The organism is Streptomyces sp. NPDC057565 (assembly GCF_042801455.1).
Lineage (GTDB): Bacteria > Actinomycetota > Actinomycetes > Streptomycetales > Streptomycetaceae > Streptomyces > Streptomyces yanii.
Genome location: NZ_JBHVFU010000006.1, coordinates 320,483 through 375,811, shown reverse-complemented (window position 1 = coordinate 375,811; position 55,329 = coordinate 320,483). Strand labels below are relative to the sequence as shown.

Genomic DNA, 55,329 nt, shown 5'->3' with positions numbered 1-55,329 from the left:
TGCTTCGGAGTGATCGTGGAGCCGAGCGCCGCCTCCTGGGCCTCCTCGGACACGACGCCGCAGAAGGCCTCGTAGTCGATGAGTTCGGTGACGGTCGGGTTCTCGCCGCAGACCGCGCAGTCGGGGTCCTTGCGGACCTTGACCTGGCGGTACTGCATCTCCAGGGCGTCGTAGATCATCAGTCGGCCGACCAGCGGGTCGCCGACACCGGCGAGCAGCTTGATGGCCTCGGTGACCTGGATGGAGCCGACGGACGCGCAGAGCACGCCCAGGACGCCGCCCTCGGCGCAGGACGGGACCATGCCGGGGGGCGGCGGCTCCGGGTAGAGGCAGCGGTAGCAGGGACCGTGCTCGGACCAGAAGACGGACGCCTGGCCGTCGAAGCGGTAGATCGAACCCCACACGTACGGCTTGTTCAGCAGTACCGCAGCGTCGTTGACGAGATAGCGGGTGGCGAAGTTGTCCGTGCCGTCCACGATCAGGTCGTACTGGGAGAAGATCTCCATCACGTTCTCGGCCTCGAGCCGCTCTTCGTGAAGGATCACGTTCACATACGGGTTGATGCCGAGGACCGAGTCCTTGGCGGACTCCGCCTTGGAACGGCCGATGTCGGACTGGCTGTGGATGATCTGGCGCTGCAGGTTCGACTCGTCGACCTCGTCGAACTCCACGATGCCGAGCGTGCCGACACCGGCGGCGGCCAGGTACATCAGGGCCGGCGAGCCGAGACCGCCGGCGCCCACACAGAGCACCTTCGCGTTCTTCAGCCGCTTCTGCCCGTCCATCCCGACATCCGGGATGATCAGGTGGCGGGAGTACCTGCGGACCTCGTCGACGGTGAGCTCAGCAGCTGGCTCGACCAGGGGTGGCAGCGACACAGGAACCTCAACAATGCAGGTGGTCGGTTTCTACGTACTTCATCTACGTACGGTTGTGCTTGCCGTAACACTGCCACGCCCCCTCTCATTCCGAGATACCAGGTCCGATCCGCGAGACGATTTCGTCCCAGTACTCGGGCAGCGCCGCGAATGGATCGGTTTGTTCCCTGCTGCCCCTCCGCACGGTGCGGTCGGTGAAGAAGATCGTGCCCGCGCCCTGCCAGCGGGCGATGCGCATGGCCTCGTCGAGGTGGGTGCGCGGAACACCGTGCACGAAGTGCGCGAAGCGTCCTGGCGGATAGGCGGCGGTCCACTCCGCCACCTGCGACCAGCGGTAGTCGGTCCAGGCCCCGGAGAAGGTGACCAGCTGGTCGGCGGTCTCGGCGTAGCCGGGATACGGATGGGTCCCGTGCCCGAGCACCAGCAGCCCGTCCTCGAGGAGCATGGCGAGCGTGCTGGTGAGACGGCGGATCGCCGGGAGATCGGCGCGGTCGGCGGGACACCGGTCCAGGTAGAAGCCGTCGACGAGGTACCAGTCGAGGAAGGACTGCGCGTCGGTGATCAGCTCGTCGAACGGACGGTCACCGTGGGCCAGATCGAGGTGGCCCAGCAGTCGGCCTCCCCCTGCCCGGACGATGTCCTGCGCGGTCTCGCCGTCCAGGGCCCGTTCGCGGGCGCTGCGGAGCCGGCCCGCGGCTTCCAGGCAGTGCGGGTCGGGCCGGGCGCCGGGACCGCTGTCGATGTTGAGGACCGCCCAGTGCAGGTGGGTGCCGGGGCGGGCCAGTTCGGCCCATTCGGTGGGGGCGAGCAGCGGATGCGCGTAGCCGGGGACGCCGAAGCCGAGCTGCTCGGCGCCGCCGGTCCTGCGTGCCGTTCCGGCGCTGGTCAGATGCGGCATGCCGCCTCCATCCAGATGTCGGCGAGGGACTCCTCCAGGTTGATCCGGGGCCGCCAGCCGAGCCGGTCGCGGGCGGTGCGCACGTCTGCCTGCTGCCAGGCGCCGCAGCCGTCGGGGTACGGGGACGGGGTCGCCGAGAGGTGTTCGATGACGGACTCGGAGGAGGTGCGGGGAGCGCCGATGGGCATCCGTGCGGGGGGCGTGTCCAGCTCGTGGAGCGCACCCGGGTAGCCCGCGACCTTGGCAAGCACGGCGGCGGCGTCACGGAGCCGTACGGCACGGCCGGTGCCGATGTTGACGACTCCCTGCGCGGCGGAGAGCGAGGCGGCGTGCACGGCGCGGGCGACGTCCCGTACGTCGACGAAGTCGCGCTGCACCCCGAGGCCGCTGAGCTTCAGCTCGCCGTCGCCGGACTGCATGGCGCGGCGCATCGCCTCGGCGAGCCGGCCCAGCGGGGAGCCGGCCGGGGTGCCGGGGCCGACCGGCGAGAAGACCCGCAGTACGACCGCGTCGAGGCCGGAGCCGAGGACGAGTTCGGTGGCGGCGAGCTTGGAGACGCCGTACGGCCCACCCGGGCGCGGGATGGCGTCCTCCGCCGTCGAGGAGCCGGGCTGCGAGGGCCCGTACTCCGAGGAGCAGCCCAGCTGGACGAGGCGGGCGCTGCAGGCGCTGCGCCGCATCGCCTCGCAGACGGTGGCGACGGCGACGGTGTTGTGCCGGGTCAGGTCCCGGGCGCCGCCGCGGGTGGCGCCCGCACAGTTGACGACGACGCCGGGGTGGACGGCGTCCAGGAAGCGGGTGAGTGCTCCGGGGGAACCGCCCGCGAGGTCGAACCGTACGTCGGCGTCGTCGCCGCGGCCGAGCGCCGTGAGGTGCACGGCGGGGTCGGCGAGCAGCCGGTCGGCCACGAACCGGCCGAGGAACCCGTTGGCTCCGAGCAGCAGAACCCTCATCGGGTGCCCCCTTCGTGCCGACGGCGGGCTGCCGGTGCGGGGGATTGGGGGGTCATGTCCGGTGTCTCCTTGGGGAGGTGGTGGGCGGTAAGTGCCTGTCGGGTCCAAAAGGCAGGCGCCGAGGGACAAGGACCCGCGGCGTCGGCTCCGCGGGAGTCGCACAGGAAGTGGCTCTTCATCGCGGCTTATGCGGTGGTGTGGGCGGACGCCCTGGAGAGGGCGACGGTGGCGTGGATCAGCAGCCCGAGCGCGGCTGCGCCGCAGGCGATCGCGGGTACGGCTCCGGTACCGCCCGCCTCGATGACCGCGTAGACGGGGCGGGCGAGGACATCGAGGCCGGGCAGCCGCCCGGCCAGGATCAGGGCGGGGGCGGCCGCTTCGACGGCGCAGGCGGCGGCGAGTCCGGTGGTGGCGGGCTCCGGGAAGCCGTGGACGGTCAGCAGCCGGGCGAGCAGGAGGAGTACGCCGAGTGCGGCGGCCGCGACGAGACTGCCGCCGCCTCCGTACCCGAGTTCGGCGAGGCAAAGCAGCCCCGAGAGCACGCAGAGGAAGAGGGCGACGGTCCCGAGGAGGAGGGGGCGCGCCCCTGCGGCGAACTCCTCCAGTGCGCGGCTGCCGGTGAGTCTGCGATGTGCGTGTACGGAGAAGAGGTGCGCGCACCAGGCGGCGGGAGCGACGGCGAGCGCAAGCCCCAGCAGGGGTGCGGGGGTGAGCGCCCAGGGTCCTTCCGGGCCGCCGCTGAGGACCTGGTCGAGCAGCGCCTGGCCGTACAGGACGTAGCCGAGGAGCCAGCCCGCGTACAGGGTGGCTGCCGCCGAGGAGCGGCCCTCCGGGGCGCGCAGGGGGCCGCTCCGCAGGCAGAGGCCGAGCCCGAGGAACGCGACGAGTGCCCCGCTGAGGGACACGGTGAGCCGCGCCCCGCCGCCGAGTGTTCCCTCGGTGAGTTTCAGGACGACGGCGGTCGCGGTGCAGGCCGCACCGGGCAGCAGCGCGAGGAGCGACCAGACGGCGCGCGTCTCGATGTCGCGCACCGGCGCGGGAGGCACCGCGCGCGCCGGCTCCCCCGTCACGGCGGGCACCCGCGCGTAGAGCTCCTCGGCGAGCGAGAAGACATCGCGGTGCCGGTAGCGGGCGGCGGTGCGGTCGGTGACCCCGTGGGCTTCGAGCCCGGCGGCGATCTCCAGCGGGTCGACGGCGCGTTCGCACAGGTCGCGGTGGCGGTGCATGAGGGTCTTCACGGGATCGACGGGCCCGCGCCGGAATCCACTGAGCTTGCGTGCGGGGGTGGCACGGGTGCCCGCGATCTCGGGGGCCCGGGGGGTGAGTGCGGGTGCGTCGTCACTCTCGGGGGCCCGGGGGGTGAGTGCGGGTGCATCGTCACTCTCGGGGGCCCGGGGGGTGAGTGCGGGTGCATCGTCACTCTCGGGGGCCCGGGGGGTGAGTGCGGGTGCATCGTCACTCTCGGGATGTGTCCGGGTCGGCGTCTGCGTCCGCGTCTCGGCCGGCGTGTCGGTCCGCGTCTCGGTCTCGGCCGCACCCGGGGCGCAGGCGGCGGGCCCGGCAGGGGTCGGGGCCTGCTCGAGAGCTCCGGCCTCGGGCGCTGTACCGGCCTCGGCCTCCGCGAGGACACCGTCCTCGGAAGCGCCTGCGCTCTCCGCCGCAGCACCGGCGCCCTGCGCAGCGCCGGCGCCGGGCTGTGCGAGCTCTGCGGGGTCCGCACGCACATCGGCGGTTCCGACGCCGGTGAGTGCCCCGCCCGTGGCGGCAGGGGACTCGTCGGCAGTCCCGGGGCAGTCGGGTGCCGGACTCCCGGTCACGTCCGGCACCCGCGCCGATTCCCGATCCGGCGCCGGGTCCCGCAGCGAATCCGCGTCCGGGTCCCGTTCCTGCGGGGAGTCCGGCCCCCCGGTCGCCCCCCTCGTCGGCGAATGCTCCCTCACCGCCACCGTTCGCAGCGGTCCCACCCCCGCAAGGCCCGGCATCGCCCCCGTCCCGGGCCGCTCCCGGGCCGGGGCGGAAATCTCCGTGCCCCGGGGTTCGGAGACCAGGGCTTCCGAGCGGGGGTCCCAGCTCCTGCCGGTCGTCGTGGTGCCGGGGACGCCGAGCGCCTCGGTCGGGCGGCCGCCCATGGGAAATCCTCCGTGATCCATGCCGAGTCCGCCGGACCGGCTCGTCCTTCTGTACGTCTGTTGCTCACCCATCGCGGTCCGCCGTCCCGAGCGCACCCGCGCACGCGCCCTCGGTGGCCCAGCTCGGGGTGTGCGCGGGACCCGTCCAGCTGCCCAGGACCTGGGCCTCGGGCGGAGACGCGAACGGACGCGGGGCGCCGTCCGCCTCCCTGCGCACCGGGGAGCGGGAGATCAGCTCCAGGTAAATGTCGCGAAATGCCGCGAGGTTCTGTTCGACGGTGAAGAGTTCGAGGGCGCGGGCGCGCGCCGCCGCGCCGAGACGTGCACGGCGCTCGGGGTCGCGCAGCAGCGTGATGCACGCGTCGGCAAGCGCCCGGGGGTTGCGCGGGGGCACCACAAGACCCGTACCGCCGATGACCTCGACGACCGCGCCGACATCCGTCGACACCGTGGCCCGTCCGCAGAACATCGCCTCGACCAGACTGATCGGGAAGCCCTCGACGACGCTGGAGAGGACGACGATCCCGCCCGCCGCGTACGCCTCGGCGAGGTCCGAGACCTCGGCGCCGCCGATGTCCTCGAAGGAGACCGGGTTGTCGCCTACGGCGTGTGCGTCGGCCGCCTCGTCGGGGAAGAGCTGGGCGGCGAGTGCCCGGCAGTGCGCGAGGTACGTGGCACCTTCCGCACCCGGTGCCGGTGCGCCGATGATCCGCAGCCGGGCGTCCGGTTCGGCCTTCCGTACCCGTGCGAAGGCGTGCAGCAGTGCGATCAGGTCCTTGGACGGGTCTATCCGGCCGACCCAGACCAGGGTGTCGGGACCGCCCTCGTCGTTGCTCTCCCCCAGGGCTGCGAAGCGGGCGGCGTCCATGCCGGGGTAGACCGTGCGCAGCTTGGCACGGTCGGCACCGCACCGTTCCTGCCAGCGGCGTGCGTGCGTGTTGCCGGGGGTGATGAGCGCGGCCTGCCGGTACACCTCGGTGGCGAGCCGTCCGTGGAACCCGGCGAGCAGGGCGCGTACCGGCGCGCCCAGGGCCGTGCCGGTCGCTGCGAGGTAGTGGGCCCGCAACTGCACGCCGTGCTCGGTGACCAGCAGCGGGACGCCGAAGAAGCGTTTGGCCAACAGCCCGGGCAGGGCCGCTGCCCCGCCGGACGCCGCGTGGCAGAGGTCGACCGCACCGAGGCTCTCCTCGTCGTACCAGTCGAGGGAGAGCGGGCGCAGGACGCGGTCCAGTTCCGCGGCGAGGGCGAGGATGTCGGGGACGGTCGCTGCGTGGACGGTCCGCCCGGTGCCCCGGGCGCGGCAAACTGCTTCCAGTACGCGCACGGCTGTCTCGGAGCGGAGCGCCGCGGGAAGTCCGCCGTGTTCGCGGGCCAGTTCGGCGAGTCCGTACAGCCCGTCGGTGAACTGCGCGTCGGCGGCGTCGGCCGTCGATCCGCCATCGCCGCCCTCCGCGGTCGCGTCCGACGTGCAGATCGACGTGGCGAGCGCCGTGAAGTGCGCGGTGAACAGGCGCCGCTCGCGCCGTCCGTACGACCGCCCGCCCCCTCCGGTCACCAGCCGGGCGAGCAGCCCTTTGGGGACGTGCCCGCCCAGAATGTCCTCGTCGGTCATCCACAGCGGCGCCGTCCGTACCCGGCTGACCTGGATCGGAAGCTGTACCCAGCCCTGCGCCTCCTGCTCGGCGGAGCGGCTGAGCGCGTAGAGGTCGAACTCGTGCTGCGTCAGCCCGCGCACCAGACGGTCGCACCAGAGTCTGGACTCACCGGTCGCATACGGATAACCACCGTCGGTGAGGAGTCCGATCCGCACGAGCGCAACCCCGATCTTCCCTGTGGGCGGCCGCCGATGGTTTTGGCGACTCGCAGCGGGACGACCGTATGCGGATACGCGGGTGGCGCGACGGACGGTTGTCCATCGCGCCACCGAAAGGGGTGAACAGTCGTAACTTTCCTGCCCCCGTAGCGTTCTGTCGCGCTAAGAGGATGATCAGTTATGCAGAGTCAGGCTGCGGCCAGCTCCTTGCGGGCCGCCCGGCGCACCGTCGCGAGCGCCGGATCGAGCGCGGGCACGGCGGCGAGGAGCTGCTTGGTATACGGATCCTGCGGCGCCCCGTAGACCTCGTCGACCCGGCCCTGTTCGACGATCCGGCCCTGCCGCATCACCGCGACCCGGTCGCTGACCTGCCGGACGACGGCCAGGTCATGGGCGATGAAGACCAGCCCGAGCCCCAGTTCCCGCTGGAGTTCGGCGAGGAGTGCGGTGACCTGCGCCTGGGTGGTGACATCGAGCGCGGAGACCGGTTCGTCGCAGACGATCAGCTCGGGGCCGGCGGCGAGCGCGCGGGCGATACCGACGCGCTGGCGCTGTCCGCCGCTGAATTCGTGCGGGTAGCGGTCGTACCGGTCGGGGTCGAGCCCGACGCGTTCCAGCAGTTCCTGGACACGACTCCGGATCCTGGTGTCGTCGAGCACGCCCGCGGCGCGCAGCGGATCGGCGACGGATTCGCCGATCGAGCGGCGCGGGTTGAGCGAGGCGACGGGGTCCTGGAAGACCATCTGGAGCTCGCGCCGGTACGGCCGCAGTGCCTTGTCGGACAGGGAGCCGATCTCCGCACCCCCGTAGCGGAGGCTGCCGCCGGTCGGGTCGAGGAGGCGTACGAGCATCCGGCCGAGCGTCGTCTTGCCGCTGCCGCTCTCGCCGACGATGCCGAGTGTCTCGCCGCGGTGGACGGTGAGGGAGACGCCGTCCACGGCGATGACCCGGCCGCTGCCGCGCCCGAATTCGCGCCGCAGGCCGACGGCTTCGAGCAGCGGCTCGCCACCGCCCGCAACCCGCGGCGCCGGGACCGGCACCGCGCCCTTCACATCCGGCGCCGCAGCCGGTGTCGCCCGCTTCGCGTCCACCCGCGGCACCGCGGAGAGGAGTTCGCGCGTGTACGGCCGACGGGGCGCACCGAGCACGTCGGCGACCGGCCCGCTCTCCACCTCCCGGCCCGACTGCATGACCAGCACGTCGTCGACGCTCTCCGCCGCGACGCCCACGTCATGGGTGACCAGCAGCAGTCCCATGCCCGTTTCGTGGCGCAGGTGGTGCAGCAGGTCGAGGATCTGGGCCTGGACGGTGACGTCCAGCGCGGTCGTCGGTTCGTCGGCGATCAGCAGCTGCGGCTCGCAGGCGAGCGCCATCGCGATGAGGGCGCGCTGCCGCATCCCGCCGGAGAACTCGTGCGGCCGGGACCGGGAACGCCGTGCCGCGTCGGGGATGCCGACCCGGTCGAGGACCTCCACGGCCCGCGCCCGCGCCGCCCGCCGTGAGGCACGCGTGTGGACCCGGTACACCTCGGCGATCTGGTCGCCGACCGCGTAGTACGGATCCAGGGACGACAGCGGGTCCTGGAAGACCATCGCGGCCCTCGCCCCGCGCAGCGCCCGCAGTTCCGCGTCCGTCGCGGCCTGTACATCCACGCCCGCGACGCGGATCGAGCCGCCGACGGTGGCTCCTGTCCCCCGGTGCAGTCCGAGCAGGGCGTACGCCGACGCGCTCTTGCCGGAGCCGGACTCACCGACGACACCGAGTGCGGCGCCCGCCTCCAGCGTGAAGGACAGTCCGTCCACGGCCCGGGCGCCCGCCGCGCCGTCGAAGGAGATCGTCAGATCGGAGACCTCGACGAGGCTCATGACAGCACCACCCGACGGTCGGCCATCGCCTGCAGGATGTCCGCGACGGCATTGGCAAGGACGACGAAGAAGCCGGTGACGAGCACCAGGCCGACGACGACCGGAAGGTCGACGTTCTTCACGGCGTCGACCAGTTCACGTCCGACGCCGGGGATGTTGAACAGCGATTCGGTGAGGACGGCGCCGCCGAACATCGAGCCGATGTCCAGCGCGCCGAGCGCGATCACGGGGCCGAGTGCGCCGCGCAGCGCATGCCGTCCGACGAGGCCGCGTTCGCTCACCCCGTACGCGCGGAAGGTGCGCACATGGTCCTCGGCGAGGGTCTCCAGCATGGACGACCGGGTCATCCGAGCGTACGGAGCGGCGGAGACCAGCGCCAGCGAGACCCAGGGCAGCAGCAGGTTCCAGGCCCACTGCTCCGGGTTCTCGGTGAGCGGTACGTAGTCGGGGAACGGCAGCAGTTGCAGCGCCGAGCAGAACACGATGATCAGCAGCAGACCGACGACGAAGACCGGCGTGGCCATGCCGGCCAGGGTCAGTCCGGTGAGGATCCGCTCGGTCGCTCGGCCGCGCCGCCACACCGAGAGCAGTCCGGTGCCGACGCCGAGCAGGATCCACAGCACGAAGGCGCCGATGGCGAGCGAGGCGGTGGCCGGAAGTTTGGTGAGGATCATCTGGGTGACCTGCTGGTCGTCCTGGTAGGAGCGGCCGAGGCAGGGGGCCTGGCAGTGCAGGATCCCGGTGCCGGTCGAGTAGTCGTGGCCGACGAAGATCCCCTGGAGGAAGTGCGCGTACTGCACGTACAGCGGGTCGCCGAGCCGGAGCTGGTCGCTGACCTGCGCCACCTGGGCGGGTGAGCAGCGCGGCCCGCAGGCGATCTGCGCGACGTTGCCCGGGGCGACGTAGAACGCGGCGTAGACGACGACGCTGAGGGCGAGGAGCACGAACAGCGCCCCGCCGAGGCGCCGCAGCAGGAACCGGGTCATCCTCCGGCCTCCTTCTTGCGTCCGGTGCCGATCCGCAGCCGCGAGGCGACACGCGGGTCGAGTGCGTTGCGTACGCCTTCGCCGAGGACGGTCAGCGCCAGCACGGTGATGAAGATGAGCAGGGCGGGGATCAGCAGATAGGTGGGCGCCGCCTGGTACCAGGTGTCGGCGTCGCTGAGCATCTGTCCCCAGGACGGCGTGGGCGGCTTGATGCCGACACCGAGGAAGGACAGCGCCGCTTCGACGACGATGTTGCCGGGGAAGAGCAGCACGGCGTAGGTGATGACGGGTGCGGCGAGCGCGGGCAGCAGTTCGCGCCGGGCGATCCGCCCGCCGCCCCAGCCGCTGAGCCGGGCGGCGGCCACATGGTCGAGCGACTTCAGCGCGAGGGTCTGGGCGCGCACGATCTTGGAGATGCCGGACCAGCCGACCAGCCCGACGATCGCGGCGATCAGCACCGGGCGCGGGAAGCCGGCGGGGACGACGGCGAGCGCGCCGAGCGCGATCACCATGACGGGCAGGGCGACGACGATGTCGGTGACGCGGCTGAGCGCCTGGTCGACGAACCGGTTGCCGAGTCCGGCGGCGAGACCGACGACCACACCGATGATCACCTGGAGCAGGGTCGCGGCCAGCGCGACGCCGAGCGAGACCCGCGCCCCGTACACGACGCGGGCGAACAGGTCGCGGCCGGTGAGCGGTTCGACGCCGAGCCAGTGCTCGGAGCTGATGCCGCCGAACGATCCCAGTGGTACGCCGCCGGTGGCGGAGTCGACGAGGTTCGCGTGGTACGTGGTGGGGTCCTGGCCCTCGATGCCCGCCAGTAGCGGGGCCGCGAGCGCGACCAGGACCAGCAGCGCGACGATCACGGCCGCCACGACGGCGGAGCGCCGCGCGCGCAGCCGCCGCCAGAACGAGGAGGCCCCGGAGGCGGGGGCCGCCGCAGCGACGCCCGCCTCCTTGACCAGCAGAGCTTCGGCCATGGTTACTTGACCGCGACCTGCGAGATGTCGAGCACACCGGTCCAGTCGCTGATGACGACGTTCTTGACGGCCTCGCCGTACAGACGCTTGTAGACCGGGTGGAACAGCGGCACGGTCACCGCCTGCTCACCGATCTTCTTGTCGAGCGCGCCCCAGCGCTTCGCGGCCGCGCTCAGGTCGGTCAGCTTGTTGATCTCGTCGACCTCCTTGTTGACGGAGGGGTCGTCGAGCTGGAAGGTGTTGAAGTTGTAGCCGTCCTTGACGATCTGGCGTCCGTCGAAGATCGGCGCGAGGAACGGACCGCCGGACGGCCAGTCGGCGCCCCAGCCGGTGAGGAAGAAGCCGGGCTCGCTCTTCACGTCGTGGATCTTGTCCGAGTAGGCGTTGCCCTCCAGGCCCTCCAGCTCGACCGTGATCCCGGCCTTCTTCAGCGCCTCCTGGATCGCGGTGGCGATCTCCGGGCTGGTGGCGAAGTTCTTCTCGTTGGAGTGCGTGAGGGTGATGGTCAGGCCCTTGGCGTAACCAGCCTCCTTCAGCAGCTCCTTGGCCTTGGCCGCGTTGCCTGTCCTGCCGGCCGGGAAGGCGTCGTAGGCGCTGTGGCCGAAGGACGCCTGCTCCGGCAGGAAGGTGGTGGCGGGCTCGGCAAGCGAGGAACCGCCGGCCGCGTTGATCACGGAGGACCTGTCGACGGCGTACGAGATCGCCTCGCGCACCTTCGGATTGTCGAACGGCTTCACCTTCGGGTTGAAGGCGATGTAGTTCGTGTAGCCGAAGTGGCCGGTGCCGACGCGGGCGGCGAGCTTCTTGTCGCCGGTGACCTTGGCGAGCTCGGCCGGGCCGAGGTTGGTGTCGGTGGTGACGGCGGCGGCGTCGGCGCCCCGGGAGGCGGAGAGCCGCTGATTGATGACGGCGGAGTCGAGTCCGGAGCGTACGTCGATCCGGTCCGGGTACGCCTTGCGCTCCTCGTCGGTGGCGGCCGACCAGAACGTGTTGCGCTCCAGGACGAGGCGCTCGCCGTCGCCCTCGTTCCTGACGACCTTGTAGGGCCCCGAGGAGATCGGATGGTTCTCGTACTTCGCGCCGGTGTCCTTGGCCTTCGGCACCGGGGTCGTCTGGGTCTGCGTCGCCAGGTAGGGGAACTCGCCCTCCGGCTTGTTGAGGTGGAAGACAATCGTCTTCGCGTCGGGCGTCTCGATCGAGGCGAGGCCCTTCTTGTCCTTGTAAGGGCCCTGGTAGTCGGCGCCGCCGATCAGCCAGTCGCGCAGATAGGGCGCGCCGCCGGAGAGTTCGGCAGCGAAGGAGCGCTCGATGCCGTACTTGATGTCGGCGCTCGTGATCGCTGTGCCGTCCTCGTACTTCAGACCGTCCTTGAGCGTGTACGTCCAGACGGTGGCGTTCTTGCTGGGCGTGCCCAGGTCGGTCGCCAGGTCGGGCACGACCTTCGCGCCGGCCGCGCCGTTCTCCCGGTTGCGGGTGGTCAGCGTACGGAAGACCAGGGACGGGACGTTGCCGCCACCGGAGGTGTACAGCCGCGCGGGGTCGAAGTCCTCCTGCGCGTTGCTGTTGAGGACGGTGAGCATGCCGCCCTTGGCGGGCTTGCCCGCAGCGCCGGAGCCGGCGTCGCTGCCCTTGCTGTCCTGGGGCCCGCACGCGGCGGCGCCCGAACCCACGACGAGAACCACGACGGCCGCTGCCACGCGGCGCGATATGACGGACGGTTGACGCATCGGAAGATGACCTCTCGGAGTACTGCTGACGGAAGAAGGCTGAACGAGGATCCGTGCAGGCAGCAGCGAGGGTGCGGGATGGAACAAACGGTCAGGGATCAGAATGGACCGGACCGGGACACCGAAACTGCCGCGCCTGCGGACGGAGTACGCCCGGCGCGGCAGTCGGGAAGAGCCGTTCCCTGTGGGACAGGGCTCGGGGAAAGGGAGTCGACGCGCGCTCAGGCAGGCGTCAGCAACAGTGAATGTCGGCGACGCTGTGCCCGGTCACACCGATGAGCGCCAGCTCTATGGCTGCGCGTTCGAAGGTGACGGGGCTGCGTGACATGCCGAGAAATATGCGCGACCGCACCCTTGATGTCAACGCGGAATGAGACAGTCGTCCCACATGCCGGACACCCTCTCCGGGGGCCGGACGCCCGGCATCGTCGCCGGCATCGGCCGGGAGGCAGTCGACGGGGGCCGACGGGCGGCCCGACCGGGCTCAACTGCCCGGATAAACCCAGGCGTTGGGGCGGCACTTGACGCCGTCGACATCGAGGGACTTGGTCTGCTGCTGCATCACGGGAGCCAGTGCGCCCGGCGTGCGGCAGCTCACATGATTGTGACCCAGCCGGTGGCCGACCTCGTGGTTGATCAGCATCTGGCGGTAGGAGAAAAGCTTCTTCGGGCCGAACGTCGATGATCCCTGCGCCCAGCGATAGGCGTTGATCATCACGCGCTCGGTCGCCGCCGAATCGCACGAGACATTGTCTTCGGTCGTATCGAGACCCGACTTCTCGCACCAGTCACCGGTGGTTCCCGGGCTGGCCAGAGTGATCACGAAATCCGGATCGCCCGCGGAGATCCGCTCGAAAGTCATGGCGCCGCCGTGCGCCCAGCTGCGGTCGTCATTAAGGGTTCTCTGGACCGCCTCGGCAAAAAGTCCGGTGTCGAGGCCGAGACCTTTCTCGACGTCGATCCGATAGCGATACTTATGCCCCTTGCCCGGAGCCTTCGCCGTTCCCGGGACCGTCTCGAAGTGTCCGGAACCCTTGAGTTCCGGAGCGAGCGGATAGGCCACAGCCATCTTCTGCTCGTACGAAAGAGGCGCGGCCGCCACCGCTTTCGGCGTCGGCCGGTCGTCCGAACGGGAGGAGGTGTCCTCGCCACCGTCCCGGTCGACGCCCGCGCCGGACGCGGCCATGCCGACGCGCGCGCTGCTGTCATGTGCGACCTGACCGGCCACGACCACCGCGAGCACGGTGGTCACGGCGGCGGCTGCGACACCGGTGAAGGTGCGCCCCTTACTGCTCCTGGTGACCGGCGGGGCATCGGCGTCGCCGGGGGGCGGCCACTCCTCCCCGTCGCCGACCGCGGTGAACGGGTCGGCCTGCGGGGCGGACGGAGAACGAGGGGCGGGCAGCGCGGACGGTGCGTCGAAGGCATCGACGAACTCCCGTCGCGGACCCGGTATCAGCGACCTCGTGGCGGTCGCGGGCTGCCGATCCGACATCCCCTCCGGCATCGGCCGGGCCGTGGGCCGAGGCATCTGCGACTTCCCGGGCCGCAGACCCGGGCCGCCCGGCCGCCCCGGAGCCTGCTCACCGAACACCGGCTGCGGTCCGGTCCCCCAGCCACCCCCCGGATCGCGCTGCTCGGGATGGCCGCCACGCACCTGCGGGACCCCCCGGGAAGGGGTGTGCCCGTCCGCGCCGGGCGGCACTCCGGCCACCCTCCTGCGCCGTCCACTGCCGGGCTCCGGCCGGGCCGCCTCACGAGCGCCACCCCGGTCCGCCGCTCCGGCATCGATATCTCGTTCGCTGGCTGGGGGCTCTTTTCGGCTATGTCGTCCCACGCCCCGGATCAGCTCCCGCCGCATTCGTCGAGCAGTTCCCGGAACGCCTGGGCGACCGCTTCCGGGTACTCCATCATCGCCACGTGCCCGGCGTCGGGCAGTGTCAGCAGCCGCGAATCGCGGAAGGCCGCGGACGCTCTGCGTGCCATCCGGTACGAGACGAGCTGGTCCCGTCCGCCGTACACGAGCTGGGTCGGTGCGAGCACACGCTCGGCCTGGCGCCACAGTCCGTGCTGCCCGCCCAGCGTGTACGCATCGACGATGCCACGCGCCGAGCGCGCCATCGCATCCCAGAAGTACGGCAGTTCCAGCCGTCTCTCCATTTCGGCCACCGCTTCGCGGAAGCCGGCCTCGGAGACGCGTGCCGGATCGCCGTAACAGAGTGCCATGACTCCGCGCGTCCGTTGTTCCGCCGTCACGTCCTTGGTCATCCGGGAGAACAGGGATGCGACCCCCGGAACGGCGAGCAGTCCGGTCGGTACGGCGGGCCACTGCACCCGGATCTCGGGCAGCGCCGGCGAGATGAGGGTGAGCGTCCTCACCAGGTCGGGGCGGACGGCCGCGACCCGGGTGGCCACCGCGCCGCCGAGGGAATTACCGAAGAGATGGACGGGACCGCGCTCCCCCGCGTCCAGGAGCCGGATCACCGCGCGGGCGTGCCCGGTGACCGAATAGTTGCCGTCGTCCGGCGGCGGGGAGTCCCCGAAGCCGGGCAGGTCGACCGCCTCGCCGTCCACCACGTCCTGGAGCAGCGGCATCAGCGCCGACCAGTTCTGCGAGGAGCCGCCGAGCCCGTGCACGTAGAGCGCGGGCGGCAGACCGGTCCGCTCCGGCGGCCGGGCGCGGACGTTCAGCGTCAGGCCGGGGAGCGCGACGGAGCGCAGCTCCTCCCCCTCGGCAACCCGGACGGCGCTCACCGCGGGGGCCGCCGCTGCAGCGGCGGCCCGGACTCCCGGCAGCTCGGTCGAAGACATGCGGCAATGTTACGAGACGATCACACCGTGATTCATGTGTTCGCCGTCACAGATCGCATAGCGCCGTGCCGGGCTAGCTCCTAGGCTCGAAGCTAAGGAAGGGAGTCACCATGACGGTCGACCCCAGCGACCCGGAGACCTTCGAGAGAATTCAGCCGGACGAGCCGGACCCGGAGGCACCCGAGGCTGACGCGGCCGAACAGCAGGCCGACCTCCAGCCGAGGAGCGACGATCCGCTCACGGACATCGACCGGGACACCGCAAATGAGGCGGATGCGGCGGAGCAGGCCCGCGTCGTCGCGGAGGACGAGGACGATTACCGCTGATACGTCCCGCTTTGCCGTGCAGGTCGACGAATCTGTGGCTACCGCAGCCGTCCGGTCCGTGAAATTCTGCGTCCGCGCCGCGCGCACCCGGGTTACTCAAAAGTACGATGGCTGTACGGCGCAGCGTGCAGAAAAAGGCTGTGTTCGATCACAATTTTGGGAGGCGGCGTGACAGCCATCGAGCAGACAGAGGCGGCGCGCCCGCGGGGCACTCGCCTGCCTCGCCGCGCCCGACGCAACCAGCTGCTGGGCGCCGCGCAGGAGGTCTTCGTCGCGCAGGGTTACCACTCCGCCGCGATGGACGACATCGCCGAGCGGGCCGGTGTCAGCAAGCCGGTGCTCTACCAGCACTTCCCGGGCAAGCTGGAGCTCTATCTGGCGCTGCTCGACCAGCACTGCGAATCGCTGCTGCAGGCGGTCCGTACCGCGCTGGCGTCGACGACGGACAACAAGCTCCGTGTCGCCGCGACGATGGACGCCTATTTCGCGTATGTCGAGGACGAGGGCGGCGCCTTCCGGCTGGTCTTCGAGTCGGACCTGACAAACGAGCCGGCGGTACGGGAACGGGTCGACCGGGTCTCGCTGCAGTGCGCGGAGGCGATCTCCGACGTCATCGCGGGGGACACGGGGCTCTCCAAGGACGAGTCGATGCTGCTCGCGGTCGGTCTGGGGGGCGTGTCCCAGGTCGTCGCCCGGTACTGGCTGTCCAGCCGGTCGGGGATCCCGCGCGACACGGCGGTACAGCTCCTCACCTCGCTGGCCTGGCGTGGCATCGCCGGGTTCCCCCTGCACGGCATCGATCAGCACTGACGTCCGGTCGGTACTCCTCAGTGTCCGCGGTACGTGTTCGCTGCGGGCGTTGCCTGCCGACCTCTGACAGCTCCGCTCACCGGGCTAATGTGTGGTGCGTACGGCGCGGCTCACGCGCATGAGGACTGACCGTCGGAGGGACATAGCCGTGGAGGTCAAGATCGGCGTGCAGCACGCACCCCGGGAGATCGTTCTGGAGAGCGGGCTTTCCGCCGAGGAGGTCGAGAGCACGGTCGCCGAGGCTCTCACCGGCAAGGCGCAGCTGCTCAGCCTCACGGACGACAAGGGCCGCAAGGTCCTGGTGCCGGCCGACCGGGTCGCCTACGTGGAGATCGGCGAGCCGAGCACGCGGCGGGTGGGGTTCGGCGCGCTGTAGGGACAGACGCGCAGCAGTGCGAAGCGGCCCGGAGGGGTGTATCCCCCTCCGGGCCGCTTCTGCGTTCCGCCGCTGCTCAGTGCCGGTTTCCGCGGTGCGGCACCGGTGCGGAACCTGTCCCCGGGAGGGTTGCGTTCCGCAGCCCACGGGTAGTACGGCCTACGACCGTTTTGCCCTCCCCCATCGCTCTGCAAGCATGGGGGATACCCCTCCGCAACCCGCGAGGTGATCGTCTGTGATCTGGGAATCCCTCGGCTCCGTCGCGCTCGGACTCGTCCTCTCCTGGGCGGCGCTCCGCTTGCTGCCCGGCCGGCTCCCGTCCGGCCGTGCCGTCTTCACCACCGGTGCTCTGGGTGCCCTGTTCGGCGCGTATCTGATGCATTCGGTGCTGGGCCCCGGACATGTCCTGGCCACCCTGATCGGCGCGGTGCTGATCGGCGCGGTGACGCTGTCGCTGCTGATCCGCCCGCGCGGCCGCCGCCTGAGCCGATCAGCGGCGGCCTGAGGGGGCCCGGCGGCGGTCTGTCAGGCAGCCAGTCCGAGCGCGGCCATCCGCTTGGTGTGCGCCTCGGTGATCCGCGAGAACATCCGGCCGACCTCGGCCAGGTCGAACCCGTCCGCCACGCCGCCCACCAGCATCGTCGACAGCGCGTCGCGGTCGGCGACCACCCGCTGGGCCTGGGAGAGCGCCTCACCCATCAGCCGCCGGGCCCACAGCGCGAGCCGGCCGCCGACCCGCGGGTCGGCCTCGATCGCGGCGCGCACCTTCTCGACGGCGAAGTTGCCGTGGCCCGTGTCGTCCAGCACGGCGAGGACGAGCGAGCGGGTGTCCGAGTCGAGGCGTGCGGCGACCTCACGGTAGAAGTCACTGGCGATCGAGTCGCCGACGTACGCCTTGACCAGACCCTCCAGCCAGTCCGACGGGGCGGTCTGGCGGTGGAAGTCGTCGAGCGCCTTGGCGAACGGCTCCATGGCGCCGGTCGGCTCGGTCTCGATCGCGGTCAGCCGGTCCGTCAACCGCTCGAAGTGATGGAATTCGGCGGACGCCATCTTTGCCAGCTCCGCCTTGTCGGCCAGCGTCGGCGCGAGTTTTGCGTCCTCGGCGAGCCGCTCGAAGGCCGCCAGCTCCCCGTACGCGAGTGCTCCCAGCAGATCCACGACCGCGGCACGGTACTGCGGCTCCGCGGATGCGGTGGCCCAGTCCTGGGCGGCGATTCCGGTGGGTGCGGGTGCTTCAGTGGCGTTGTCAGACGTCTCCATGAACCGCAGAATAGCCCGCCCGTCGAAGGATGGAAGGGCCTGGTCAGCCGGTGCCATCACACCGTTCCGATGAATTCGCCCAACACACATGCGCGAATCCGGGGTACAGTGGTATTGCGGTTACTGAGTATTTTGGATGTACCGGTGACGCGAAATTGAATGAGGATGCCCGGTCGGTGGCCCGATCGGCTCCGACCCGACAGCCCTCCGCGCGGGGCGTACGCCACGTACGACCGCAGATGAGGGGCCCCCTCAGCGGCACGAGCGCTCGAGCGACGGCAGTGGTCCCGCGCCACCCGGCCCATCCACGGCCGGATGACCAACCCCGGCACGGTACGACCCCCAGCGTTCGCCTCGGACCGCGTCTCACAGAAGAGGCAGCACCCTGACTACGTTCCGAGACCTCGGGATTCTTCCCGAGACGGCCGAGGCCCTCGAAGCCGTCGGCATTGTGTCCCCCTTTCCCATCCAGGAGATGACGCTCCCCGTCGCACTCTCCGGCTCCGACGTGATCGGACAGGCCAAGACCGGTACCGGCAAGACGCTCGGTTTCGGTCTTCCGCTGCTGGAGCGCGTCACCGTCCCCGCGGACGTCGAGGCGGGCCGGGCCAAGCCCGAGCAGCTGACCGATGCGCCGCAGGCGCTGGTCGTCGTCCCCACGCGTGAGCTCTGCCAGCAGGTCACCAACGACCTGCTGACCGCCGGCAAGGTGCGTAACGTCCGCGTTCTCGCGATCTACGGCGGCCGTGCGTACGAACCGCAGGTCGAGGCCCTGAAGAAGGGCGTCGACGTGATCGTCGGCACCCCGGGCCGCCTGCTCGACCTGGCCGGCCAGCGCAAGCTCGACCTGTCGCACGTGCGTGCCCTCGTCCTCGACGAGGCCGACGAGATGCTCGACCTGGGCTTCCTGCCCGACGTCGAGCGGATCATCACCATGCTGCCGCCGACCCGCCAGACGATGCTGTTCTCGGCGACCATGCCGGGCGCGGTCATCGGCCTCGCACGGCGTTACATGTCGCAGCCGACGCACATCCGCGCCACCTCGCCCGACGACGAGGGCGCGACCGTCTCCAACATCTCGCAGCACGTCTTCCGTGCCCACTCCATGGACAAGCCGGAGATGGTCTCGCGGATACTGCAGGCCAACGGCCGCGGGCTGGCGATGATCTTCTGCCGCACCAAGCGGACGGCAGCCGACATCGCCGAGCAGCTGGAGAAGCGCGGTTTCGCGTCCGGCGCGGTCCATGGCGACCTCGGCCAGGGTGCCCGTGAGCAGGCGCTGCGCGCCTTCCGCAACGGCAAGGTGGACGTGCTCGTCTGCACCGATGTCGCGGCCCGCGGCATCGACGTCGAGGGCGTCACACACGTCATCAACTACCAGTCGCCGGAGGACGAGAAAACCTACCTCCACCGCATCGGCCGGACCGGCCGTGCGGGCGCCAAGGGCATCGCGATCACGCTGGTCGACTGGGACGACATCCCGCGCTGGCAGCTGATCAACAAGGCCCTTGACCTGAATTTCAACGACCCGGTCGAGACGTACTCCACGTCACCGCACCTGTTCGAGGAACTCGACATCCCGGCCGGCACCAAGGGTGTCCTGCCGCGTGCCGAGCGGACCCGTGCGGGTCTGCGGGCCGAGGAGATCGAGGACCTGGGCGAGACGGGCGGCCGCGGCCGCAAGTCGTCCGCGCCGTCGGCTCCTGCCGTACGGGAGGAGCGGGCGCCGCGTACGCCGCGTCAGCGTCGTCGTACACGGGGCGGATCCGCGCTCACGGAGGGCACTGCTGCCGCGGTGCCGGCGCCGGCCACGGAGCCCGCGCAGGCTGCGGTGGCCGCGCCCGCCGCTGACGCCCCGGTGGAGCCGCGCACGCCGCGCCGTCGCCGCCGTACGCGGGTCGCGGTCCCGGATGTCGCGGCCGAGGCCGCCGTGGCCCTGGCGGAGGCTCCGGCCGTCGTCGGGACACCGGCAGTCGAGGCGGAGGCCGAGGCCAAGCCGCGTCGCCGTCGGGCCCGCACCGTCACCAAGCCTGCGGACGAGGTCGACTTCCAGATCGCGCCCATGGCCGAGCCGGTGGTGGAGGCGAAGACGGTGACGAAGCCGCGGCGCCGCGCCCGGATCGTCGCGAAGCCGGCCGAGGACGAGGTCGACTTCCAGATCGCGCCGATCGCCGAGCCCGAGCCGGCGAGGCCGCGTCGGCGGACGCGGGCGGCGGCGAAGCCGAAGGCGGAGAGCGTGGTGGAGGTTCCGGTCGCGGAGGGCGAGGCCAAGCCGCGGAGGCGGCGGGCGCCGCGCACTGCGGCCAGGACCGAGGGCTGAGCACACGCCGATGGTCGTTCGGGGCTCCGCCCCGGACCCCGCTCCTCGATTGCCGGAGGGGCTTGATCGTGCCGGACGGGCTTGAGGACATCCTCAGGCCCGTCCGGCGTGTGAGGACATAGCCTCGTGTCATGAGTCGGCCGCCCACCTTCATCCCGCCCTCCTGCACCCGCGCCCACGCGCTGCCCACCGCGCGCGGGGCCTTCGCCGTGCTGGATGCCTCGCCGCCCGCCGAGCCGCGCGGCACCGCCCTTCTGCTGCCCGGATACATGGGCAGCAAGGAGGACTTCATCGCGCTCCTCGAACCGCTCTCCGCCGCCGGCTACCGCATCGTCGCCGCCGACGGACGCGGGCAGTACGAGACAGATGGAACGGACCGTCAGGAAGCCTACGAGCAAAGCGAGTTGGCTCGCGATGTGCTCGCGCAGGCCGACGCAATCGGTGGCTCCGTGCATCTTCTCGGCCACTCGCTCGGCGGGCAGATCGCCCGCGCCGCCGTCCTTCTCGACGCCTCGCCGTTCCGTTCGCTGACGCTGATGTCCTCCGGTCCCGCCCAGGTGGTCGAGGCCCAGCAGCTCAAGGTGAAGATGCTCAGCGACGCGCTCGCGACGCTGAGCATGGCCGAGGTGTGGGACGCGATGCGCGCCCTCGACCCGCCCGAGGACGCGGCGGCAGCGGACGGCGAGGGGCTGCGCCGGCGTTGGCTGCGCCACCGTCCCGCCCAGCTGATCGCCACCGGGCGGCAGCTGGCGACGGAGCCGGACCGGGTGGCCGAACTCGCCGCCGTACCGCTGCCCGTCCATGTGCTCTCCGGCGAGCGCGACGACACCTGGCCGGTGCCGTTGCTCGACGAGATGGCGCAGCGGCTCGGCGCGCACCGCAGCCGGATCGCGGGCGCCGAGCACTCCCCCAACACGGACCGCCCGGAGCAGACCGCTGCCGCGCTGGCCGCCTTCTGGGACGGCGTGTGACGACCTGATCCGATTCGGACGTTCCGACAACGCGGCGAGGTGCCGTGGCTGTCGTCGTGCGCCCGGCAGGGACGGCGGGACAGCCCTTGGCTCAGTACTGCGCCTGCAGGTGCTGCCAGAAGCCGTCGCGCAGCGCCCGGCGCAGATGGGCGTGGCCGCGCAGCGAGTGCTGGAGCAGCCGTTCGGCCTCGACCAGCAGGTCCTGGTCCACGGAGCCCGGCAGGTAGGGGTGTCCGGGCAGCAGGTCGGCGAGGGCGTCGCGGCCGCGGGCGGACAGCCAGGTGGCGGCGATCTGCGCACCGACGAAGCGGACGTCCTCGCGGGAGGGGGCCGGGGTGTCGTCCTCGTACGTGGTGACGGGGCGTCTGGTGACATACGGGCGGCAGAAGTCCAGGTCGAAGGTGCGCTGGCTGTCGACCTCCCAGAGCAGCGGTTCGGCCTGATTGCGCCCTTCGCCCGCCTCGATGCCCCAGAGGTGGACCCGGGCCCCGTACCCCTGCGCCGCCTCGACCGCAGACACCAGGTCCTCGTCGCCGCCGACGAGCGCCGCGTCGCTGATCGCGCGGTGCCGGGCGAGGGATTCGAGGTCGGTGCGGATGAGTGAGTCGACGCCTTTCTGCTGGTTGTTGGCGTTGAGGTTGCCGAGTCTGACCTTGACGTCGGGAAGTTCGGCGATGGACTGCTGCTCGACCGTGTGGATCCGGCGCCTGGCCCCGTCGTACCAGTACACGCGCAGAAGTCTGCTGTCCGCGAAGATGGTGCGGGCCTTGTCGATGAAGGCCTCGATCAGCCCTTCCGCGTCGAGATCGAAGGAGCGCCGGTCCTCCGTGCCGGTGACGAGCAGCCCGGCCGCGGCGTACACATAGCCCGCGTCCACGAAGATCGCGTGGGTCGAGGGGGTTTTGGACACCTCGGCGAGCATGCGCTGGAGCAGCTCGTTGGTGCGGTCCAGGCGTTCGCCGATCTGCGCCTCGTTCATGCGGACCTCATTGTCCACACACGGCCGATTTCCCGCTGGTACTTAGACATCCAAAAAATTTCCTTAGCGTAGGGAATGTTTGCTGGTGGCAAGCCGTTGTACACCTTGTGGAGCGCGGGACGCCGATGTCCGACGCTCCACATCCTTGCGGACGGGTCACCCGTCCTCCCAGTAGTTCTCCAGCAGGAGGATCAGACGAAGGGAAGCCCTATGCGCTTCGAGATCATGCGACTCGACGATGTCGACGGTACCGCCGTGGACAGCACCGTCGTGGACGCCGCCTCCGTCAACCGGATCGTGCAGCAGGCCGCTTCGATAGGCCAGCGCATCTATATCCGCCCGGCCGAGAACTCGGCTTCGTAACGCCTCACCGACGTACAAAGACGAAGCGCCCCCGCACGGACGGTCCGTACGGGGGCGCTGTGGTGTCCGGGTCGGCGTCAGGAGTTCTGGATGACCTGGGTGACTCCGTTGATGATCTGCTGCACGGCGATGGCCGAGAGCATCATTCCCGCGAGCCTCGTCACCAGGACGACGCCGCCGTCCTTGATCACGCGGATGATCAGCAGCGAGTAGCGCATGGTCAGCCAGAGCACGAGATGCATGGCGACGATCGCCGTCCAGACCGAGACCTGACTCCCGAAGCTGTCGGCGTGCTGCACCGCAAGGATCACCGAGACGATCGCGCCGGGGCCGGCGAGCAGCGGCATTCCCAGCGGCACGAGCGCGACGTTGACATCCTTCGTCTGCGTCGGTTCGTCGGTCTTGCCGGTCAGCAGATCGAGTGCGATCAGCAGCAGGAGCAGCCCGCCCGCGATCATCAGGGCGGGGACGGAGACATGCAGATAGTCGAGGATCTGCTGGCCGAGCACACCGAAGACGGCTATCACGCCGAAGGCGACGGCAACCGCCTGGAGCGCCATCCTGCGCTGCATCTTGGCGGGCCGCCCGGCGGTGAGGGCGAGGAAGATCGGGGTGATTCCGGGTGGATCCATAATCACAAAAAGCGTGAGAAATAGGGATCCGAAGACAGCAACGTCGAACACAGTGAGGCCTTGCGAGAAGAGAGCGGGTCGAGATGGGACGTGCGCAGCCCGCAGCCGTGAGCGGCCGGGCGTGCGAGAAGAGGTGAGGAGGGGCGAGAGGCGCGGACAGGCGCTTACGCGGTGCGGGGCCCGCCGGCGCCCGGCACCGGGAAGGCCCCCGTGGCGCGCCGGGTGATCTCGCCGTAGATCTCCGGGTCGGTGGTGTACTCGCCGAGCTGTACGGTCTTCCGGCTGCCGTGGTAATCGCTGGAGCCGGTGGCGAGCAGCCCCAGTTCCTTGGCGAGCCCGCGCAGCCGGGCCCTGGTCGGCTCGTCGTGGTCCATGTGGTCGACCTCGATGCCGTCGAGGCCCGCGGCGGCGAGCCGCGCGATGGCCGCCTCGGGCACCACCTCGCCGCGCTTGACGGCGAGCGGGTGGGCGAAGACGGTGACGCCACCGGCGGCCTTGACCAGCCGGATCGCGTCGAACGGGTCGAGCTCGTGCTTCTGTGCGTAGGCGCGTCCGCCGTCCGCGAGCCACTCGGGCGTGAAGGCGTCCGAGACCGTCTCGACGACGCCGAGCTCGACGAGCGCGGTGGCGATGTGCGGCCTGCCGACCGAGCCACCCCCCGCGATCCGGGCGACCTGCTGCCACTCGACCGGGACGCCGAGCTCCTGGAGCTTGCGGACCATGGTCTGTGCGCGCGGCACCCGGTCGTCCCGTACCAGCTCGCGTTCGCGTGCCAGTTCCGGCTCGTCGGGGTCGAAGAGGTACGCGAGCATGTGCAGCCCCACACCGTCGACCCGGCAGGACAGCTCGGCGCCGGTGACGAGGGTGAGGCCCTCGGGGAGCGCGGCAATCGCCTCGGCATGGCCGCGGGCGGTGTCGTGGTCGGTGAGGGCGACGACATCGAGGCCCGCGGCGGCGGCGTTCCGCACCAGCTCCGCGGGGCTGTCCGTGCCGTCCGAGGCAGTGGAGTGGGTGTGCAGGTCGATGCGCACGACGCGTACTCCAGTGCTCGCAGCCGGACAGGGGGGACGCCCCAGGATAACCGGCATTCGAACAGCGCCCGGCCGGTCACGGCGACGCCCGGACGCGCGTCCGACGGTCAGGGCCGGTCGAGCAGCCGTGGTGTGAGCGCCCCGCACGGCACGAGTTCGGCCTCCGCCCCGGCCTCGCGCAGATCGGTCAGTATCAGTTCGTCGTACATCAGCAGCCCGGACTGCTCGGGCCAGACGATCGCCCAGAGCCATAGCCCGCGTGCCTCACCGGCGAAGACCGCCCGGTCCTCGGGGGCGCCCTTGACGTGCCAGAGCGAGGTGGGGCGTCCGGCGGCGAGCACCTTGGCGTCGGGAGGTCCGTCGACATGGAGGTACGGGCCGGGGTCGGGGCCGTCGATCCCGGCGTAGCGCGCACCGAGTCCGACCCCCAGCTCCTCGGCGACGAGCAGCAGCTCGCCCATACCGCCCAGTGGACCGGGGCCCGAGCAGGCGACGACGGTGGCGCGGCCGCCGCTACGGTCGTCGCCCGCGTACGAGACGCCGGTGAACAGCCAGCCGACCGGCAGCGGCCAGGGCATCCACACCGGCACCTGCGCGCGGGCCACCACCACCCCGAGCGCCTCGACGCTGGGCGGAATCACCGGCTGCAGCGGATACACGGCGCCATGCACCGCGCACTGCCAGGTATCGGCGAAAAGACCGGGCGCCCTGACCCGGCCTCCGCACTTCGGGCAACTGGGTTCGCCCCTCATAGCGACCAACGGTCCTCCCCGGCTGTCGCCGCGTCAAGGACGATCACCCGTCCGCAGCGTGGCTCCCACCAGGGATATTAGATGTAGCTTGCAGTCATTAGCTTCTCTAACTTATTCTGTGTATTACGCATCGATCTAGTGGAGAGCGAGAAGACCCATGCAGGGAGAGGATCCGTTCGAGCAAGGAGCGGGCAGCATCCTGCGCCAGCCGAAGGCCGTCTGGGCCACTGCGGGCGCCTCTGTTGTCGCGTTCATGGGAATCGGGCTGGTGGACCCGATTCTGCCGTCCATCGCCAAGGGGCTCGAGGCGACGCCCAGCCAGGTGTCCCTGCTCTTCACCTCGTACTTCCTGATCACCGCGGTCGCGATGCTCGTCACGGGCTTCGTCTCCAGCCGGATCGGCGGCCGCAAGACCCTCCTGACCGGTCTCGCGCTCGTCGTCGTCTTCGCCGCACTCTCCGGCACCTCGTCGTCCGTGGCGGAACTCGTCGGGTTCCGGGCCGGCTGGGGCCTCGGCAACGCGCTCTTCGTCTCGACCGCGCTCGCCGTGATCGTCGGCGCGGCGGCGGGCGGCAGCTCGGCGGCGATCCTGCTGTACGAATCCGCACTCGGCCTCGGCATGGCGTGCGGGCCGCTGCTCGGCGCGCTGCTCGGCGACGCCAGCTGGCGCTATCCGTTCTTCGGCACCGCGGCCCTGATGGCGATCGGCTTCATCTGCATCACGGCGTTCCTGAAGGAACAGCCGAAGCCCGCCCGCAAGACCTCACTGCTCGACCCGGTCAAGGCGCTCGGCCACGGCGGCCTCGCCTCCGTCGCGACCTCGGCGTTCTTCTACAACTACGCGTTCTTCACGATCCTGGCGTTCACGCCGTTCGTGCTGAACATGACGCCGTACAAGTCCGGAGCGGTCTTCTTCGCCTGGGGTCTGCTGCTCGCCGTCTTCTCGGTGCTCGTCGCGCCCCGGCTGCAGAAGCGCCTCGGCTCGCTCAAGGTGCTCGGCGCCTCACTGGTGCTGCTCGCCGCCGACCTGCTGATCCTCGGCTACGGCAACCACACCACGGCCATCGTCTGCACGATCGTCTCCGGCGCCTTCATCGGCATGAACAACACCGTCTACACGGAGCTGGCGCTCGGCGTCTCGGACGCCCCGCGCCCGGTGGCGAGCGCGGGTTACAACTTCGTCCGCTGGTTCGCCGCGGCAGCCGCCCCGTACCTCGCCCCGAAGATCGAGGAATGGAGCAACATCCACATCCCGTTCGTGGTCGCCGCGATCGCGGCCGTCGTCGGCGCGGTCGTCGTCCGGGTCCGGCGCACGGCACTGACCCATGAGGCGCAGGAGCTGGAGCCGAAGCACGCCACCGAGGACGGCGTCACCGCCTTCGCCAACTGACCCTTGCGCGAACCCTGTTCCGCCCCGCCCGCGGCTCTCCCTCCTGGCCGCGCGGCGGGGCCTCCCCCTGCACGTATGGCGTTCGTCTCAGTCCAGGGCCACGGAGGTACGCAGCGGATCCCGCAGATCCGTCCCGTGCGACAACCACCGTTCCTGGAGCTCCTGCGCCCCGCGGACCCGCTTCCACGCCGCCTCGTTGGGCGTCATCGGCAGCAGCGGCAGGAACCGCACCGGCTCCATCGGCCCGCCCGTCTCCCGGCCGCCGCCCCCCACGGAGCCGCTGCGCGGCGCAGGCTCATTCAGTTCCAGGTCCTCGACCAGCCCGCCCGGCTCGGCGACCAGCACGGAGCTGAACGGCGCCCCGGGCCACAGCGGTTCACCCAGGTCCAGCGAGGCGCCGGGAGCCACGACCAACCCCTCGACCTGCGGGGAAGCCGCCAGCACGGCAAGTCCGCGGAGCACCTTGTCTGTGTCGGCGAGCCCGGCCCGCACGGAGAGGACGAGCTCGGCGCGCGGCCCCTTCACCGGGTCCGCGAGGGCCGCGGTCGGATCGGACATCGGCTGGGCGGACATGCCGAGCGTGGCGTAGCGCACCACATCGCCGTCGATGAAACGGAGTACCTCGATCCGGTCCGTACCGAGAAACGTCACCGCGGCGCGCGCGTCCGGTTCACCGAGAGCCGTACGAAGCCGGGCCTCGACCAGAGCAAGAATTTCTTCCATGCTGCGAGCATAGGACGCGTATGGAACGGGCAAAGTAAGGGATTGGGCCGGAGTCGGCTGATAGTCTTGGCCGCTGGTCGGGACAGCACGCAGAAGCGTCGCTCTCAGTCCCGACAACACGTCATCCCCCACGGGGGACCGGCTGGAGGAGGTGGGGCTGCAATGGATCGAAGTCGATCGTGCAGTACCAACCGTTCTTCCGCCCCACACCCTTCTTCGGTGATCTGACGCCTCCCCCGTCGGACCCAGGGCGTTGCGCACGACGGAAGAGCACTCCTTTTTTGCCTGTCTGTAGCGAACGCCGTCATCGCGCCGCCGCGGTGCCGCCCGCTTTGCGGATGTGAGCACACGTCCCCATTCCGGGCTGTTCCACGCGCCCGACGACGGCCCTCCGTAAAGGAGCCAGCCATGTCGATGATCCGTGACCTGCGCGCTGCCGTGCGCCCGTCCCTGCGCAAGACCAACGCCCTGCACAGCAGTTACGACACCACCCGTGACCCGTCCGTCTCCAGCGCGGTCGTCGACTGCGCGGTCTACCGCGACGGACGCCGCGTGGAGAGCGCCGGCTGTCTGACCCCGCACGAAGCGATGCTTCGGGTGCGCGAGGACGGCGGCTTCGCCTGGATCGGCCTGCACGAGCCGACCGAGGAGGAATTCGCCGGGATCGCCCGGGAGTTCGGCCTCCACCCGCTCGCGGTCGAGGACGCCGTCCACGCCCACCAGCGGCCCAAGCTGGAGCGGTACGACGACACGCTCTTCACCGTCTTCAAGACCATCCACTACGTCGAGCACGCCGAGCTCACCGCGACCAGCGAGGTCGTCGAGACCGGTGAGGTGATGTGCTTCACCGGCCGGGACTTCGTCATCACCGTCCGGCACGGCGGACACGGCTCGCTGCGGGCGCTGCGCCACCGGCTGCAGGACGACCCGGAGCTGCTCGCCAAGGGACCTTCGTCGGTCCTGCACTCCATCGCCGACCATGTCGTCGACGGCTACATCGCCGTGGCCGGCGCCGTCCAGGACGACATCGACGAGGTGGAGATCGAGGTCTTCTCCACCCCCGCGAAGGGCAGCCCGCGCGGCTCGGACGCAAGCCGGATCTACCAGCTGAAGCGTGAGGTCCTGGAGTTCAAGCGGGCCGTCTCCCCGCTGCTGCGGCCCATGCAGCTGCTCAGCGAGCGGCCGATGCGGCTGGTCGATCCGGACATCCAGAAGTACTTCCGGGACGTCGCCGACCACCTGGCACGGGTGCACGAAGAGGTCATCGGCTTCGACGAACTGCTGAACTCGATCCTGCAGGCCAACCTGGCGCAGGCGACCGTCGCGCAGAACGAGGACATGCGCAAGATCACGTCCTGGGCGGCCATCATCGCCGTACCGACGATGATCTGCGGCGTCTACGGCATGAACTTCAAGCACATGCCGGAGCTGCGGTGGACGTACGGCTATCCGATGGTGATGGGCGTCATCGGGGTCGTCTGCTTCTCCATCCACCGCTCGCTCAAGCGCAACGGCTGGCTCTAATAGAGTTCATGGCATGACTGCTGCTGCCGCTGACTCGCTGCTCGGACCGGCCCTCGTCGAGGAGGCCACCAAGAAGTCCGGCCTGATCTGGGTACGGGGCACCGGGCCCGCGCGGGCGCTGTGGCACGTATGGCACGAAGGCGCGGCCCATCTCGTCGGGGACGGCCCCGGCGAGCAGCCGCTCCCGGCCGGTCTCACCGACGGGTCCGTCGCGGAGGTGACCGTGCGCAGCAAGGACAAGGGCGGCCGGCTGATCGCCTGGACCGCCGCCGTGACGGAGCTCGCACCGCACTCCGAGGAGTGGGAGGCGGCGGTCGCCGAACTCAAGGGCAAGCGGCTGAACGCGCCGGACGCCGAGCAGATGACCGAGCGCTGGGCGCGCGCGTGCCGGGTGCTGCGGCTGGTGCCCGGCGAATCCCGCACGGAGCTGCCGGACACCTCGCACGCGGCGGCGCCGCTGCCGACCCCGGCGACCACCCGCCGTCCCGTCCCGAACGCGCTGCCTCGGTTGCTGCTGAACCGCCGCCGCTGAGGGCCGTCCCGCCGTTCCGTCAGGGATTGCGGGACGGTCCTGAGGGTCTTTCGTTCATGCAGGGTTCATGGGTCCGGCACGCACGTCTGCCGCGGCGTCACGAGGTCGACCTGGGGAGCTGCTGCCCGTAGTCGACGGTGTCATCCTTGGCCGGGGCCTCCAGCGTGAAGTCCGTGCCCCAGTCGGCGAGCGTGATGGTGCCCCCGCCGCCACCACGGGCGAACCGCAGCGGATACGGCGTGCCCTTCAGCGAGACGTCGAGCGCCCCGCCCTCGCCCTTGCCACCCAGGATCTGGATGGTGCGGACGGAGCCGACCTTGCCGCGGTCGCCCTTGTTGACCTTGCCGTGCAGTGTGAGCATCCCGTCGAGCAGGGTCTTCATGTCCGTGAAGCCGCGCAGCTGCTTGTACGTCGGGTCGTCCTGCGGGACCTTCACATACTTGTCCTGGAGCTTGTCCCCCGCCGCCGCGCCGGAATCGCTGCTCTGTGCGTCCTTCTCCTCATGGCTCCAGAAGCCGGAGTCGGCCTTCAGATAGACCTCGTCACCGATCCGCAGCAACTCGAACGTGCTGGTCCTCGAGGTGACGGAGCCCGTGCCGCCGTCCGCCTTGAGCCGCATGTTGAGCTTGTACGTGCCGCCCTTGCTGACCAGTGTCCCGGCCAGCCGCACCGCGTCCGCGGAGTCGGCCGCAGCCTGCGCCCTCTTCTCGATCTGGGCCGCCGAGAGCCTGCCGATGCCGTTGGTCCCCTTGTCCGGGTCCTCGTCGCCGCACCCCGTCAGGGCTGCGGTCAGCCCCGCACAGAGCACAACGGCAAGAGCGGCCCGGCGGCGGGTCCGGACGGGCGGGACAAAAGAGGTCACTGGCGCACTGCCTCTCATCTGCATGTCGGGGGCTGGCAGACGGCAGCGTACCCGTGTCGCCCACGCCGTCCGGCGCAGAGCCGTACGGACTGCTCACCGGGACGACCCGGAGCGGTACGGGCTAGCCTGATCCCGTCATAATGGTGAAAATCACCCCTGAACGGACCGGCCCTTCTCCACGGGACGGAAGGAGGCGCAGAGCATGGCGGCAGGTGCCCCCCGGGTCTTCGTCTCGCACCTCTCCGGTGTGCCGGTCTTCGACCCCAACGGGGACCAGGTGGGCCGGGTCCGCGATCTGGTCGCGATGCTGCGAGTCGGCGGCCGCCCGCCCCGGCTGCTCGGCATCGTCGTCGAGGTGATCAGCCGGCGCCGGATCTTCCTGCCGATGACCCGGGTGACGGGCATCGAATCGGGCCAGGTCATCACCACCGGCGTGATCAACATGCGGCGCTTCGAACAGCGCCCCACCGAGCGTCTGGTCCTCGGCGAGTTCCTGGACCGGCGGGTGCGGCTGGTGGAGACCGGCGAGGAGGTCACCATCCTCGATGTCGCGATCCAGCAGCTCCCGGCCCGCCGCGACTGGGAGATCGACAAGTACTTCGTACGCAAGGGCAGGGGCGGGGCGCTGCGCCGCAAGGGCGAGACCCTGACGGTCGACTGGTCGGCGGTCAGCGGGTTCTCGCTGGAGGAGCATGGGCAGGGCGCCGAGTCGCTGGTCGCCACGTTCGAGAGGCTCCGCCCCACCGATGTGGCCAACGCCCTGCACCATCTGTCGCCCAAGCGCCGGGCCGAGGTCGCCGCCGCACTCGACGACGACCGGCTCGCCGACGTCCTCGAGGAGCTGCCCGAGGACGACCAGGTGGAGATCATCGGCAAGCTCAAGGAGGAGCGCGCCGCGGACGTCCTGGAGGCGATGGACCCCGACGACGCGGCCGACCTGCTCTCCGAACTGCCGGAGGAGGACAAGGAACGGCTGCTGATGCTGATGCGGCCCGACGACGCGGCGGACGTGCGGCGGCTGATGTCGTACGAGGAGCGGACCGCGGGCGGCCTGATGACGACCGAGCCGATCGTGCTGCGGCCGGACGCCACGGTCGCCGACGCGCTCGCCCGGGTCCGCCGCTCCGACCTGTCCCCGGCACTTGCCGCGCAGGTGTACGTGTGCCGGCCGCCGGACGAGACGCCGACCGGCAAGTACCTGGGCACGGTGCATTTCCAGCGGCTGCTGCGTGATCCGCCCTTCGCCCTGGTCAGCTCGATCGTCGACAGCGACCTCGTGCCGCTGCCCCCGGACGCCCCGCTGTCGGTGGTGACGAGCTATCTGGCCGCGTACAACCTGGTCTCGGTGCCCGTCGTGGACGAGAGCGGGTCGCTGCTCGGGGCGGTGACCGTCGACGACGTGCTCGACCATCTGCTGCCCGAGGACTGGCGCGAGACCGACCTCCACAGCGAGGAGGGAGTCGCGCATGGCAGGTGAGGACCGCTCCAGGGCATCCGGAGCCGGACCGGGACCGTCGTCGACCGGGTCGTCGGCGATGGTGCGCGCCAGGGCCCGGCTCGACCAGCCGAAGGACACGCGGCTGCGACTGCTGCCGGAGTACGACCCCGAGGCGTTCGGCCGGCTCTCCGAGCGGATCGCCCGATTCCTGGGCACCGGGCGGTTCATCGTCTGGATGACGCTGATCATCATCGTCTGGGTGCTGTGGAACATCTTCGCGCCGGTGAAACTGCGCTTCGACGAGTACCCGTTCATCTTCCTGACGCTGATGCTGTCGCTCCAGGCGTCGTACGCGGCCCCGCTGATCCTGCTCGCGCAGAACCGGCAGGACGACCGCGACCGGGTCACCCACGAGCAGGACCGCAAGCAGAACGAGCGCTCCATCGCGGACACCGAGTACCTCACCCGGGAGATCGCGTCCCTGCGGATGGGCCTCGGCGAGGTCGCCACCCGGGACTGGATCCGTTCGGAACTCGAGGACCTCGTGAAGGACATGGACGAGCGGCGCCTGCAATTCTCGGCCGAGAGTGACGAAGACCGCTGACGGGGGCTACTCACGCGTAGCGGCAGGCGCCGTAACATCGTCGGTATGGCTACCGAAGACGCGGTGCGCGAAGCACTGGCGACAGTGAACGACCCGGAGATCCACCGACCGATCACCGAACTCGGCATGGTCAAGTCGGTCGAGATCGCGGCTGACGGCGCGGTCGCTGTCACGGTGTATCTCACTGTCTCCGGCTGCCCGATGCGCGAGACCATCACCAAGAACGTGACCGATGCGGTGGCGAAGGTCGAAGGCGTCACACGGGTCGACGTCACGCTCGACGTGATGAGCGACGAACAGCGCAAGGAGCTCACGTCGTCGCTGCGCGGCGGTACGGCGGAACGCGAGGTGCCGTTCGCCAAGCCCGGCTCGCTGACCCGGGTGTACGCGGTGGCGTCCGGCAAGGGCGGCGTCGGCAAGTCGTCGGTGACGGTGAACCTGGCGGCGGCGATGGCGGCCGACGGCCTCAAGGTCGGCGTCGTGGACGCGGACATCTACGGGCACAGCGTGCCGCGGATGCTCGGCGCCGACGGCAGGCCGACCCAGGTCGAGAACATGATCATGCCGCCGTCGGCGCACGGCGTGAAGGTCATCTCGATCGGCATGTTCACCCCGGGCAACGCCCCGGTGGTGTGGCGCGGACCGATGCTGCACCGCGCACTGCAGCAGTTCCTCGCGGATGTGTACTGGGGCGACCTGGACGTCCTGCTGCTCGACCTGCCCCCGGGCACCGGTGACATCGCGATCTCCGTGGCCCAGCTCGTGCCGAACGCCGAGATCCTCGTCGTCACGACCCCGCAGATGGCCGCGGCCGAGGTGGCCGAGCGGGCCGGCTCGATCGCCGTGCAGACCCACCAGAAAATCGTCGGCGTGGTCGAGAACATGTCGGGCCTGCCGTGCCCGCACTGCGACGAGATGGTCGACGTGTTCGGCACCGGTGGCGGCCAGAAGGTCGCCGAGGGCCTGACCAGGACGGTCGGCGCGGAGGTCCCGGTGCTCGGCTCCATTCCGATCGACGTACGCCTGCGCGAGGGCGGCGACGAGGGCAAGCCGGTGGTCCTCTCGGACCCGGACTCCCCGGCCGGCAAGGCCCTGCGCACGATCGCCGACAGGCTGGGTGGCCGCCGGCGCGGTCTGTCGGGCATGTCGCTGGGCATCACCCCCCGCAACAAGTTCTGAACCGCGGCCCTCTGACGGGGCCGCAGCACAACCGCCGGGCAGGGCATCAGGCCCCGCCCGGCGGCACTGTCGGTCCCGTTCGGCGAGCGGCCTCACGGCGCGCGACGGCATCATCGAGCCGTCCGGCGATCGAGGACGGAGCGGCAACCGGGCGCCCCGGTCACCGCACCCGCTACGCGTACGTCGCGATGTCCTTCACCACGGAGAACCCCAGCCCGTACGCGCTCATCCCCCGCCCGTACGCGCCGATGTGCACCCCGCCCGGCGCCGACCCCGCCAGCACCCAGCCGAACTCGGACTCCCGGTAGTGGAACGGCACCGGAACACCGTCCACCGGCAGGGACAGCAACGACCATGCGGGCCCGTCCAGATCGTCGGCGAGTTCGAACGCCGTCTCCGTCTGCTGGTCCAGCCAGTCGTCGCGCAGCGCGTGGTCCAACTGCGGGGGCCACGTGTACGCCAGCAGACCCGAGCCCGCCAGCCACGCCGCCGACGACACCGTGGTCGCCTCCAGCACCCCCGTACCGTCGCCACTGCGCCGCACGGGACTGCTGGCCACCGTCACCACGGCCGCGAACCGGTGCTTCTCGCCGCTGGAGTCACCCCGTACCTGAGGCTCCTCACCGTGCCCGGTCGAACCGTGCTGCACCGTGCCGTCCGCCGCCGTGCCGACCTGCATCAGCCAGCGCGGCCCGGTGAAGGCTTCGTCCAGTCCGTACCAGGGGAACGATGCCTGCAGATAGCCGTCGACCGTACGCCGGGTCGCCGGCACACCCTCTGCGGTGACTGTGCTGGGCGCACCTTCCGCGCCTACCCGACTCGTCGTCTCCATCTGCCCGGCCGCCTCCTCGATCCCTAGGGGTCCGCAGCGGCCCGCCCCCCTCGGGCGTCCTCGCAACCGGACAGATGGAGAATAGCGATACCGTCCTGACGAGTCGGGATTGACCGGTGTCAGGTGGCGTCTGCGTCGAAGGGCGGACGATCGTCCTTCGCAGGCTGCTCGCGTTTCTTGAGCAGGTCGGGGGCGCCCGGGGAGCCGTTCGCCGCAGTGATCGCCGCGCTGCCCGACACGCCGCCCGCGGAGTCCTTGGACGTGCTCTCGCGACCGTTGACCGCGTCGGTGACCTCGGCCATCTCCTTACGGAGATCGAAGCTCTCGCGGATCTCCTTCAGCCCGAGATCGTCGTTCCCGTCCATGAGCTGCTTGCGGACGAACGTCTTCGGGTTGAGGTCCTCGAACTCGAAGTCCTTGAACTCCGGGCCGAGCTCCGTACGGATGTCTTCCTTGGCGCTCTCGGAGAACTCGCGGATCTTGCGGATGAAGCGTGAGGCGTCCTGGATGACCTTGGGCAGCTTGTCGGGGCCGAAGATCAGCACGCCGAGGATCACGAGCGTCACCAGCTCTAGTGCGCCTATGTCATTGAACACCTTGTTGCTCCTCGTGTTCCCCGAGCCCAGGTCGGATGAGGTCCGGACCCGGCCCACGGTACCCGGCCGAACTGTCCGGGCGGTAGCGTCCCGGGGACGTCAGGTGCCGGTTGCCGACCCCAGAGTCAAAGTCATGGACAGGTCTTTACCACCGCGGGTCAAACCGAGGTCCAGACGGTCACCCGGACGGTGCGCGCGGATCTTCACGATCAGCTCCTCGCCGCTGTGCACCCGCTGCCCGTCCACCTCGGTGATGATGTCGCCCGGCTTGATGCCGGCCTTCGCCCCGGGACCGCCGGGTGTCACCGCGGGCTTGCCCGCCGCGCCCTTCGCACCGACCTTGGCACCGTCACCGGTGTACTTCATGTCCAAGGTCACACCGATCACCGGATGCGTGGCTCTGCCGGTGTTGATCAGCTCCTCGGCGACCCGCTTTCCCTGGTTGATCGGGATGGCGAAGCCGAGGCCGATGGAACCGGCCTGGCCGCCCTCGGTCGACGAACTGTTGTCGGCGGCGCGGATGGCGCTGTTGATACCTATGACATGGGCGTCGGTGTCGACGAGCGGGCCCCCGGAGTTGCCCGGGTTGATCGGGGCGTCGGTCTGCAGCGCGTCGACGTAGCTGATGTCGCTGCCGTCGCCCTTCTCGCCGCCCGCGGTGATCGGCCGGTCCTTGGCGCTGATGATGCCGGAGGTGACGGTGTTGGACAGGTCGAAGGGAGCGCCGATGGCCACCACCGGGTCGCCGACCTGCACATTGTCGGAATTGCCCAGTGGCAGCGGCTTGAGTCCGGAGACGCCGGTGACCTTGACCACGGCCAGGTCGTAACCACTGTCCTTGCCGACGAGCTCGGCGCGCGCGGTCTCGCCGCCGCTGAACGTCACCGTGATGGAACCGGAGGAACCGGCCGGGGCGACGACATGGTTGTTGGTGAGGATGTGGCCCGACTTGTCGAGGACGAAGCCGGTGCCGGTGCCGGATTCGGTGGTGCCACTGACATGGAGGGTGACCACGCTGGGCAGGGCGCTGGCGGCGATACCCGCGACGCTGTCGGGGGCGCGGCCGCCGCTGTTCCTCGCGGCCTGCGGAAGCTCGACCGTGGTCAGACCGCCATTGCGCTCGACGTAGGCACCGATGCCGCCACCGATGCCGCCCGCCACCAGGGCAAGCAGCAAGGCTCCGACGAGCAGGGAGCCGCGTCGGCTCTTCCTGCGCCCGCCGTCCGACCCGAGAGGGGGGCCGGGGTGGGTCAGTGGCTGCCGGGGCGCACCCCAGGGGTCGTACTGCACCCACTGCGAGGACTGCGGCGGCTGGGACGGGGGCGTGAAGGCCTGGGCAGGGGCCGGGACGGGCGCGGGGGCCGTGGGCACGCCTGCGCCGTTCGTGCCGGTGCCTGCGTACGACGGGGGCAGAGGAGTGCCGTGCGCCGGTGTCGGCACCGGGCGCTGTACGGGTGGTGCGGGCGCCCAGGGGCCGGGGCCGCCGTACGGCGGGGTGCTGTACTCATCGGGCTCGCGCAACGGCTTCACCGCAGGCACGGGCGCCTGGGCCGTCGCTGCGGGTGCATGCACCCCGGACTCGGACGTCACCGGCGCGGGTGCCACCAGTGGTGCGGGCGCCACGGGCTCGGGCGGTGCGGCCTGGGCGGGAAGTACGGGCACCGGGCTCACGTCTGCGACGACCGTGGTGTCCAGGTCACCGGCCGGTGTGTCCACGGCCCGCACGTCCTCCGCCGGGAGGGAGGCGTCCTGCGGCGCTGATGCGGTGGTGCGCCCCGCCGTGGGGCGGCTCCACCACTTCGCCTTCGGCCCGGTGGGCTTCCCGTCGTCCATGTTCTCCCCGCAACCGCCACAACTGGCCTCTGCACGCGCCCGAAAGGACATCCCTCCCGGTAATTCCTCCGGGGATTCAACCAGGTTTGCGAATCGCTGCGCAGACCCCCGTCAGCGCCGGGCGGAAAGCGGCAGACGGCGATCGGCGGAGGCGGGCAGGGCTGCCGCCGACGTGGGTGTCCGGGACGCGGTCGGCGAGGGCGTGGGGGAAACGGGGTTCAGGCCGCTTCCGAGCGCGTGCGCGAACAGCGGGCTGGTGGCGGTCGGACGTATCAGCGGGGACGCGGACACATCCGTCAGTACCGCCGCGGCGAAGGGGTTGGCCGTGAGCCGGCCGGTGCCGAACCGGGCGGGGACAGGTGCCGCGGCATTCGGTGGCCGAGCCGGGGTACCGGTCGTGGAACCACCGCCGGGCACGCCGTACGTGCCGGGGCTGCTGCCACCGCGACGGCTGGTCACGCTGCCGCTCTCGGCCCGCGCGGCGGCATCGAGCGGAGTCACGTTGCTTCCGGCGCCCTCGGCGCGGGTCGCGGCGTCGGGACCTGCTCCTGTCGGCAGGGCGCCACCCAGCGCGATGGCCGCCAGCGAGACGGCGCTGGCCGCCGCGAAGGCGAACCTGCGGCCGCGCCACGGCGACCGGTCCCCTTCCCGGCCCACCTCATGGATCCGGAACGCCGAACGCGATCCGTCGACCGGAAGCACGGCCGTCGAGCCGTGCGGCGTCCCGAGGTAGCCGAAACGGTCCAGCGGCGACTTTCCCGAAGGCGGATCGGTGCGGCTGCCGGGGGGCTGCACCACCGGGAAAAGTCCGTCGGCGAAGCGCCCGGAGCCGCCGAATGGTCTTCCTTGGCGGTCGTCGTCACCGCCCGGCCCCCCGGGAAGGCCCTGCAGCCGGGCGAGGAACCCCTCGGACGGCGACGGCGGGGCGGACTGTGCGAAGACACTCTTCAGCCGCCGCTGGGCGGCAGCCTCGGCCTTGCACTTCGCGCAGGTCGCGATATGGGCGAGCACCCGATCGCGGGCGTCATGTTTGAGCTCACCGTCGACAAGCGCGGCGAGGCGGTCCCCCAGGTGCTGTTCCGCAGGGGTCGGACCTGTGCCACTCACGCCGGCCCGCCCTCCCCTGCCACCACTGCTCCCGCCAGCGAGCGCTGCTCGGCGCGGGCCTCGGGAGAGCGGTGCTGCAGAGCCTTGCGCAGGTGCGAGCGGCCGCGGTGAATACGGCTGCGCACGGTGCCGAGCTTCACGCCGAGGGTCGCGGCGATCTCCTCGTACGACAGTCCCTCGATGTCGCAGAGCACGACCGCGGCACGGAATTCGGGCGCAAGTGTGTCCAGCGCCTGCTGCACGTCCGCGTCGAAGTGGGTGTCGTTGAAGACCTGCTGCGGAGACGGCTCACGGCTCGGCAGCCGCTCGGCGGCGTCGTCACCGAGAGAGTCGAAACGGATCCGCTGCTTACGACGGACCATGTCCAGGAACAGGTTGGTCGTGATGCGGTGCAGCCAGCCCTCGAAGGTGCCGGGCGTGTAGGTCGACAGCGAACGGAACACCCGGACGAAGACCTCCTGAGTGAGGTCCTCGGCGTCGTGCTGGTTTCCCGTCAGACGGTAGGCAAGGCGGTAGACACGACCGCTGTGCGTGCTGACGATCTCTTCCCATGAGGGCGGCATCCACGCCTGGGAGTCCGCATCTGAGGCGAAGGTCGCGGTCGGTGCGGAGTCGTTGGAAGAACGGTCAGCAATGTTGGTCACGGATTTCGGCTCACCCGCTGATCTGAGAAAGCGCCGCAGCGCTCGTCCCCGACCCACAGGAGCAGCCGCACCTCCCCTGTCGGCTCTGGTGGTGTCCAGTGGAGCCCCTACCATAGCCACCTCGCCCGTTAGCTCCGGATAAGCCTTTTTCCTGCTGAGGTCCGGGATCATCCCCGGACCCGCCGGCCCCTGGTCCCGGACCCGATCTGCGGGCAGGATCCATGAGCTTTCCTCTGCCCCTTCCTAACGCCCGGTCCCATCTGCGGGTTCCCGGGTGCAGCGGATACAGTCACCGTTGCGCCAACTACGGGGACAGGAGAGGGTCATTACCGCCAACCGGCAGACGAGCTGGGCGTTCGCCGACGCCTTTGTCGCCGAGGACGAAGCACTGCGCTGGGCCAGAGACCGGGCCCGGGAGGCAGGGCTCCGCTCGGTGTCACCGGGCACCGGCGCCGCGCTGCGCTTGCTCGCTGCCACGACCGACGCCAAGGCGGTGGCCGAAATCGGCACCGGAACCGGCGTGTCCGGCATCTATCTGCTGCACGGGATGCGGCCGGACGGGGTGCTGACCACGGTCGACCCGGAGCCGGAGCGGCAGCAGTTCGCCCGCCAGGCCTTCCGGGCTTCGGGGTTCGCGGCCAATCGGGCCCGATTCATCCCCGGCCGAGCCCTCGACGTACTTCCGCGGCTCGCGGACGGCGGATACGACCTCGTGTTCTGCGACGGCGACCGGCTGGAGAGCCTGGACTGCCTCGCTGAATCGTTGCGCCTGCTGCGACCTGGCGGTCTGGTCTGCTTCGAAGGCGTCTTCGCGGACGGCCGTACGGTCGACTCCGCGGCGCAGCCGGCGGAGGTGCTGCGGCTGCGGGAGCTGTTGCGGGCGGTGCGGGAGAGCCAGGAACTGATGGCCACCTTGTTGCCGGTGGGCGACGGGTTGCTCTGCGCCGTCCGGCGCGGGTGACCGCTCGTCGCCCCTTGCCCCTCACCGGGCCGGCCGGGCGCCCTCGGTCCCCCGACCTGCCCCACAGCCGCGAAGGGAGTGGGGACGTCCTTCGACGCGCTTGTTCCGAATGCATCACTGCCCCGGCACGGGTCCGTGCCGGGGCAGTGATGAAGTGTGGGCGCCTCTGCGTCAGCCGACGACCTTCTTGAGGGCGTCGCCGAGTGCATCGGCCTCGTCCGGAGTCAGCTCCACAACAAGCCGACCGCCGCCTTCGAGCGGAACGCGCATGACGATGCCCCGCCCCTCCTTTGTCACCTCGAGCGGGCCGTCGCCCGTCCGCGGCTTCATGGCCGCCATGCTCGTTCCCCTTCCTGAAACCAGCCCATAACAACCGGCGGCCCCATGACAGGCGCTGTCTCACCGGCATCGAACACATTGCTTCCAGGCCATTATCCCGCATCACAGACCCCGATGACCAACATCGGTCTGCATCGCTTGCGCAACGCGCTCTCGCAAAACCACCCAATTCGGCGATCCGACTGCGATACTCCGTCGCCCTCGCCCCTCCATCGGGGCGCAATTGTTAGACGCAGGTCACATGTTCCGCCTCGATGATGTCGGCCATGCTTGCCTGAACAGGCATTGCCCGAGGCGCAAAGGGGACAGCAAATGGCGGACCACGTGGCCGACACCGTGCTCTACGAAGTGACGGACGGACTCGCGACGATCACGATCAACCGTCCCGACGCGATGAACGCCATGAACACAGCGGCCAAGGTGGCCCTCCGTGACGCGCTGCAGTCGGCCGCGGCCGATACCGCTGTCCGGGCGGTTCTGCTCACGGCGGCCGGCTCGCGCGCCTTCTGCGTCGGCCAGGACCTCAAGGAACACGTCGCCACGCTGGCCGCCACCCGCGAATCGGGTTCCGGCAATGCGCTGAGCACCGTGCAGGAGCACTACAACCCCGTCGTGCGGACGATCACCGGGATGGAGAAGCCGGTCGTCGCCGGGGTGAACGGGGTCGCCGCCGGTGCGGGCTTCGGCTTCGCGCTCGCCTGCGACTACCGGGTGGTCGCCGACAGCGCGTCGTTCAACACCTCGTTCGCCGGGGTCGCCCTCACCGCGGACTCAGGTGTCTCGTGGACGCTGCCCCGGCTGATCGGCCGGAGCCGCGCAGCCGATCTGCTGCTCTTCCCGCGATCGATCTCGGCTCAGGACGCGTACGAGCTGGGCATCGTGAACAAGCTGGTGCCCGCGGCCGACCTCGCCGCGGAGGCCCTGGCAGTGGCCCGCAAGCTGGCGGACGGCCCGACGGTGGCGTATGCCGCGCTCAAGGCGTCGTTGGCCTACGGCGCCGGGCACACGCTGAGCGAGACGCTGGAGAAGGAGGACGAACTCCAGACGAAGGCGGGCGCCTCGGAGGACCACACCATCGCGGTACAGGCCTTCCTGGACAAGGCGAAGCCGAAGTATCTGGGGCGATAGGGCCTGGCAGGGGTCGGTCCGGGCCCGGGGCCGTGGACGGTTGCTCACCGGTGGGTGGCTTCCTCCACGGCACCGCCGGCCCCGCAGCGTGGCTACGCCCCGGTGCCGCGGGCCACACAGTCGGCCAGGTGGTCGTCGACCAGGCCGCACGCCTGCATCAGGGCGTAGGCCGTGGTGGGGCCGACGAAGCGCAGGCCACGCTTCTTGAGGTCCTTGGCGAGCGCGGTGGACTCCGGCGTGACCGCCGGTACGTCGCCGAGGATGCGCGGGGCGGGGCGGGTGGCCGGGTCCGGGGCGTACGACCAGATCAGTTCGTCCAGGTCGCCGTCCGGCCATGCGGCCAACACCTTGGCATTGGCCAGCGTCGCCTCGATCTTCGCGCGGTTGCGGATGATTCCGGCGTCGGCAAGGAGGCGATCCTTGTCGGCGTCGGTGAACTCCGCCACCGCACGGATCTTGAACCCGGCGAAGGCACTGCGGAATCCTTCCCGGCGGCGCAGGATCGTCAGCCAGGACAGCCCGGACTGGAACGCCTCCAGGCAGAGCCGCTCGAACAGGGCGTCGTCGCCGTGGACGGGGCGGCCCCATTCCGTGTCGTGGTAGGCGAGGTAGTCATCGGTGGACAGTCCCCACGGACAGCGCAGCCGGCCGTCCGCGCCCGCTTCGGCGCCGCCGCTCATCGCCGCGGCTCCTCGCCGGACCGGGGCCCGGACTCCGGACCGGGCGGCGGCTCCTGCTGGGATCCGGACCGGGGCCCGTACTGAGGTCCGGACGGAGGCCAGGCACGCGGCTCCGGCTCCTGGTCGGGCTGCTGCCCGGACTGCGGCGCCGCCCAGGGTGTCCGCTCGGGCCGCGGCCGGTCCTGCGGCTCCTTGAGGAGCCCGACACCGCCCACCGCCGTCGCCTGCGCTCCGGCGAGCGCCGACTCCAGCTCGGCGATCCGCGCGTCCCGCTCGGCAAGCTCGGCGCCCAGCCGGCCGAGCGCGTCGTCGACGTCCGCCATCCGGTACCCACGTGCCGTCACCGGCAGTCGCAGCGCCTCGACGTCCGCGCGGCCGACCGGACGGGTCGCGGGCAGCGGGTCGGACAGCTGCTCGGGCGCCACGTCCTGGAGGACGGCACTCCTTCCTCCGCCGACCACCGCGAGGGTGACCGCGGCCACGACCACCACCATCGCCAGCAGCAAGAACCAGAACACGCGCATCTCCCCTGGGGCGGAAACCTGTCCGCCTCCGATCGTGCCATGCGGTACCGACAGTTAGGGTCGCAGGCGGCGGTGGGCGATCTATCCAGAGGAGAAACACAGGATGCGAAGCGGTGCGCTCAGGCTGGGACGGCGCGAATTCGGGGCGCACGAGCCAGTGATCATGGCGATCGTGAACCGTACTCCGGATTCCTTCTACGACCAGGGCGCGACCTTCCGCGACGAGCCCGCGCTCGCCCGGGTCGAGCAGGCCGTCGCCGACGGCGCAGCGATCATCGACATCGGCGGGGTGAAGGCCGGTCCCGGCGAGGAGGTGACCGCCGCGGAGGAGGCCCGTCGCACCGTCGGGTTCGTCGCCGAGGTGCGGCGGCGTCACCCCGATGTGGTGATCAGCGTCGACACCTGGCGCCACGAGGTCGGTGAGGCGGTCTGCGAGGCCGGTGCCGATGTGCTGAACGACGCGTGGGGCGGTGTCGATCCGAAGCTCGCGGAGGTGGCCGCGCGGTACGGAGCGGGGCTGGTGTGCACGCACGCGGGCGGAGCCGAACCGCGGACCCGGCCGCACCGGGTCGCGTACGACGACGTGATGGCGGACATCCTGCGGGTGACGGTGGGGCTGGCCGAGCGGGCCGTGGAGCTCGGGGTCAGGCCGGACGGCATCATGATCGACCCCGGCCATGACTTCGGGAAGAACACCCGGCACTCCCTGGAGGCGACGCGTCGCCTCGGTGAGATGACGGAGACCGGCTGGCCCGTCCTCGTATCGCTGTCCAACAAGGACTTCGTCGGGGAGACGCTCGACCGGCCCGTGAAGGAACGGGTGATCGGGACGCTGGCGACGACCGCGGTCTCGGCGTGGCTGGGCGCGCAGGTCTACCGGGTGCACGAGGTAGCGGAGACGCGGCAGGTGCTGGACATGGTGGCGTCGATCGCGGGGCACCGGGAGCCGGCGGTGGCCCGGCGCGGGCTGGCGTAGCGGCGGTGAGGCAGCGGGGCGGGACGGGCGCGAGCCGGGGCCGCTGCGCGAGACGCGTCCCCTGCCCGCCCCTTCCCGATCCGGGGCACTGCCCCGGACCCCACCCCTCAGTCGCCGGAGGGACTCGCCGTGGTCAGCGGCCGACTTCCTTCGTGACGAGGTCGACCGCCTCGTGCACGTCGTCCGTGACGTGGAACAGCAGCAGGTCCCTCTCGGACGCCTTCCCCTGCGCCACCACCGTGTTCCGCAGCCAGTCCACGAGGCCGCCCCAGTACGCGGTGCCGAAGAGCACGATCGGGAAACGGGTCACCTTGCCCGTCTGGACGAGGGTGAGCGCCTCGAAGAGCTCATCGAGTGTGCCGAGGCCGCCGGGCAGGACGACGAAACCCTGCGCGTACTTCACGAACATCGTCTTGCGGACGAAGAAGTAGCGGAAGTTCACGCCGATGTCGACGTGCGGGTTGAGTCCGGACTCGAAGGGCAGCTCGATACCGAGGCCGACCGAGATGCCCCTCGCCTCCCGCGCGCCCTTGTTCGCCGCCTCCATCGCTCCGGGGCCGCCCCCGGTGATCACCGCGAAACCGGCCTCGACCAGCGCCTTGCCGATCTGTACGCCCGCCTCGTAGTCCGGGCCGTCGGCCGGACTGCGGGCCGAGCCGAAGACACTGATCGCGCTCGGCAGCTCTGCCAGCGCGCCGAAGCCCTCGACGAACTCCGACTGGATGCGCATCACCCGCCAGGGATCGGTGTGCACCCACTCGGAATCGCCCTCGGAGTCCAGCAAGCGCTGATCGGTGGTACCGGGCTGTACCTGTTCCCTGCGGCGCAGTACCGGACCGAGCCGCTGCTCCTCGGGGACGTGAGCTTCTTCGGGGATGCCCATGACCTGCTCCCTCCGACGACGTGACGCCATGACGACGTGCTGTGTCAGGTCAGGGTAGATCTACGGAGGTTACGGGGAGGGGTATGCCGTGAGTCAGCTGGTGAGCCAGGAGCGGAGCCGGTCCTCGCAGTGGGTGATCCGGTCGACCGCCACGTGCTCGTTGCGCTTGTGCGCGAGGAGCGGGTCACCGGGCCCGTAGTTCACGGCGGGGACGCCCAGCGCGCCGAAGCGGGAGACGTCCGTCCAGCCGAACTTCGGCTGCGCGGTGCCGCCGACCGCCTCCATGAACGCCTTGGCCGCCGGGTGGGAGAGGCCGGGCATCGCCGCGCCGGAGTGGTCGTCGACGGTGAACTCGACGACGCCGCAGTCCGCGAAGACCTCGTGGACGTGGGCGAGGGCGTCCTCGGGGCTGCGGTCGGGGGCGTACCGGTAGTTGACGACGACGGTGCAGGCGTCCGGGATGACGTTGTTGGCGACGCCGGCCTCGATGCGTACGGCGTTCAGACCCTCGCGGTACTCCAGCCCGTCGATGACCGGCCGGCGCGGTTCGTAGGCGGCGAGGCGGGTGAGGATCGGGGCGGCGGCATGGATGGCGTTGGACCCCATCCAGCTGCGCGCGGAGTGCGCCCGCTCCCCCTCCGTACGGAGAAAGACCCGCAGGGTGCCCTGACAGCCGCCCTCGACCTGGGCGTCGGACGGTTCGAGGAGGACGGCGAAGTCGCCCTCCAACCAGTCGGGGTGGGCGTCTGCGACATGGCCGAGCCCGTTGAGGTGGGCGGCGACTTCTTCGTTGTCGTAGAAGACGAAGGTGAGGTCGCGGTTGGGCTCGGGCACGGTCGCGGCGATCCGCAGCTGGACGGCGACGCCCGACTTCATGTCGGAGGTGCCGCAGCCCCAGAGCACGCCGTTCTCGTCGAGCCGGGACGGGACGTTGTCGGCGATCGGCACGGTGTCGATGTGTCCGGCGAGTACGACGCGCTCGTCCCGGCCGAGGTTCGTCCGGGCCACGACGTTGTTGCCGTGCCGGTCCACGGTCAGGTGCGGGAGCGTGCGCAGGGCCGTCTCGATCGCGTCGGCCAGCTCCTTCTCGTCCCCGCTGACCGACGGGAAGTCGACGAGGCGGGCAGTGAGGGCCGGGCCGTCCAGGGTGAGGTCAAGGGTGCTTTCGGGCATGGTCCCGACCCTAAGGCCTGTGCGGTCCTGATCCGCCGGACGGGCCTGGGGACTTCCTTGTGGACCAGGCCGGACCGGGGCCTCGCGAGCCCGGCGGGATCCGGAGGAAAAGTCCCTGAGGGACTTCGCCGTCGGCCGCGGTCGGGCCCTCCAGTACGGTGGGCGCGTGCCCCGGACCGCCTCCTCCGCCCGCCGACACACCGGCCGCAGTCGCCTTCTCCGCATCATGGCGGCCTTTGCCGTGCTCGTGGCCCTGGCCGGCTACCTGACCGTTCAGTACATCTCGGGCAACAAGGGCGTCGAGCGGTGCACCGTGCAGTCCGCCGACGGTTCGTCGGGCCGGGGACGTACGTACCGGCTGAGCCTGGAGCAGGCCGCGAACGCCGCGACGATCTCCGCGGTCGGCACCACGCGCGGGATGCCTGAGCGTGCGGTGACGATCGCGTTGGCGACGGCGTTGCAGGAGTCCGGGCTGCGCAATATCGAGCACGGCGACCGGGACTCGCTCGGGCTGTTCCAGCAACGCCCCTCGCAGGGCTGGGGCACCGAGAAGCAGATCCTGGACCCGGTCTACTCGGCCGGGAAGTTCTACCAGCATCTGGCCGAGGTCCCCGGTTACTCGCGGCTGCCGCTGACGGTGGCCGCGCAGCGGGTGCAGCGCAGTGGTTTCCCGCAGGCGTACGCGAAGCACGAGCCGGATGCCGCGCTGCTGTCCGCCGCGCTGACCGGCCGTACGCCCGCCGCGCTGACCTGCACGCCGACGCAGACGGCGGCAGGGCCCGCCGATGCGGCAAAGGTGCGGTCGGCGCTGGTACGGGCCTTCGGCAAGGGTGTGCTGCCCTCCTCGGGCAAGGCGGGCGCCGGGGCGTCGGGCGCGGCGAATGCGGGCACGGTCTCGGTGCCGGTGAAGGCGGCGCGGACCGCCGGGGACGGCGGCAGGGCGCAGCGCGGCTGGGAGCTCGCGCACTGGGCGGTGGCGCAGGCCGAATCACTGGGCATCGACGAGGTCGCGTACGCGGGCCGGGTATGGAGCACCGGGTCGGGCTGGCGGACGGACCGTGCGGAATCAGGCACCGCACAGGTACGCATGCGACTCGTTCGCTAGTACGGAAGATCCCTCGTAGGGGCCATCCGGCCCGTCGGGAGGCTGCCGCCGCCACACACCTCCGACGGTCTCCACTTCATGCACCAATTCCCTTGCGGGAAAAGGGAAGTGACGACTCATGCAGCCTTTGGGGAATGCAATGTTTGCCCGGGTTCCTCCGTTGCGGATTATGTGACGCATTACCGACTCTTTACTTCGGTCCACCGCAACCTCACCCGCCCCCACGACGGTTGTCACTGCGTCCGATCAACGGACAGACAGATTCAACCCCGTCGAAGGAGCATCATGTCCCTCCCCCTGACCCGTCGGATCGCCCGTGCCGCGCTGCTGATCGCGGCGGGTGCAGCCCCCGTGGTCGGTGCGGCCGGCGCCGCAGGTGCCGCGGAGCTCCCGCAGGCCCCGGAGCTCGGCGGTCTGACGACCGTCGACGGCGCCGGTCTCGGCAAGATCGTCGACGGCGCGTCCGAGCAGGGCGCCAAGGTCGCGGGTGCCACCGGCGGCAAGATCGTCGGGACGGCCGTCCCGGCCGCGGGCAGGACCGTCGGCAGCAAGGCCGCCCCCGCAGCGCAGAAGGTCGCCGGCGAGGCGGCGGGCAACGCCGGTGAGCTGGTCGGCGGGGCCACCGGTGCGGCGGCCAAGGGCAGTCTGCCGACCGACGGTCTCGCCGGTGGCGGTCTGCCGACGACGCAGGGCCTGCCCACCCACGGCCTGCCGATCGGCTGAGTCAGGACAGCCGCTTGACCGCGGCTGCCACACGCTCGTCCGTCGCCGTGAACGCCACCCGCACGAAGTGGTCGCCCGCCGGTCCGTAGAAGTCGCCCGGCGCCACCAGGATGCCGAGCTCCGCAAGGTACGCCACGGTGTCCCAGCAGGGTTCGTCGCGGGTCGCCCACAGGTAGAGGCTCGCCTCGCTGTGCTCGATCCGGAAGCCGTGGGCCTCCAGCGCCGCCCGCAGCGCGGTGCGCCGGTCCGCGTACCGGGTCCGCTGCTCGGCCACGTGCGTGTCGTCGCCGAGCGCCGCGACGGTGGCGGCCTGGACCGGGGCGGGCGTCATCATCCCGCCGTGCTTGCGGATCAGCAGCAGTTCGCCGAGGACGGCCGCGTCGCCCGCGATGAACGCCGCGCGGTATCCGGCGAGGTTGGAGCGCTTGGAGAGGGAGTGGACGGCGACGATGCCCTCGTACGTGCCGCCGCAGACGTCGGGGTGGAGCACGGAGACCGGTTCGGCCTCCCAGCCGAGCTCCAGGTAGCACTCGTCGCTGAAGACCAGCACGTCGTGCTCGCGCGCCCAGGCGACGATCCGGGTCAACTCGTCCTTGGACAGGACCCGGCCGGTGGGGTTGGACGGCGAGTTCAGCCAGAGCAGCTTGAGTCCGGCCGGGTCGAGCTCGGTGGGGTCGTCGTAGACGACGGGCTCGGCGCCGCAGAGCCGGGCACCCACCTCGTACGTCGGGTAGGCGAGCCGCGGGTATGCCACCTTGTCGCCCGCGCCGAGGCCGAGCTGGGTCGGCAGCCAGGCGACGAGCTCCTTGGAGCCGACGACCGGCAGCACGTTCTCGTGCGCCACGGAGACCGCACCGAGCCTCCGCTCCACCCAGCCGGTGAGGGCGTCGCGGAGTTCGGTCGTCCCCCACACCGTCGGATAGCCGGGGCTGTCCGCGGCGGCGACGAGCGCCTGCTGGATCAGCTCCGGCACCGGGTCGACGGGCGTGCCGACGGAAAGGTCGACGATGCCGTCCGGGTGGGCCGCAGCGGTCGACTTGTAGGGCGCGAGCTTGTCCCAGGGGAAGACCGGGAGGCGGGAGGAGACTGCTGCGGACACGGCTCTCTGCTTTCTCGTACGAGGGTGACGAGGGTTGTTCGGGTGGTTCGTGCGGCGCCGGGTCTGCCTGCGGCCCGGACCGGAAAACACCTCGGTCCCGCACGGTGACGAGCCGTACGGGACCGGGGCGGCGCACGTGCTGGCCGCTGGTTACTGGTTCTGCGGCGGCAATGCTGCGATGAACGGATGGTCGCGCTCGATCAGACCCAGCTTGGAGGCACCACCCGGCGAACCGAGGTCGTCGAAGAACTCGACGTTCGCCTTGTAGTAGTCCTTCCACTCCTCCGGGGTGTCGTCCTCGTAGAAGATCGCCTCGACCGGGCAGACCGGCTCACAGGCTCCACAGTCGACGCACTCGTCCGGGTGGATGTACAAGGACCGCTGGCCCTCGTAGATGCAGTCGACGGGGCACTCTTCGATGCAGGCCTTGTCCTTTACGTCGACACAAGGCTGCGCGATGACGTAGGTCACGCTGTCGTTCCTCCTCGGTAGGGCGTTGGCTCTCGCGCGGGAGCGCGGCGTCGTCGATGCCCGCACCTAGTATCTCCGTTCCTGGGCGCGAACCGAACAGGAGGGGCGGAGAGAGCTGTGGAATTCACCATGGGCGGACGGGCTGAGGTCCGGATTACCCCGGCTGACGTGGGCAAACGGGTATCAGTCCGACGTCGTTCGGAAGGCGGCGCGGCGGGCTGGAGATTCACCGACACCGTCGGGGTTCTCACATCCTGGAACAACCATGTGCTGTCGATCACACCGAAGAGCGGTGAATCCGTCCACATCGCGGAATCCTCGCTGGTGGCGGGCAAGGTCGTCCCCTCCGCGCCGGCCCGGCGCCGGGGCCCGTCGGCCACGTTCGCGGAACTCGCCCACGTCTGCGCCCGCGCCTGGCAGCCGGTGGAGAGCGAACCGCTCGGCGACTGGCAGCTGCGCGCGGCGGAGGGCTTCACCCGGCGCGCCAACTCCGTGCTGCCGCTCGGCGATCCCGGGGTGCCGCTCGACGAGGCGCTCGCGCGGGTGGAGCGCTGGTACGAGGACCGCGGGCTGCCCGCCTACATCCAGACCGCGACGGGCGCGGAGGGCACACAGGAGAATCTGTGCGCGGAGCTGGAGGAGCACGGGTGGCGGCGCGAGGTCACGGCGCAGGTGCGGATCGCGGCTCTGGCGCCGATCGGCGATCTGGACGCGGACGTCGCGCGGGTGCGGCTGAGCCGGGGGATCGACGAGGCGTGGCTCTCCCGGTACCAGCGCTTCGACACTCCGGGCCCGCATGTACTGAAAGTGCTGGGCAGCGGGCCCTCGGTGTGGTTCGCGACCGTGCCGGGTGACGCGGCGGGCGACGCGCCTGCCGCGATCGGACGGTGTGTCGTGGACGGGCGCTGGGCGGGCTTCATGGCTGTCGAGGTCGATGCCGCGTACCGGCGGCGGGGTCTGGCCTCCGCGGTCATGACCGCACTGGCCCGGCAGGCGCTGGACGAGGGGGCGTCGGCGGCGTGGCTGCAGGTGGAGGCGGACAATGAGGGGGCGCATGCGCTGTACGACCGGATGGGGTTCGTGACCCATCACCTGTACCACCACTTCCGGTCCGCCTAGGGACAGGAGCATGTCCCCCATGAACCCTCGGCTGAACCCCCGGCAGCAGTTCGCCGAGGAGGCGCGCGCCGAACGGCCCGACCTGGCGTTGCTCTGCCTGCTGCTGGCCGCGGAGGCCGACCCGGCGCTGGACGCGGACGGTATCGACGCTGCACAGATCGAACTGGACCGGCTGGCGGGACTGCTTCCGTACGGGGTACGGGGCGGGCGCGCCTGGGCCTCGGCACTGGCCGAACTGCTCGGCGAGCGGTGCGGGTTCGTGGGCTCGTCGACGGACTACCAACGGCTGCAGTCGTCGCTGCTGCACGAGGTGTTGCGGCGCCGGCGCGGGCTGCCGATCCTGCTGTCGGTGGTGTGGATCGAGGTGGCGCGGCGGGCGGGCGCTCCGGTGTACGGGGTGGCGCTGCCGGGTCATTTCGTCGTCGGGTTCGGCGATCCGGCGGAACAGGTGCTGGCCGACCCCTTCGCCGGCGGCAGGCCGATGACCGGCCAGGACGCGGAATTGCTGGTGACGGGGGCGACCGGGGCGCCGCTCGAGCCGTCGATGCTGGTGCCGGCCCGGCCGCTGGAGATCGTGCTGCGGATCCTGAACAACATCAGGGCGTGGGCGGCGGCCCGCCCGGAGTGCACGCGGGTGGCGCTGTGGGCGGTGGAACTGTCACTGCTGCTGCCCTCGCATCCGGCGCGGCTGCGCTACGAGCGGGCGCAGCTGCTTGTACAGAGCGGGGAGTTCCTTCGCGGGGCGGAGGAGATGGAGGAGTACGCGGAGCTGGTGGAAGCGGTGGAGCCGGCGGCGGCAGAGATGGTTCGGGGGCGGGCACGAGCGGCGCGGGCCTTGCTGAATTAGGGGTGCGCAACTGTGGGGACCGGGGTAGTCCGGTTGCCGTTCGGACCTCGGTCGCAGGCCGGGCCCGGCGCCCAGGCGCCACGGCGGAACCCCGTCCCGTACCGAACACGGCAGCTGAAGCTCCGGGCCGAATGCGCAAGCCTCCATCGGGTCGAAAGAGGAGCGGCGCATGTCCGGAGGGCGCCCGAGCGGGCGCGCGGTCTCTCCTGCGCGCCACGCGCGCCGCTCCCCGCACCGGCCCCGCAGCGCCTCACGAGTGACGCGAAGGACACCCCCAGGTGATCACGCGCGCACGGGGCACACCACCAACCAGCCATCGCTGCAAGCGAGTTCGGGCCCACTGTCAGGGTCTCGCCGCACCGATCGCGCGGCGCGTCACCATGAGGAGGCGTCAGCAAAAAAGTGGCTATGCGGCGCCAAACCTTATTACGCCACGCCATGCAGTCCGATGGGTGATTATCGGTAATTCGCCACCCGAAGGGCCCACGGCATAGCTCCAATGCACAGCTCCCCGATGGCGCCGAGTCGCGTTCCGGTTAACGGTGGATCACGTCGCAACTGCGTCACCTTGAGTCGGCACCCCGTCACTCATCGCAGTCGCGTCGAAAGGAATGTGTTCAGATGCGCTCTGCCCGCACACTGTTCGCTTCGGCCGCGATCACGGCGGTCCTCGCCATCACCACTCCTGCGGCCCATGCCATCACGCTGGCCGATGACTGGGACGGCGGTTCCTCTTCCAGCAGCGACGATCACGGCGGCCGCGGCGATGACCGCGGCGACGACAACGGCGACCGCGGCGGCGACCGCGAAGACGACAACGGCGGCGGCTACCGCGAAGACGACAACGGTGGCCGCGAAGACGACCACGGCAAGAAGGACGACCACGGCAAGAAGGACGACCACGGCGAGAAGGGCGGCTGGGGCGACAAGGGCGAGAAGGGCGGCTGGGGCGACAAGGGCGAGAAGGGCGGCTGGGGCGACAAGGGCGAGAAGGGCCACCACGGCGGCAAGGGCGAGAAGGGCGACAAGCCCCGCGGTGGCGTCCGCACCGGTGGCGGCGCCATGGCCATGATGCTGGCCAAGGAGTGGCAGCCCGGCAACGACTCCGACGGCAACTCGAAGAAGGGCGGAGACGACCGCGGCGACAAGGGCGGCTGGGGCGGCAACGGGGGCGGCTACGGCGGCGACGAAGGCAGCTACGGCGGCGACGACGGAGGCAGCTACGGCGGCGACGACGGAGGCGGCTACGGCGGCGACGACGGAGGCAGCTACGGCGGCGACGACGGAGGCGGCGACGACGGAGGCGGCTACGGCGACGACGAAGGCGGCTACGGCGACGACGAAGGCAGCTACGGCGACAAGGACGCCCGGCCCGACCACGGCAAGGGCGGCTGGGCCGAGAAGCACGGCGACAAGGGCAAGGGCGAGAAGGGCAAGGGCGAGAAGGGCAAGGGCGACAAGGGCCACCACGGCGGCAAGGGCGAGAAGGGCGACAAGCCCCGCGGTGGCGTCCGCACCGGTGGCGGCGCCATGGCCATGATGCTGGCCAAGGAGTGGCAGCCCGGCAACGACTCCGACGACAACTCGAAGAAGGGCGGCTACGGCGGCGACGACGAAGGCAGCTACGGCGGCGACGACGAAGGCAGCTACGGCGGCGGCCGTGGCGGCAACGAGGGCGGCTACGGCGGCAGCCGTGGCGGCGACGAGGGCAAGCCCCGCGGTGGCGTCCACACCGGTGGCGGCGGGACCGCGATGACCGGCGGCGGTCTGGCTGCCGGTTCGGCGCTGCTCGTCGGTGGGCTGGGCGTCGGTGCATACAAGGTGCGCCGCCGTCAGGCCACGGGCGGCGCGGTGGCCTGAACGAACTGAACCGCTGATCTCGCGCAGCTGTCGCGGTCGCCGTCCCCCGGGGTGGCGGTCGCGGCGGCTGCGTTTCCCCGGTTCCGCTGACTGGCCGAGCACCAACTGACCGATGCCACACAGAAGAAGGACAGAAGAAAGGCACGCTTCCATGGCCGCCCCGCAGTCGTCCGACTCCACCCCCTCCCGGCCCGGCTCCCCCGCCATCGGCCGCGCCCTTCTCTGGCCCGCAGCAGCGGCAGGGCTGGGCCTGCTCCTGATCTACAACTCCCTCGGCGTCTCGGACGACAACAAGCCGTTGACCACCCCCGCGGTGCTCGCACCCGCCGTCCCCGGGCCCGACGTTCCCGCGGCCCCCGCACCCGCTCCCCCAGCCCCCACCACCCCCTCGGCCTCCGCTTCTCCCCAGGGCCTGGCCATGCCCGCTTCCAAGCCCAAGCGGCTCCGGATCCCGACGATCGCCGTCGACGCCCCCTTCACCCCCCTGTCCATCGGCCCTACCGGACAGCTCAACGCCCCGCCCCCCAACGACAAGAATCTGGTGGGCTGGTTCAAGGACGGCGCGACGCCCGGTGAGCGCGGCGCGTCCATCGTCGCAGGCCACGTCGATACGACGACCGGCCCGGCGGTGTTCCTGCAGCTCCAGTTCCTGAAACCGGGCGCCAAGGTCGACATCACGAGGGCGGACGGCAGCGTCGCCTCGTTCAAGGTCGATTCGGTGGAGACCTTCAGCAAGGCGAACTTCCCCGACAAGCGGGTGTACGCCGACACCCCGTCCGCCCAGCTCCGCCTGATCACGTGCGGCGGCAACTACGACAGGAAGGCCAAGGACTACAAGGACAACGTGGTGGTGTTCGCCCATCTCGACAAGGCGACGCGCGCCTGAACCACCTGAACTGCGGGACAGCCCTTGGCTGCGCCTCAGCTGACGTTCTCCGTCCGTTCCGCGATTTCTCCAGGTCAGGGCGATGCCGAGGCTGCCGCGCCCCTGGGGCCGGCCCTACAACCAGCCCTTCTCGCTCGCGATCCGCACCGCTTCCGCCCGGTTGCGTGCCGTCGTCTTCTGGATCGCCGTGGACAGGTAGTTGCGGACCGTGCCCTGCGAGAGATGGAGCGCTGTGGCGATCTCCGCGTTGGTGGAGCCGTCGGCCGCCGTGCGCAGCACGTCGCGTTCGCGCTCGGTCAGTGGGCTCGCGCCGTCGGCGAGCGCGGCGGCCGCCAGGGTCGGATCGATGACGCGTTCGCCGGCGAGCACCTTCCGTACCGCTTCCGCGAGCTGGGACGCCGGGGCGTCCTTCACCAGGAACGCGTCCGCGCCCGACTCCATCGCCCGGCGCAGATAGCCGGGGCGGCCGAAGGTCGTGACGACGACGACCTTCACGGCCGGGAGTTCCTGGCGCAGCACGCCCGCCGCTTCGATGCCGGTCATGCCCGGCATCTCGATGTCGAGGAGGGCGACGTCGACGGCATTCTCGCGGGCCGCCGCGAGGACCTCGTCACCACGGGCGACCTGGGCCACCACCTCGATGTCGGGTTCCAGACCGAGCAGCGCCGCAAGGGCCTCGCGCACCATGGACTGGTCCTCGGCAAGGAGGAGTCTGATCATGCTCATTCACCGGATCCTAGGCCGGATCCGAGTGGAACACTGAGGGTGAGGGTGAAGCCTTTACCGGAAACGGAGTCGGTGGCCCGGGTGGTCAACGTGCCATCGATCGTGGCGAGTCGTTCGCTGATGCCGGTGAGGCCGTTGCCCGCCTTCGTTCCGGAGCCCCCCCGGCCGTCGTCCGCCACCGTGAGTTCGAGGACCCGGCCGTCGAGCGTCTGGCGGGGGGTGAGCGTGACCGCGCAGCGGCGGGCACCGCTGTGGCGTACGACATTGGTGACGGCTTCCCGCAGCGCCCAGGCGAGGACCTCCTCCGGCTTCTCGGGCAGCTCGGCGGGGGCGTCCGTCGGGATGTCGGCGACGATGCCCGCGGCGACGAGTGCGGTACGGGCCCCGGCCAGCTCGCCGGGGAGCGTGGGCCGCCGGTAGCCGGTGACCGCGCTGCGGACGTCCACCAGCGCCTGGCGGCTGACCTGTTCGATGTCGGCGACCTGGAGCGCCGCCTGCTCGGGGTGGTCGGGGAGCATCCGCCCCGCCAGCTCGCTCTTGAGTGTGATCAGGGAGAGGGAGTGGCCGAGCAGGTCGTGCAGATCGCGGGCGAGCCGCAGCCGCTCCTCGTTGGCGGCGAGCTGGGCGACGGTGGCGCGGGCCTCGCGCAGCTCGATCGTCGTACGGATCATCTGCCGTACGCCGGTCATGGCGAACCCACCGAGCAGGGCGGGGAAGACCAGGGCGGTGATGACCTCACGCGGGTGGTCACCGGTCAGGCCGATGCCGACGAGTACGGCGGTGACGACGGGGATCAGCCAGCCGGCGGTCCTCAGGGGCAGGGTGGCCCCGACGGTGACGGAGACGTACACGAAGAGGACCAGCCACGGGGTGCCCAGCGTCAGGGAGAGGACGGCTGCCAGCGCGCCGAGGAAGGTGATCGCCGCCCCGACCCGGCGGCGGTCCAGCGCCTTCGAGGTGTGGCGGAAGACCAGGACCAGGTATGTCCCGACGAAGACCAGCAGGCCGAGAGCTCCCAGCCCGGTGGCCCACGGGGTGTGGTTGCCGTCGATGAGGTCCTTGACCGGGGCGCTCATGAACGCGAGCCAGATGCCGATCCAGAGCAGCTTGACGCCCACCTGACGGCGGTCGGTCGGCGGGCGCCCGATCCCCACGAACGTCTCGTCGTCGTTCACGCCTTCAGGGTGTCCTTCCGGTAGAGCCAGGCCGCGCCGCCCGCGAAGAGCAGGAAGTAGACGCAGAGGATGGCGACGTCCTTGGCGTGTGGCGAGCCGCCCATCTCGACCGCCTGGCCGAGTGAAGCGTACGCGTGGGTCGGCAGCCACTCGGAGATGTTCTGGAGCCACTGCGGGAAGGTCGCACTCGGCATCCACAGGCCGCCGAGGATCGACAGCCCAAAGTAGATGATCATGGTGATCGGGCGGACCGCGTCCCCGCTGGCGATGTAGCCGATGGCGACGCCGAGCGCCGCGAAGACCAGCGATCCGGCCCAGATGACCCCGATCAGCGCGAACCACTGCCAGGTCTCCATCCGTACGTGCTTGACCACGGCGGCGACCAGGAACACGACCACGATGCACGGCAGGGTGACCATCGCGGCACTGGCGATCTTCGCCAGGACGTAGCCGCGGCTGGGCAGCGGGGTGAGGCGCAGCTGGCGGACCCAGCCCTTCTCGCGTTCCTTGGCGATGCGCTCGCTGTT

Annotated in this window: 55 protein-coding genes and 1 pseudogene (2 of these 56 only partly in view); 22 read left to right on the top strand and 34 right to left on the bottom strand. The window is 70.7% G+C overall.

Features of this window, described 5'->3' with window-relative positions; all coding sequences use genetic code 11:
- From moeZ to ACFU8W_RS16200, 12 genes are all read right to left on the bottom strand, one after another.
- Positions 1-878 carry the 5' portion of an adenylyltransferase/sulfurtransferase MoeZ gene (gene moeZ / locus ACFU8W_RS16255; protein ID WP_345510494.1) on the bottom strand. Its footprint begins 301 nt before the window's first position, so only the first 878 of its 1,179 coding nucleotides appear in the window; its start codon is at positions 876-878; its stop codon lies beyond the left edge, outside the window.
- An 85-nt stretch (positions 879-963) separates the two neighbouring features.
- Entirely contained in the window at positions 964-1,776 is an 813-nt protein-coding gene (locus ACFU8W_RS16250; RefSeq protein WP_384036961.1) for a spherulation-specific family 4 protein, read from the bottom strand.
- Positions 1,764-2,729: an NAD-dependent epimerase/dehydratase family protein gene (locus ACFU8W_RS16245; RefSeq protein ID WP_384036958.1), complete on the bottom strand. Its 966-nt coding sequence runs from the start codon at positions 2,727-2,729 to the stop codon at positions 1,764-1,766. The genes ACFU8W_RS16250 and ACFU8W_RS16245 overlap by 13 nt, the downstream gene beginning before the upstream one ends.
- Before the next feature lie 185 nt (positions 2,730-2,914).
- The gene (locus tag ACFU8W_RS16240; RefSeq protein WP_384037148.1) at positions 2,915-3,955 is read right to left on the bottom strand and encodes a hypothetical protein; all 1,041 of its coding nucleotides are present in this window, start codon (positions 3,953-3,955) and stop codon (positions 2,915-2,917) included.
- Positions 3,956-4,922: 967 nt separating this feature from the next.
- Positions 4,923-6,668: a glycosyltransferase gene (locus ACFU8W_RS16235; RefSeq protein WP_384036955.1), complete on the bottom strand. Its 1,746-nt coding sequence runs from the start codon at positions 6,666-6,668 to the stop codon at positions 4,923-4,925.
- 191 nt (positions 6,669-6,859) lie between these two features.
- Positions 6,860-8,536, bottom strand: a complete 1,677-nt coding sequence (locus ACFU8W_RS16230) for an ABC transporter ATP-binding protein (RefSeq protein ID WP_345510497.1) — start codon at positions 8,534-8,536, stop codon at positions 6,860-6,862.
- Positions 8,533-9,522: an ABC transporter permease gene (locus ACFU8W_RS16225; protein WP_345510499.1), complete on the bottom strand. Its 990-nt coding sequence runs from the start codon at positions 9,520-9,522 to the stop codon at positions 8,533-8,535. The genes ACFU8W_RS16230 and ACFU8W_RS16225 overlap by 4 nt, the downstream gene beginning before the upstream one ends.
- A complete protein-coding gene (locus ACFU8W_RS16220) occupies positions 9,519-10,505 on the bottom strand; it encodes an ABC transporter permease (protein ID WP_384036951.1) in 987 nt (328 codons plus the stop codon). Before ACFU8W_RS16220 ends, ACFU8W_RS16225 begins: the two co-directional genes overlap by 4 nt.
- 2 nt (positions 10,506-10,507) lie before the next feature.
- Positions 10,508-12,232 carry an ABC transporter substrate-binding protein gene (locus ACFU8W_RS16215; RefSeq protein ID WP_384036948.1) on the bottom strand — a complete coding sequence of 575 codons (1,725 nt, stop codon included), beginning with the start codon at positions 12,230-12,232 and terminating at the stop codon, positions 10,508-10,510.
- A 232-nt stretch (positions 12,233-12,464) separates the two neighbouring features.
- Complete coding sequence (locus ACFU8W_RS16210) at positions 12,465-12,560, bottom strand: Ms4533A family Cys-rich leader peptide (protein WP_323135872.1); 96 nt, start codon at positions 12,558-12,560, stop codon at positions 12,465-12,467.
- A gap of 156 nt (positions 12,561-12,716) precedes the next feature.
- Positions 12,717-14,093, bottom strand: a complete 1,377-nt coding sequence (locus tag ACFU8W_RS16205; protein WP_384036945.1) for a DUF3152 domain-containing protein — start codon at positions 14,091-14,093, stop codon at positions 12,717-12,719.
- Positions 14,078-15,043, bottom strand: a complete 966-nt coding sequence (locus ACFU8W_RS16200) for an alpha/beta fold hydrolase (protein WP_384036942.1) — start codon at positions 15,041-15,043, stop codon at positions 14,078-14,080. The genes ACFU8W_RS16205 and ACFU8W_RS16200 overlap by 16 nt, the downstream gene beginning before the upstream one ends.
- 110 nt (positions 15,044-15,153) lie before the next feature.
- Between ACFU8W_RS16200 and ACFU8W_RS16195 the strand changes: the two genes are divergently transcribed.
- The 4 genes from ACFU8W_RS16195 to ACFU8W_RS16180 all read left to right on the top strand — a co-directional run bounded on the left by ACFU8W_RS16195 (position 15,154) and on the right by ACFU8W_RS16180 (position 17,060).
- Entirely contained in the window at positions 15,154-15,369 is a 216-nt protein-coding gene (locus ACFU8W_RS16195; RefSeq protein WP_345510504.1) for a hypothetical protein, read from the top strand.
- A 168-nt stretch (positions 15,370-15,537) separates the two neighbouring features.
- The gene (locus tag ACFU8W_RS16190) at positions 15,538-16,179 is read left to right on the top strand and encodes a TetR/AcrR family transcriptional regulator (RefSeq protein ID WP_266981795.1); all 642 of its coding nucleotides are present in this window, start codon (positions 15,538-15,540) and stop codon (positions 16,177-16,179) included.
- A 148-nt stretch (positions 16,180-16,327) separates the two neighbouring features.
- Positions 16,328-16,555: a DUF3107 domain-containing protein gene (locus ACFU8W_RS16185; protein WP_345510505.1), complete on the top strand. Its 228-nt coding sequence runs from the start codon at positions 16,328-16,330 to the stop codon at positions 16,553-16,555.
- Positions 16,556-16,790: 235 nt separating this feature from the next.
- Positions 16,791-17,060 (top strand): hypothetical protein, encoded by a 270-nt coding sequence (locus ACFU8W_RS16180; protein WP_345510506.1) that lies wholly within the window; start codon positions 16,791-16,793, stop codon positions 17,058-17,060.
- A 20-nt stretch (positions 17,061-17,080) separates the two neighbouring features.
- Here ACFU8W_RS16180 and ACFU8W_RS16175 read toward each other — a convergent pair whose 3' ends face one another.
- Positions 17,081-17,815 carry a ferritin-like fold-containing protein gene (locus tag ACFU8W_RS16175; RefSeq protein ID WP_384036936.1) on the bottom strand — a complete coding sequence of 245 codons (735 nt, stop codon included), beginning with the start codon at positions 17,813-17,815 and terminating at the stop codon, positions 17,081-17,083.
- 475 nt (positions 17,816-18,290) lie between these two features.
- On the opposite strand from ACFU8W_RS16175, the gene ACFU8W_RS16170 reads away from it, so the two are divergent.
- Together ACFU8W_RS16170 and ACFU8W_RS16165 are read left to right on the top strand one after the other, a co-directional pair.
- Entirely contained in the window at positions 18,291-20,135 is a 1,845-nt protein-coding gene (locus ACFU8W_RS16170; protein WP_345510508.1) for a DEAD/DEAH box helicase, read from the top strand.
- Positions 20,136-20,266: 131 nt separating this feature from the next.
- Positions 20,267-21,106, top strand: a complete 840-nt coding sequence (locus ACFU8W_RS16165) for an alpha/beta fold hydrolase (protein WP_384036933.1) — start codon at positions 20,267-20,269, stop codon at positions 21,104-21,106.
- Between the two features lie 91 nt (positions 21,107-21,197).
- Here ACFU8W_RS16165 and ACFU8W_RS16160 read toward each other — a convergent pair whose 3' ends face one another.
- On the bottom strand, positions 21,198-22,085 hold the full coding sequence (locus ACFU8W_RS16160) for an NYN domain-containing protein (protein WP_266981804.1): 888 nt from the start codon (positions 22,083-22,085) through the stop codon (positions 21,198-21,200).
- A 210-nt stretch (positions 22,086-22,295) separates the two neighbouring features.
- Between ACFU8W_RS16160 and ACFU8W_RS16155 the strand changes: the two genes are divergently transcribed.
- Complete coding sequence (locus ACFU8W_RS16155) at positions 22,296-22,448, top strand: hypothetical protein (protein WP_167747282.1); 153 nt, start codon at positions 22,296-22,298, stop codon at positions 22,446-22,448.
- Positions 22,449-22,525: 77 nt separating this feature from the next.
- Here the strand turns inward: ACFU8W_RS16155 and ACFU8W_RS16150 are convergent, their stop codons facing one another.
- From ACFU8W_RS16150 to ACFU8W_RS16140, 3 genes are all read right to left on the bottom strand, one after another.
- A complete protein-coding gene (locus ACFU8W_RS16150; RefSeq protein ID WP_266981808.1) occupies positions 22,526-23,131 on the bottom strand; it encodes a MarC family protein in 606 nt (201 codons plus the stop codon).
- 113 nt (positions 23,132-23,244) lie between these two features.
- Positions 23,245-24,111 (bottom strand): PHP domain-containing protein, encoded by an 867-nt coding sequence (locus tag ACFU8W_RS16145; protein WP_345510512.1) that lies wholly within the window; start codon positions 24,109-24,111, stop codon positions 23,245-23,247.
- Positions 24,112-24,218: 107 nt separating this feature from the next.
- Positions 24,219-24,863 carry a DUF6758 family protein gene (locus tag ACFU8W_RS16140; protein WP_345510513.1) on the bottom strand — a complete coding sequence of 215 codons (645 nt, stop codon included), beginning with the start codon at positions 24,861-24,863 and terminating at the stop codon, positions 24,219-24,221.
- A gap of 157 nt (positions 24,864-25,020) precedes the next feature.
- On the opposite strand from ACFU8W_RS16140, the gene ACFU8W_RS16135 reads away from it, so the two are divergent.
- The gene (locus ACFU8W_RS16135) at positions 25,021-26,253 is read left to right on the top strand and encodes an MFS transporter (protein ID WP_384036925.1); all 1,233 of its coding nucleotides are present in this window, start codon (positions 25,021-25,023) and stop codon (positions 26,251-26,253) included.
- 87 nt (positions 26,254-26,340) lie between these two features.
- On the opposite strand, the gene ACFU8W_RS16130 is transcribed toward ACFU8W_RS16135, so the two are convergent.
- Positions 26,341-26,976 (bottom strand): suppressor of fused domain protein, encoded by a 636-nt coding sequence (locus tag ACFU8W_RS16130; RefSeq protein WP_345510516.1) that lies wholly within the window; start codon positions 26,974-26,976, stop codon positions 26,341-26,343.
- A gap of 408 nt (positions 26,977-27,384) precedes the next feature.
- Here ACFU8W_RS16130 and ACFU8W_RS16125 point away from each other — a divergent pair, with 408 nt between their 5' ends.
- Entirely contained in the window at positions 27,385-28,500 is a 1,116-nt protein-coding gene (locus ACFU8W_RS16125) for a magnesium and cobalt transport protein CorA (RefSeq protein ID WP_345510517.1), read from the top strand.
- A 13-nt stretch (positions 28,501-28,513) separates the two neighbouring features.
- Positions 28,514-29,032: a hypothetical protein gene (locus ACFU8W_RS16120; protein WP_384036922.1), complete on the top strand. Its 519-nt coding sequence runs from the start codon at positions 28,514-28,516 to the stop codon at positions 29,030-29,032.
- 97 nt (positions 29,033-29,129) lie between these two features.
- Here the strand turns inward: ACFU8W_RS16120 and ACFU8W_RS16115 are convergent, their stop codons facing one another.
- The gene (locus ACFU8W_RS16115; RefSeq protein ID WP_384036919.1) at positions 29,130-29,894 is read right to left on the bottom strand and encodes a hypothetical protein; all 765 of its coding nucleotides are present in this window, start codon (positions 29,892-29,894) and stop codon (positions 29,130-29,132) included.
- Between the two features lie 202 nt (positions 29,895-30,096).
- On the opposite strand from ACFU8W_RS16115, the gene ACFU8W_RS16110 reads away from it, so the two are divergent.
- From ACFU8W_RS16110 to ACFU8W_RS16100, 3 genes are read left to right on the top strand one after another with little or no spacing between them, the layout of a single operon-like run.
- Positions 30,097-31,371 carry a magnesium transporter MgtE N-terminal domain-containing protein gene (locus ACFU8W_RS16110; protein WP_384036917.1) on the top strand — a complete coding sequence of 425 codons (1,275 nt, stop codon included), beginning with the start codon at positions 30,097-30,099 and terminating at the stop codon, positions 31,369-31,371.
- Positions 31,361-31,936: a DUF1003 domain-containing protein gene (locus ACFU8W_RS16105; RefSeq protein WP_384036914.1), complete on the top strand. Its 576-nt coding sequence runs from the start codon at positions 31,361-31,363 to the stop codon at positions 31,934-31,936. Before ACFU8W_RS16110 ends, ACFU8W_RS16105 begins: the two co-directional genes overlap by 11 nt.
- A 45-nt stretch (positions 31,937-31,981) precedes the next feature.
- The gene (locus tag ACFU8W_RS16100) at positions 31,982-33,115 is read left to right on the top strand and encodes an Mrp/NBP35 family ATP-binding protein (RefSeq protein WP_266981827.1); all 1,134 of its coding nucleotides are present in this window, start codon (positions 31,982-31,984) and stop codon (positions 33,113-33,115) included.
- 172 nt (positions 33,116-33,287) lie between these two features.
- On the opposite strand, the gene ACFU8W_RS16095 is transcribed toward ACFU8W_RS16100, so the two are convergent.
- From ACFU8W_RS16095 to sigE, 5 genes are all read right to left on the bottom strand, one after another.
- Positions 33,288-33,947, bottom strand: a complete 660-nt coding sequence (locus tag ACFU8W_RS16095) for a hypothetical protein (protein WP_384036910.1) — start codon at positions 33,945-33,947, stop codon at positions 33,288-33,290.
- Positions 33,948-34,066: 119 nt separating this feature from the next.
- A complete protein-coding gene (locus ACFU8W_RS16090; protein ID WP_384036908.1) occupies positions 34,067-34,543 on the bottom strand; it encodes a sec-independent translocase in 477 nt (158 codons plus the stop codon).
- A 99-nt stretch (positions 34,544-34,642) separates the two neighbouring features.
- Entirely contained in the window at positions 34,643-36,376 is a 1,734-nt protein-coding gene (locus ACFU8W_RS16085; RefSeq protein WP_384036905.1) for a S1C family serine protease, read from the bottom strand.
- 111 nt (positions 36,377-36,487) lie between these two features.
- Positions 36,488-37,483 carry a zf-HC2 domain-containing protein gene (locus ACFU8W_RS16080; protein ID WP_384036902.1) on the bottom strand — a complete coding sequence of 332 codons (996 nt, stop codon included), beginning with the start codon at positions 37,481-37,483 and terminating at the stop codon, positions 36,488-36,490.
- The gene (gene sigE / locus ACFU8W_RS16075; protein WP_345510607.1) at positions 37,480-38,241 is read right to left on the bottom strand and encodes an RNA polymerase sigma factor SigE; all 762 of its coding nucleotides are present in this window, start codon (positions 38,239-38,241) and stop codon (positions 37,480-37,482) included. The genes ACFU8W_RS16080 and sigE overlap by 4 nt, the downstream gene beginning before the upstream one ends.
- A gap of 181 nt (positions 38,242-38,422) precedes the next feature.
- Between sigE and ACFU8W_RS16070 the strand changes: the two genes are divergently transcribed.
- Complete coding sequence (locus ACFU8W_RS16070) at positions 38,423-39,088, top strand: O-methyltransferase (RefSeq protein ID WP_345510608.1); 666 nt, start codon at positions 38,423-38,425, stop codon at positions 39,086-39,088.
- Positions 39,089-39,259: 171 nt separating this feature from the next.
- Here the strand turns inward: ACFU8W_RS16070 and ACFU8W_RS16065 are convergent, their stop codons facing one another.
- On the bottom strand, positions 39,260-39,427 hold the full coding sequence (locus ACFU8W_RS16065) for a DUF3117 domain-containing protein (RefSeq protein ID WP_003966491.1): 168 nt from the start codon (positions 39,425-39,427) through the stop codon (positions 39,260-39,262).
- A 312-nt stretch (positions 39,428-39,739) separates the two neighbouring features.
- On the opposite strand from ACFU8W_RS16065, the gene ACFU8W_RS16060 reads away from it, so the two are divergent.
- The gene (locus tag ACFU8W_RS16060; RefSeq protein WP_384036899.1) at positions 39,740-40,555 is read left to right on the top strand and encodes an enoyl-CoA hydratase/isomerase family protein; all 816 of its coding nucleotides are present in this window, start codon (positions 39,740-39,742) and stop codon (positions 40,553-40,555) included.
- Positions 40,556-40,647: 92 nt separating this feature from the next.
- Here ACFU8W_RS16060 and ACFU8W_RS16055 read toward each other — a convergent pair whose 3' ends face one another.
- Both ACFU8W_RS16055 and ACFU8W_RS16050 read right to left on the bottom strand, forming a co-directional pair.
- Entirely contained in the window at positions 40,648-41,235 is a 588-nt protein-coding gene (locus tag ACFU8W_RS16055; protein ID WP_345510529.1) for a DNA-3-methyladenine glycosylase I, read from the bottom strand.
- A gap of 143 nt (positions 41,236-41,378) precedes the next feature.
- Positions 41,379-41,753, bottom strand: a pseudogene (locus ACFU8W_RS16050) (hypothetical protein); the annotation flags it as partial.
- Between the two features lie 109 nt (positions 41,754-41,862).
- On the opposite strand from ACFU8W_RS16050, the gene folP reads away from it, so the two are divergent.
- Positions 41,863-42,735, top strand: coding sequence for a dihydropteroate synthase (folP, locus tag ACFU8W_RS16045; RefSeq protein WP_384036896.1), 873 nt, complete (start codon positions 41,863-41,865; stop codon positions 42,733-42,735).
- A gap of 133 nt (positions 42,736-42,868) precedes the next feature.
- Here the strand turns inward: folP and ACFU8W_RS16040 are convergent, their stop codons facing one another.
- Positions 42,869-43,618 carry a TIGR00730 family Rossman fold protein gene (locus ACFU8W_RS16040; protein WP_345510532.1) on the bottom strand — a complete coding sequence of 250 codons (750 nt, stop codon included), beginning with the start codon at positions 43,616-43,618 and terminating at the stop codon, positions 42,869-42,871.
- A gap of 93 nt (positions 43,619-43,711) precedes the next feature.
- Positions 43,712-44,791 (bottom strand): succinyl-diaminopimelate desuccinylase, encoded by a 1,080-nt coding sequence (gene dapE / locus ACFU8W_RS16035; RefSeq protein ID WP_384036892.1) that lies wholly within the window; start codon positions 44,789-44,791, stop codon positions 43,712-43,714.
- 166 nt (positions 44,792-44,957) lie between these two features.
- On the opposite strand from dapE, the gene ACFU8W_RS16030 reads away from it, so the two are divergent.
- Positions 44,958-45,896, top strand: coding sequence for a hypothetical protein (locus ACFU8W_RS16030; RefSeq protein WP_384036889.1), 939 nt, complete (start codon positions 44,958-44,960; stop codon positions 45,894-45,896).
- A gap of 285 nt (positions 45,897-46,181) precedes the next feature.
- A complete protein-coding gene (locus tag ACFU8W_RS16025) occupies positions 46,182-46,619 on the top strand; it encodes an ATP-binding protein (RefSeq protein ID WP_345510535.1) in 438 nt (145 codons plus the stop codon).
- 1 nt (position 46,620) lies between these two features.
- On the opposite strand, the gene ACFU8W_RS16020 is transcribed toward ACFU8W_RS16025, so the two are convergent.
- The gene (locus ACFU8W_RS16020; RefSeq protein WP_384036886.1) at positions 46,621-47,718 is read right to left on the bottom strand and encodes a bifunctional succinyldiaminopimelate transaminase/glutamate-prephenate aminotransferase; all 1,098 of its coding nucleotides are present in this window, start codon (positions 47,716-47,718) and stop codon (positions 46,621-46,623) included.
- 150 nt (positions 47,719-47,868) lie between these two features.
- Positions 47,869-48,189 carry a ferredoxin gene (fdxA, locus tag ACFU8W_RS16015; RefSeq protein ID WP_037688837.1) on the bottom strand — a complete coding sequence of 107 codons (321 nt, stop codon included), beginning with the start codon at positions 48,187-48,189 and terminating at the stop codon, positions 47,869-47,871.
- A gap of 117 nt (positions 48,190-48,306) precedes the next feature.
- On the opposite strand from fdxA, the gene ACFU8W_RS16010 reads away from it, so the two are divergent.
- The 4 genes from ACFU8W_RS16010 to ACFU8W_RS15995 all read left to right on the top strand — a co-directional run bounded on the left by ACFU8W_RS16010 (position 48,307) and on the right by ACFU8W_RS15995 (position 52,901).
- On the top strand, positions 48,307-49,308 hold the full coding sequence (locus ACFU8W_RS16010; protein WP_345510537.1) for a GNAT family N-acetyltransferase: 1,002 nt from the start codon (positions 48,307-48,309) through the stop codon (positions 49,306-49,308).
- A gap of 19 nt (positions 49,309-49,327) precedes the next feature.
- Positions 49,328-50,155, top strand: coding sequence for a tetratricopeptide repeat protein (locus ACFU8W_RS16005; protein ID WP_384036883.1), 828 nt, complete (start codon positions 49,328-49,330; stop codon positions 50,153-50,155).
- A 621-nt stretch (positions 50,156-50,776) separates the two neighbouring features.
- Positions 50,777-52,015: a hypothetical protein gene (locus ACFU8W_RS16000; RefSeq protein ID WP_384036880.1), complete on the top strand. Its 1,239-nt coding sequence runs from the start codon at positions 50,777-50,779 to the stop codon at positions 52,013-52,015.
- Between the two features lie 151 nt (positions 52,016-52,166).
- The gene (locus tag ACFU8W_RS15995) at positions 52,167-52,901 is read left to right on the top strand and encodes a class F sortase (RefSeq protein WP_384036877.1); all 735 of its coding nucleotides are present in this window, start codon (positions 52,167-52,169) and stop codon (positions 52,899-52,901) included.
- A 114-nt stretch (positions 52,902-53,015) separates the two neighbouring features.
- On the opposite strand, the gene ACFU8W_RS15990 is transcribed toward ACFU8W_RS15995, so the two are convergent.
- The 3 genes in view from ACFU8W_RS15990 to ACFU8W_RS15980 are tightly spaced (each overlapping or abutting the next) and all read right to left on the bottom strand, a layout consistent with a single transcriptional unit that may run on beyond the window.
- Positions 53,016-53,627 (bottom strand): response regulator, encoded by a 612-nt coding sequence (locus ACFU8W_RS15990; protein WP_384036874.1) that lies wholly within the window; start codon positions 53,625-53,627, stop codon positions 53,016-53,018.
- On the bottom strand, positions 53,624-54,802 hold the full coding sequence (locus tag ACFU8W_RS15985) for a sensor histidine kinase (protein ID WP_384036871.1): 1,179 nt from the start codon (positions 54,800-54,802) through the stop codon (positions 53,624-53,626). The genes ACFU8W_RS15990 and ACFU8W_RS15985 overlap by 4 nt, the downstream gene beginning before the upstream one ends.
- A protein-coding gene (locus tag ACFU8W_RS15980; RefSeq protein ID WP_345510544.1) for an ABC transporter permease crosses the window boundary here: on the bottom strand, positions 54,799-55,329 show its 3' portion. 225 nt of this gene lie beyond the right edge of the window; only the last 531 of its 756 coding nucleotides appear in the window; its start codon lies beyond the right edge, outside the window; its stop codon occupies positions 54,799-54,801. The genes ACFU8W_RS15985 and ACFU8W_RS15980 overlap by 4 nt, the downstream gene beginning before the upstream one ends.

Coding starts and splice junctions, on each gene's coding strand:
- ACFU8W_RS16100 (WP_266981827.1), top strand. CDS start 31,982: ATGGCTACCGAAGACGCGGTGCGCGAAGCACTGGCGACAGTGAACGAC.
- folP (WP_384036896.1), top strand. CDS start 41,863: ATGCGAAGCGGTGCGCTCAGGCTGGGACGGCGCGAATTCGGGGCGCAC.
- ACFU8W_RS16210 (WP_323135872.1), bottom strand. CDS start 12,560: ATGTCACGCAGCCCCGTCACCTTCGAACGCGCAGCCATAGAGCTGGCG.
- ACFU8W_RS16165 (WP_384036933.1), top strand. CDS start 20,267: ATGAGTCGGCCGCCCACCTTCATCCCGCCCTCCTGCACCCGCGCCCAC.
- ACFU8W_RS16040 (WP_345510532.1), bottom strand. CDS start 43,618: ATGGGCATCCCCGAAGAAGCTCACGTCCCCGAGGAGCAGCGGCTCGGT.
- ACFU8W_RS16175 (WP_384036936.1), bottom strand. CDS start 17,815: ATGGAGACGTCTGACAACGCCACTGAAGCACCCGCACCCACCGGAATC.
- ACFU8W_RS16170 (WP_345510508.1), top strand. CDS start 18,291: ATGACGCTCCCCGTCGCACTCTCCGGCTCCGACGTGATCGGACAGGCC.
- ACFU8W_RS16060 (WP_384036899.1), top strand. CDS start 39,740: ATGGCGGACCACGTGGCCGACACCGTGCTCTACGAAGTGACGGACGGA.
- ACFU8W_RS16085 (WP_384036905.1), bottom strand. CDS start 36,376: ATGGACGACGGGAAGCCCACCGGGCCGAAGGCGAAGTGGTGGAGCCGC.
- ACFU8W_RS16095 (WP_384036910.1), bottom strand. CDS start 33,947: ATGGAGACGACGAGTCGGGTAGGCGCGGAAGGTGCGCCCAGCACAGTC.
- ACFU8W_RS16000 (WP_384036880.1), top strand. CDS start 50,777: ATGCGCTCTGCCCGCACACTGTTCGCTTCGGCCGCGATCACGGCGGTC.
- ACFU8W_RS16005 (WP_384036883.1), top strand. CDS start 49,328: ATGAACCCTCGGCTGAACCCCCGGCAGCAGTTCGCCGAGGAGGCGCGC.
- ACFU8W_RS16250 (WP_384036961.1), bottom strand. CDS start 1,776: ATGCCGCATCTGACCAGCGCCGGAACGGCACGCAGGACCGGCGGCGCC.
- ACFU8W_RS16135 (WP_384036925.1), top strand. CDS start 25,021: ATGCAGGGAGAGGATCCGTTCGAGCAAGGAGCGGGCAGCATCCTGCGC.
- ACFU8W_RS15995 (WP_384036877.1), top strand. CDS start 52,167: ATGGCCGCCCCGCAGTCGTCCGACTCCACCCCCTCCCGGCCCGGCTCC.
- ACFU8W_RS16200 (WP_384036942.1), bottom strand. CDS start 15,043: ATGTCTTCGACCGAGCTGCCGGGAGTCCGGGCCGCCGCTGCAGCGGCG.
- ACFU8W_RS16195 (WP_345510504.1), top strand. CDS start 15,154: ATGACGGTCGACCCCAGCGACCCGGAGACCTTCGAGAGAATTCAGCCG.
- ACFU8W_RS16245 (WP_384036958.1), bottom strand. CDS start 2,729: ATGAGGGTTCTGCTGCTCGGAGCCAACGGGTTCCTCGGCCGGTTCGTG.
- ACFU8W_RS16055 (WP_345510529.1), bottom strand. CDS start 41,235: ATGAGCGGCGGCGCCGAAGCGGGCGCGGACGGCCGGCTGCGCTGTCCG.
- ACFU8W_RS16205 (WP_384036945.1), bottom strand. CDS start 14,093: ATGCGGCGGGAGCTGATCCGGGGCGTGGGACGACATAGCCGAAAAGAG.
- sigE (WP_345510607.1), bottom strand. CDS start 38,241: ATGGTAGGGGCTCCACTGGACACCACCAGAGCCGACAGGGGAGGTGCG.
- ACFU8W_RS16240 (WP_384037148.1), bottom strand. CDS start 3,955: ATGCACCGCCACCGCGACCTGTGCGAACGCGCCGTCGACCCGCTGGAG.
- ACFU8W_RS16220 (WP_384036951.1), bottom strand. CDS start 10,505: ATGGCCGAAGCTCTGCTGGTCAAGGAGGCGGGCGTCGCTGCGGCGGCC.
- ACFU8W_RS15990 (WP_384036874.1), bottom strand. CDS start 53,627: ATGAGCATGATCAGACTCCTCCTTGCCGAGGACCAGTCCATGGTGCGC.
- ACFU8W_RS16110 (WP_384036917.1), top strand. CDS start 30,097: ATGGCGGCAGGTGCCCCCCGGGTCTTCGTCTCGCACCTCTCCGGTGTG.
- ACFU8W_RS16140 (WP_345510513.1), bottom strand. CDS start 24,863: ATGAGGGGCGAACCCAGTTGCCCGAAGTGCGGAGGCCGGGTCAGGGCG.
- ACFU8W_RS16225 (WP_345510499.1), bottom strand. CDS start 9,522: ATGACCCGGTTCCTGCTGCGGCGCCTCGGCGGGGCGCTGTTCGTGCTC.
- ACFU8W_RS16120 (WP_384036922.1), top strand. CDS start 28,514: ATGACTGCTGCTGCCGCTGACTCGCTGCTCGGACCGGCCCTCGTCGAG.
- ACFU8W_RS16105 (WP_384036914.1), top strand. CDS start 31,361: ATGGCAGGTGAGGACCGCTCCAGGGCATCCGGAGCCGGACCGGGACCG.
- ACFU8W_RS16125 (WP_345510517.1), top strand. CDS start 27,385: ATGTCGATGATCCGTGACCTGCGCGCTGCCGTGCGCCCGTCCCTGCGC.
- ACFU8W_RS16065 (WP_003966491.1), bottom strand. CDS start 39,427: ATGGCGGCCATGAAGCCGCGGACGGGCGACGGCCCGCTCGAGGTGACA.
- ACFU8W_RS16160 (WP_266981804.1), bottom strand. CDS start 22,085: ATGAACGAGGCGCAGATCGGCGAACGCCTGGACCGCACCAACGAGCTG.
- ACFU8W_RS16230 (WP_345510497.1), bottom strand. CDS start 8,536: ATGAGCCTCGTCGAGGTCTCCGATCTGACGATCTCCTTCGACGGCGCG.
- ACFU8W_RS16130 (WP_345510516.1), bottom strand. CDS start 26,976: ATGGAAGAAATTCTTGCTCTGGTCGAGGCCCGGCTTCGTACGGCTCTC.
- ACFU8W_RS16025 (WP_345510535.1), top strand. CDS start 46,182: ATGTCCCTCCCCCTGACCCGTCGGATCGCCCGTGCCGCGCTGCTGATC.
- ACFU8W_RS16215 (WP_384036948.1), bottom strand. CDS start 12,232: ATGCGTCAACCGTCCGTCATATCGCGCCGCGTGGCAGCGGCCGTCGTG.
- dapE (WP_384036892.1), bottom strand. CDS start 44,791: ATGCCCGAAAGCACCCTTGACCTCACCCTGGACGGCCCGGCCCTCACT.
- ACFU8W_RS16155 (WP_167747282.1), top strand. CDS start 22,296: ATGCGCTTCGAGATCATGCGACTCGACGATGTCGACGGTACCGCCGTG.